Genomic DNA, 52,954 nt, shown 5'->3' with positions numbered 1-52,954 from the left:
TCATTAAGAATATCTACAAAAGAAGAAGCGCTTCTCTCACAAAAACTTTTATCAATAAAAAAGGCCATCTAAATACTTTTTAGACGGCCTCTTCTGATTTTATAAAGATTGAAACTTCTTAACGCTCTATTGTTTGAGTTCTATCGGGACCTACTGAAACCACCTTAATCGGGATTTCCAGTTCTTTCTCCAAAAACTCTACATAGTCATTAAACTCTTTAGGAAGTTGGTCTACTTTCGTCATTCCGGTAAGATCGGCAGCCCAACCTTTAATTTCGGTATAAACGGGTGTTACATTTTCTGCTTCGATATTATATGGCAAATGCTGAATTTCCTTTCCCTTATAATTATAGGCTGTACATACTTTTAGGGTTTTAAATCCGCTAAGTACGTCACCTTTCATCATAATTAACTGGGTAATTCCGTTTACCTGTACGGCATATTTTAAGGCTACTAAATCTAACCAGCCACATCTACGTGCACGTCCGGTAGTAGCACCAAATTCATTGCCAACACGGCCCATAGTTTCTCCATCTTCATCAAAAAGTTCGGTAGGGAAGGGACCGCTTCCAACTCTAGTAGTGTAAGCTTTAAAAATCCCATAAGCTTCGCCAATTTTGTTTGGTGCAACGCCAAGGCCTGTGCAGGCTCCGGCAGCTGTAGTGGTAGAAGAAGTTACAAAGGGGTAAGTTCCAAAATCTATATCAAGTAAAGAGCCCTGCGCACCTTCAGCTAAAATGGTTTTTCCTTCTTTTTGCGCTTTGTGCAAATAAGCTTCACTATCTATAAAGGTTAGTGATTTAAGTGTTTTTACTGCATTAAAAAATTCCTTTTCCAATTCAGCAAGATCATATTGTACATCTACATCGTAGAATTTGATCATTTTCTCGTGCTTATCGGCAAGGGTTCTGTATTTCTCTTTCCAGTTTTCCAATTCCAGGTCACCTACACGAATTCCGTTTCTCCCGGTTTTGTCCATATAAGTGGGGCCAATACCTTTAAGAGTAGAACCAATTTTTGCTTTTCCTTTTGAAGCCTCAGAAGCCGCATCTAATAACCTGTGTGTTGGCAGGATTAAATGAGCTTTTCGTGAAATAAGCAATTTAGATTTATAATCTACATTGTTCTTGCTAAGGTTGTCCAGTTCCTTTTTAAAGATCACGGGATCTATCACCACGCCATTACCTACAAGGTTTATAGTTTCATCGTGAAAAATTCCGGAAGGAATAGTGTGGAGTACGTGTTTTTGCCCGTCGAATTCGAGGGTGTGCCCTGCGTTTGGTCCTCCCTGAAATCTAGCAATAATATCGTATTTAGAGGTGAGTACATCAACAATTTTTCCTTTGCCTTCGTCACCCCATTGGAGACCGAGTAGTAAATCTACCGCCATTGAAATCTTAAGTTAATTGGTTGTTTTTTTATTACCGTAAAAATATAAAGAATGTTTGGTAATTTCTATGTCAAACACTTCTTCGATTGTTTTTTTAATAGACTGAATACGTGGATCACAGAATTCTATAACCTCACCGGTATCAGTTAAAATAACGTGATCGTGCTGCCGGTCAAAATACGATTTCTCGTACTGTGCCTGGTTTTGCCCAAACTGGTGCTTTCTTACAAGTCCGCATTCCAGTAATAGATCGATGGTATTATAGAGGGTTGCACGACTTACCCGGTATTTTTTGTTTTTCATTTTGATATAAAGTGATTCAATATCAAAATGATCGTCGTTATTATAGATTTCCTGAAGTATCGCAAAACGTTCGGGGGTTTTTCTATGCCCTTTTTCTTCCAAATACTTGGTGAAAACGTTCTTAACTACTGCCTGATCGTTCTTATTTACAACTTTTTTGCTCATAGTTCTTTGTAGCTTACAAAGGTATAGGATTATTCACGGCTAACCTTATCGATGCCGTTAATTTTTTTGAGGCGATTAATGATTTTTGTGAGTATGGCATTGTTCTTTACCTTAAGCGTTATTTGCCCGCTAAAAACCCCGTCTACACTTTCAAAACTCACCTTTTGCATGTTCACGTTCAGGTTGCTGGAGATCTCTTTAGTAACTTCGCTTACAAGTCCTAAATTATCAATTCCGGTTAATTTTACTACTGCTTTAAAATCTTGTTGGGAAGAATCTATCCATTTAGCCGGAATAATTCTGTACGCATAATTACTTTGAAGCTGAAGCGCATTTGGGCAGTTTTTCTTATGAACTTTAATTCCATCATTTACCGTTACAAAACCAAAAACCTGGTCACCCGGAATTGGATTACAACAATTGGCCAGTTTATATTCTAAGGTTTCATCTTCATCTCTTCCAAAGACAAGCTGGTCGTATTTAGAAGTGATCTCATCTTTATTAAGATCTTCAGCAATAACAGGCTTGGTGATCTTTCGCTTAATGTAACTTACCAGCGCATTACTCCTGGAAGAAGCAAATTCTTTGAGTTTCTGATTATCTATTTTACCAATGCCAACGCGGTAAAATAGATCCAGGCTGGTTTTAAGGTTAAAGTGAACCACCAACTCATTAATTACCTTTTCATTAAAAGGTATTTTCTGAGCCCGTAATTTTCGGGTAAGAATTGCTTTTCCTTCTTCTGCTATTTCGCGTTTTTCGTCTTTTAAAGAAGATTTTATTTTGGCGCGAGCTCTCGCAGTGGTTGCATAATCAAGCCAGTTTACATTTGGCTGTGCATTTTCAGAAGTAATTATTTCAACCTGGTCTCCGCTTTTTAATTCGTGACTTAAAGGAACCAATTTATTATTAACGCGGGCTCCACGGGTTTTTAAACCAATTTCGGTATGAATGCTAAATGCAAAATCTAAAGGCGTAGAGCCTTTGGGTAAAGATTTTAGATCACCCTGCGGTGTAAAAATAAAGATCTCTTTTGAATAGAGGTTGAGCTTGAACTGCTCTACGAAATCTACCGCGTTTACATCGGGGTTTTCCAAAGCTTCCTGAAGCCTGTTCAACCATTCTTCAATGCCACGTTCTTCCTGGGCATCGCCTTGTTTATATTTATAGTGTGCTGCATAACCTTTTTCAGCGATTTCATTCATTCGCTGACTCCTAATTTGTACTTCTACCCATCGGCCTTTTGGCCCCATTACGGTAATATGCAAGGCTTCATAGCCTGTAGATTTAGGCGAAGAGATCCAATCCCGAAGTCGGGTAGGGTTGGGTCTAAAATGGTCGGTAACTATGGAATATATTTTCCAGGCGAGGAATTTTTCGTTCGCCGGGTCACTTTTATAAATAATTCGAATAGCAAATTTATCGTAAACCTCATCGAAACTCACGTTTTGAGCTTTCATTTTACGATTTATGGAATAGATAGATTTTGGTCTTCCCTTTATATCGTATTTAAGATCTTCCTGGTTTAGTGAATCTTCAATTATCCGCGAGAATTCCTTAATATAAGCATCCTGCTCTTCCTTGCTTTCCTTTATTTTGGTGTGAATTTCGTGATATACTTCGGGTTCGGTATATTTTAGACCAAGATCTTCAAGTTCGGTTTTAATATTATAAAGCCCTATCCTGTGAGCCAGCGGAGCATAAATATAAAGTGTTTCTGAAGCGATCTTTTCTTGCTTATCACGGCGCATCGCATCCATAGTTTGCATATTGTGCAACCTATCGGCAATTTTGATGATAATTACTCGAATATCATCATTTAAAGTGAGCAGCATTTTACGGAAGTTCTCTGCTTGCAGCGAAACATCCTTATCTTTTTTTAAGCTGGAGATTTTTGTAAGTCCGTCAACGATGGTCGCCACGGTCTTTCCGAACATCTTTTCGATATCCTCAAGCGTATAGATCGTATCTTCAACCACATCGTGCAAGAGCGCAGCAACAATAGAAGTGGCATCCAAACCAATTTCTGAAGCCACGATTTTTGCCACCGCAATTGGGTGAAAAATATAGGCTTCACCAGATTTTCTGCGCTGGTCTTTATGTGCCTCTACAGCAGTATCAAAAGCTTTTCTAATTTGCTTTTTATCTTCGTCACTTAAGCTTCGGTAACTTATGCGCAGCAGTTCTTTATACTGCCTTGCAATTTGCTTATTTTCTTTCTCTATAGCAGCTTCTGTCATAAATTAAAAGTACAATTAAGATTATAAAGAAACAACTACTAACTGCGCTTTAAGTTCCTGAACCTTTGCAGAAGCGTAGGATGAGAAAAATGCATAAAAACATAAGCTTTATGCGGCGTAAGATTGCTTAGACTGTTTTTGGTAAGTTTCTTTAAACTTGAAATTAAAGGGGCTGCACCATAAGTTTTCTTCGCATAGTTATCTGCCTGGTATTCAAATTTTCGAGATAAATAATTCATTAATAACCCTGTAATTTCTGAAATAGGACTGTAAAGTATCCCGAAAGCAATTAAACCAATATGAAAACTGGGTTCTTCTACTCCCAGGGCTTGCGATAGGACAGGGCTGCCTACAAATAACGAAAGAAGCCACAAGGTGAAACCTGTGGTTAAAATGGAAGCGGCCAAATTTACGATGATATGATTCTTTTTATAATGACCAACTTCGTGTGCCAGTACTGCAACAATTTCCTCTTCTTCCAGATCTTTTACCAAAGTATCAAAAAGTGTGATACGCTTTTCTTTTCCAAATCCTGAAAAATAAGCATTGGCTTTGGTACTTCTTTTAGAGCCATCTATAATAAAAATATTATCTAGCGTAAAGCCTACACTTTTGGCGTAAGTTTCAATTTTAGTTCTTAGTGAACCTTCTTCCAACGGGCTTTGTTTATTGAATAATGGCACAATAAGTTTGGCGTAGAACATATTGAGAAATACAGAAAAAACGGCTACGAGGATCCAGGCATACCACCAGAAATCGTTGCCGGCAAATTGATAAAACCAAACGATAAGAGCCAGGATTCCACCGCCAAGAACAGCCATCATTAACCAGCCTTTTATTTTATCCAGGAAGAATGTTTTTTTGGTAGTTTTATTAAAGCCATATTTTTCTTCGATCACAAAAGTGCTATACCAGGAAAATGGTGTGGTAAGGATATCGCTACCAATCATAATTATTCCGAAGAAAATTAGAGCTACCAGGATTGCGTTATCGGTAAAATTTCTGGCAATATCATTTACCCAGGCGAATCCGTCGAAAATGATAAAACCTAAAGTGAGCAAGACGGAAAATGTGGAAGTAAAGATTCCAAAGCGAAAACGCTCTTTCTTATAGCGTTGTGACTTCTCGTATTCCTCCTTATCGTAAACATCATTGAGTTCCTGCGGAACGGGGTCATCAAAATGTTTCGCGTTTAAAGTATCCAAAATTTTATCGACGATAAAGTCGATAATAATAATGGCTATGATGATATAAAATAAGGTTTGGGGATTCAAAGGCTTTTATTTAATGCTGAATTATACTTAAGGCCTTCGGTCTTTTTTCTTTAAAAACCGCGTTGTCTTTTGGCTTCAAAAATAAGTATTCCTGCCGCAACAGAAACATTCATAGAATCAATTTCACCGCTCATTGGAATAATAATATTTTGCGTTGAATTTTCGCGCCATTCCTGACTTAATCCGGTTGCTTCAGTTCCCACTACAATAGCTGCCGATTGGGTGAAATCTATTTGATGATATGGTTTAGAAGCTTGCAATGCCGCAGCGTAAATTGAAATATTATTTTTCTTTAGAAAATCAATGATTTCTGAAGTGCTTCCCGTGGCGATTGGATTGGTGAATACACAGCCAACGCTCGAGCGGATTATATTGGGATTATAAAGATCGGTTTTTGGATTCGCGATAAAAACAGCATCTACTTTTGCAGCATCGGCAGTTCTTAATATCGCTCCTATATTTCCCGGTTTTTCAGGGGCTTCAGCGATAAGAATTAAAGGATTTTTAGTTTCAAATTTAATGCTTTGCAAATTGTTTTCTTTTACTTTAAAAATTGCTAAAACACCTTCGGTACTGCTTCGGTAGGCTATTTTTTCATAAACTTCGGCAGAGATTTCAGTAATTAAAACTTGGTTTGAAATAAGTTCTTCAATTGCTTGAAAATCGATCAAATCTCCACAAAAATATATTGATTGCAGTTCAAAATCTCCCTTCAAAGCCAATTGAATTTCCCGTTGGCCTTCTACCAGGAAAACACCTTCTTTTCGGCGTAGCCGGGATTTTTCCTGCAGTTGGAGCAGGTGTTTTATTTCTTTGTTCTGTGTACTGCTAATTTGCTTAACCATGAGTGTAAAAATAGAGAGTTTAAACCTATTGCAAAGAAAAGAGGTCAACAAAATACCTGTGCTGGTAAAATTGTTAACCTCTAGATAAAAGTTAGAGAAATACGGCTACTTACTCGCGCTATCGTATTTCTTCATATAACGTTCGTAAAGTTCTGTTTGGTGAGTATCTAAACTTACCTGGCGGCCTTGTATAAAAGCGTGGGTTAGAATATTTCCCCTCATATCTAATGCGTCTCCTTCACTTATAAATAAGGTAGCGGTTTTTCCTTTTTCCAGGGTTCCAAGCATATTATCTATCCCAAGTATTTTCGCCGTATTCGAAGTGATCAATTTAAGGGCTTCTTCTTTTCCTAAACCATAAGCACCTGCTGTACCAGCATAAAACGGAAGATTCCTGGTGTTCATTCTTTCCATACTACCGCTACTTTCCAGGGCAACCAAAACTCCCTGGTTATGTAAAATTCCGGCTAATTTATATGGAAAATCATAATCGTGATCTTCGCTGTTTGGCGTGTCGTGAGGGCGTTGCACCAATACCGGAATATTATTTTCCTTTAAATCCTGAATTGTTTTATGTGCCTCGTAGCCGCCAACAATAACTAAATGTTCCAGTTTCTGGTCTTTTTTAAATTCAATAACGTCCAGGATCTCCTTTTTTCCATCAACGTGAACATAAACCCTTTTATCCCCTGTAAAAACGTTTTGCATCGCATCATAAGCCAGGTTAGTTTTCTCTTTGCTACCTTTTAAATAAGCTTTAGCCGAAGCGAAAAATTCTTCCAGTTTTAAAATTTCATCCTGGTAGTCATCACTCACTTTTATTCCGGGATCTTCACCGGCCCACCAGCGTCCTCTTGTAAAACTACTTGGCCAGTTAATGTGTAAACCATCGTCTTCTTTAATTACTGCGTCTTCCCAATTCCAGGCATCAAACTGCACAATAGAAGAAGTTCCTGAAATCCTGCCGCCACGAGGAACAATTTGCCCCATGAGCACGCCATTTGGGCGCATGCTTTCAACGATCTTACTCTCGGCATTGTAGGCAATTAAACTTCTAATGTGCGGAAGCATAGAACCTATTTCATCTTCATCGTCTGTAGCACGAACAGCGTCGATCTCTACTAAACCTAAAGTGGCGTTTGGCGCAATAAAGCCCGGGTATACGTGTTTTCCTTCGGCTTCAATAATTCGGCCGCGGTATTGCATTTTTGTAGCGGTAGCATCCATCACCTGGGTGATCTTGCCGTCTTCGAAAATTATTAAACTATTTTCAATCACTTCTCCGTTCCCCAGGTGAGCGGTAGCCCCAACAATAGTTACTGCTTCAGTTTGTTTAGAAGCCGGGGTTTGCTGGGCAAAAGAATTTCCTATGCAGGTAAATAGCGCAAGTATTACTAAATATTTCATCTTCATTTGTCTTTTAATGTATTTCCTCCAATAGGTTACAATGGATATTTTGTTCTTCTTTCTTAGTCACCGGCTGCGTTCTCAAACCTTTATTTTTGGCTTGCAGCATTTGCGTGATAAGTGCACTTCTTTGTTGCTGAATCTCTTCCCGTAGTTTTTTGTCTTTTTCAATATCAAAGAAAACTTTTCCCTGAATCAGCGTTTTTTCTGCTTTAGCGTAAATAGATAATGGATTATCTGACCATAGCACAAGATCGGCGTCTTTTCCTGTTTTTATGCTTCCAACTCTATCATCTATATGCAATAATTTTGCCGGGTTCAATGTTACAAATTTCCAGGCATCTTCTTCAGAAACTCCTCCGTATTTTACAGATTTTGCTGCCTCCTGGTTTAATCTTCTGCTCATTTCTGCATCGTCACTATTAATTGCCGTTACAATTCCCTGGCTATGCATAATTGGCGCGTTAAATGGAATGGCATCATTCACTTCATACTTATAAGCCCACCAGTCAGAAAAAGTAGAACCGCCGGCACCGTGTTCTTTCATTTTATCGGCTACTTTATAACCTTCTAAAATATGCGTAAAAGTATTAATTCTGAAATCAAAACTTTCCGCAACTTTCATCAACATATTAATCTCGCTCTGAATATAAGAATGCGCTGAAACAAAGCGTTCGCTGTTAAGAATTTCAACGAGCGTTTCCATTTCAAGGTCTTTTCTAAAATCCTTATCGTTTTTTCTGGCCTCTTCATATTCTCTTGCCCTGGTGAAATAATCGGTAAAAACCTGCTCTACACCCATACGGGTTTGTGGAAACCTGGAGCGGCTTCCCCAGTTAGATTGCTTTACATTTTCACCTAATGCGAATTTTATAAATTTAGGGGAATTTTCAAAAATTAAGTCTTCAGCATTTTCCCCCCATTTTAACCTCAAAATCGCAGAACGCCCTCCAATGGGATTCGCCGAACCGTGTAATAACTGCACGGTAGTTACTCCACCGGCAAGGTTTCGGTAAATATTCATATCGGTAGGATCTACCACATCTTCCATACTTACTTCGGCGGTAGAATTGTGGCCGGCCTCGTTAATGGCAGATGCTGCAATATGGGAATGCTCGTCTATAATTCCCGAAGTAAGGTGTTTTCCGGTTGCGTCAATTACCCGGGCATTTCCGGCCTTAAGGTTTTCTCCAATCCTGGAAATTTTTCCATCTTTTACTAAAACATCGGTGTTTTCTATAATTCCTTCTTCTTCATTGGTCCATACCGTAGCATTTTGAAAAAGAATGGTTTCCTCTTTAGGCATTTCCGAAAATCCGTAAGCTTTATTCGGAAAACTTACCGGCATAATTTCACGGATTTCTTCCTCTTTATCATCATCTTTCTCACCGTTTTCTTCTTCCTCTTCAGTTGTTTCGGTGATTTCTGCGGAAGAATTTTTAACAGCGCTAAAAGATGTTTCTGAACCATCACTTAAATAAGCTGTTCCGGAAATATCCTCAGTATTTTCATCGGTTTTGGCGACTAAACGGGTGAAGCCTGTTTTTGTAGTATCTGCCGAAGAAAGTAATAAATTCATCCAGTTATTAGAAAAACTAAGCTTTGCGCCCAATTTTGTGTCACCAGACTTTACACTTGCTTTTGGCGCTTCCGGTTTCCCGGTTATTTTAAGTTCGTAATCTTTTCCATCTACTTTAAGAGTGTAAGTTCCAGTAATATCGGTAGTCTTCATTTCAGTGATCACTGCCTTTTTTCCCTGGATCCAGTTTTCATAAACACTGGTTTCTTTATCAAAATAATCTCCTGAAGTAATTATGAAATTCGCCCAGGCGCCTTCCTTTAAAGTTCCCAAACGATTTTCCTCACCTAAAATTTTTGCCGGAGTGGTGGTTAAAGCGGCAAGTGCATCTTCTTTGCTTAAACCGTATTTAACCGCTTTTAATAAGTTGTTTCTAAAATCTTTTTCAACATCCAGGTCGTGTGTAGTTATGGTAAACGGAATGTTATTTTCTGCAAGCATTTTTAAGTTTGCAGGTGCCTGGTTCCAGGTTTTCATTTCTTCTAAAGTCACGTGTTCGGCCATAAAAGGATCTTCCACATCGTAAGCATCAGGGAAATTAAGGGGAACAATAAAGGTGCTTCCGATTTCTTTAATTTCCTGAAGGCGTTGATATTCTTTTCCGTCACCTAAAATCACATAATCAACGCTGAATTCGTTGCCTAATTTTCCGGCTCTTAAAGCATCCAAAAGATTATCGGTAGCAAATATTTGCGTTAGATTTTTATTTCGGTTTAGTGCTTCCAGGGCTAAATCTTTGTTTTCAGACTTTCCTTTTCCATACCATTCTGCATCTAAATAAGTTTGGCGAATTAAAGCCATGGCGCCCATTGTTGAGGTAGGGTAAGATTGTCTGGACAATTTGCTTTTGTCTAAAGAAAGGTATTGTGCCGAACGATCTTTAAGAATACGATCTCCCTCGGTTCCGTCGGGATTTAAAGCTACAAGCATTCCGGTGCCACGAATAATACCATCGGGAACGTGTGTGTTTACCACGCTAAATCCTGCTTTGTGAAGAGAAGTGGCGGCTTTTTCATCGTAATTAAAAGCTGCTACAGCTTCAGTTTCAGGCCTAATATGGTCGTTCCAGTAATACCCTTCCCGGCTAGCCTCATATTGCGGCTGGCCATTTCCTCCTTCAACTTCCTTAGGTTCTTTTATTCCAAAGCTGCTGTAAAGATCAATAAAAGAAGGATATACTTCTTTTCCTTGCAGATCTATCACTATACTATTAGCAGGTTCGTTAACCGATTTACCGATGGTGCTAATTTTACCATCTTTTACCACGAAACTTCCGCTTTCAATAATTTCCTGCGGACTTACGTGAATTTTGGCGTTTTTAAATACCGTGTGGTTGGTTTGGGGATTTTTTACCCCATCATTTTTGGGGAAGTATTCCTGCGCCTTACTTTGTAGATTGACCAGAAATACCAGACATAGTAAAAGTCTTAATTTCATAAATTGTAGTTGGATTAAATGTGGTTTAGCACTTAAAGTGCCGTAAATTAAGAAAATTATAACAAAGCTGAAATTGGTTTTAAAACTATGTGAGATTTTATTTATGTCTGTTTACTCATTAAATTAAAATTATGAATAAATCGTCATGCTGAACTTGTTTCAGCATCTAACACGAACAGTCTATACATTTAACTTAGACCTCCGATAGAAATCGGAGCAGGCTCTGAAAAATCCCAAAGCGTCGGGACAGGGTGACGTTCAAATTTTAAAGTATCACTGTTTGCGGATATTTAATTTATTTTCTCCATCCTAAATAATTATTAGGTTAAAGTCTGTTCTTTTCTTCTGAAAAGTAATTAACCAAGAGTGCGACCACGTAACTGTAGCTTTTCATTCCGTCGGCCTGATTGTTCACTATTAGAAAACGATTGTAAAAAGCCTGAAAAAGCGGTTCAAATGGATTTTGATGAGCCAGCCAAAAGTCTTCTACTTCGCGGTAGTTTTCTAATATCCCCAGGTTGATCTTAGCTTTTAAAGTTTTAAACTTTTCGGGATCTCTTCGGTATAATTCACTTAGGCAGTAGCGCAAAGCAAAGGTGTAGCCCGAGTATCTAAAATAAGCATCGGGATGGTTCATAGTGCTTAGACAGGCAATAAAATTTGCTTCGTTTTCTTTAGCAAATCCTAATTGATGCCCAATTTCGTGACTGGCAGTGGTGGGTATTTTATAAGAAACAATTTGGGTATTTACCTGTGCCTCGCCGGTAAGCGGGTTCAGGTAGCCGTTAAAACCCATATAGGAAAGCGGAATGCTGTATAATGAACGTTTTAGCGATTCTCCTTTATAAGTTAATTCAGGATAATCTTTGCTAATATTAGCGTACCCGTCGATAGTTTTTTTAAAGATTTCATCTTTAGAATAGGGAATCACCACGCTAACCGAATCATTTTCGGTAAGCTGATTATGGAGCTTATTAGATTCAGTAATTAAAATTTCAGAAAGAGAATAAAGCTCTTCGGTAGTATAATCCTTTTCAATTTCTAGAGCTTCGTGAAGGGGTAGGCGGTAATAATTAAAACCCCAGAAAATATGAAAACAGGCATACACTATAGATAAGCTCGCCATGGCGTCTATTATCCAAAACCTTGGATTTCTAAACTTCTGTTTAAAACGTCTTATTATCCAAAGGACTATTAAAATTCCGAAGAAAGTATATAAAAGATCCCCGAGCGAAAATGGCAAAAAACCGAGCCCGTAACGCATTAACTTTGAGATTTCCGGATATAAAAGTCGGCTGTACCAGGTTTCCACCAGCTCGGGATAACCGGCCAGGAAAATGATAAAGACTATCTGCACCGGCAGCAGAAAAGCTAGAATATAAAGTCCTTTTTTCTTCACGATCTAAAAATACAATTAATAGCAAAACACGGCTTAAAATCTTAATCAGCTCATCCTGTATTGGTTAAATTAGTTTTAAAAATCCTGTAAATTTTCCTTCTTTGCTAATTACCAATACCTTTGTGAAAGACCAAAATATAAAACAATGAACGAAGAAATAAGGGAATTAGAGCCGAAAATCTTATGGAATAAATTTGCCGATCTAAACGAAGTGCCACGACCTTCAAAAAAAGAAGAACGGGTAATTGAGTTTATGAAAAAATTTGGTAATAATCTTAACCTGGAAACCCTGGTGGATGAAACCGGGAACGTGGTGATTAGAAAACCAGCTACTGCCGGGATGGAAGATAGAAAGCCAATCGTACTGCAGGCGCATTTAGATATGGTGCACCAAAAAAATAATGATACCGACTTTGATTTTGAAACCAGCGGGATCAATATGTATGTAGATGGAGATTGGGTAAAAGCTAAAGGAACAACACTTGGAGCCGATAACGGTTTGGGCGTTGCCAGTATGATGGCAATTCTAGAAAGTAAAGAGATTGAGCATCCTGCCCTTGAAGCTTTGTTTACTATAGACGAAGAAACGGGAATGACAGGTGCCAAAGGTTTAGATCCTAGTTTACTTCAGGGTGATATTCTTTTAAATTTAGATACTGAGGAAGACGATGAAATAGGTATTGGTTGTGCCGGTGGAGTAGACATTACCGCGGTAAGAGATTATGAAGAAGAGCATACTCCAGATAATTCGGTAGGATACCTTATTAAAGTTAAAGGGTTACGAGGTGGTCATTCCGGGATGGATATTATAAAAGGCCTGGCTAATGCTAATAAAATAATGGCCCGCGTACTTTTTGATGCTAATCGCGATTTTGGCTTGCGTGTTTCCAGCTTTAATGGTGGCGGATTAAGAAACGCCATTCCTCGAGAAAGCGAAGCTATTGTAGTGGTAGATAAATCGAATACCGAAACTTTTTTAACTGAAATTATTCAGCAGGTTCGTGAGATTAAAACTGAATTTGCTTCTCTGGAACCTAATATGGATATTGAAATTTCTGAAACCGAAGTTCCTAATAATGTTATGAAGGTTGAAGATCAGCAGGAAGTAGTAAAAGCAATTTCTGCGGCGCATAACGGAGTTTATAGAATGAGCCCTGATATTGATGGTTTAGTGGAAGCTTCTAACAATATCGCCAGCGTAAAAGTAGGGGAGGGGAAGGTGAAGATTAATTGCCTAACAAGATCATCGGTAGAATCTTCTAAAGACGATCTGGCTAATAGTTTGGAAGCTACATTTGAACTGGCGAAGTTTAAAGTGAAACTTTCCGGAGAATATCCGGGATGGGCGCCAAACCCTAATTCAGCTATTTTAAAAGTTGTAGATGGATTATATCAAAACTTGCATAATGAGAAGGCTGATGTTGCAGCCTGCCACGCAGGATTGGAATGTGGAATAATTGGTAATCATTATCCTGAAATGGATATGATCTCTTTTGGGCCAACAATTAGAGGTGCGCATTCCCCAGATGAAAGAGCTGGCATTTCTTCAGCTCAGAAATACTGGAAATTCTTATTAGAAGTTTTAAAGAATATTCCGAAGAAATAATTCGGAAATATTGAAAAGTAAAAAGGCTGTTTGATTAATAATCTTTCGTCATCCTGAACTGGTTTCAGGATCTAGTTTCAATTAAACTTAGAAGCTGAAATAATCCCGAAGCTTCGGGACAGCTTAACGAAAAGAAATATTTTCAAACAGCCTTTCTTATTTTATTCAGGGAAATTACTTTTTAATCCCTGCTAATTCAACCCTAAATACAAGGTCTGTGTTTGGAGGAATAACACCGCCACCGGCACCACGCTCACCATATCCTAAATGACTTGGGATATAAAGTAAAGCGGTATCGCCAACACTCATTTGTTGAATACCTTCCTTAAAACCTGGGATCATTGGAGCATCAGGACCGTAAGGCACTACCATTGGATTGGCATAACCACCCTGGGCTTCGCGAGTTGGGTTAAAAAGTCCCATTTCTTCTGCAAGCTCTTTTTTATTGGTGTCAAAAATATCACCATCTTCAAAATAGCCTTCGTACCAAACTTCTACCATCTGACCTGTTTTTGGCGTTTCACCATCTCCTTTTTCTTCAAAGTAGATCTTTAGGCCACTGTCTAAAGTTTCAGCTTTTTCTTTATTGCTGCTAAAATATTCAACATTTTCATTTTTTGCTTCCTGGCGTTTTTTGGCTTCGGCTTCTTCCTTGTCTTTTATAGCCTGCAGTTCTTCTTCAAAAACCTTGGGAGCTTCAAAATTCTTAGCCGATTTGCCCTTTCTTACGATGTTTACTTCTTCCATAGTAACCGTTTTTACAGGCTTATCACGCTCTGCGGTTTCTACTTTCCCAATAGCATCAACAACATCCTGGCCTTTAATAACTTTACCAAAAACGGTATGTCTGCCATCAAGGTTTTGGGTTGGACCAAGGGTTACAAAAAACTGGCTTCCGTTTGTCCCGGGACCGGCATTGGCCATAGAAAGAATACCTTTAGAATCGTGGCTTAAGCTGTCTACAATTTCGTCTGGAAACTTGTAACCCGGGCCACCGCTACCGGTTCCGGTAGGATCACCACCCTGAATTACAAATCCATCTATAATTCTGTGAAAAGTAAGTCCGTCGTAATAATTTTTCCCTTTGTGTGTACTGTCTACCATTTTGTTTGTGCCTTCTGCAAGGGAAACAAAACTGGATACGGTAATTGGCGTAGCTTCATAATAGAGTTCGGCTACAAAAGTTCCGTAATTGGTTTTAAATTCTGCGTACATCCCATCTTCTAGATCTGGATATTCGTCGTTACACGCAAACATGGTAAATACCACGGCAAAAAGTAATAAAAATTTACTGGTTCTCATTTAGTATAAAAATTAAAAGGCCCATTATGGCCCTGGGTTTAACTTATTGTTGATTTTGAGTTTCTTCCTTTTCTATGATCTTATTTAAGGTAACTTTTGTTTTTAAAGGCCAGTTAGTGCCTATTTTATTTTTATCGCCATAATAACCATAAGCTTTATAAGACGGAAACAAAAAAGTGACCGTTTCTCCTTCTTTCATAAGTTTAAGTCCCTGTCTTAAACCGCTAAATAACTTCTCCTGGTCTATTGCATAAGTTCTGGTTGCTTTTTCGCCTTCGGCATAAATTACCTGCCCATCTAAAGTTTTTATACTATAATCGAACTCTACAACATCTCCAAATTCAGGTTTAACCACGTTAGCAGTATCTTTACTTTTTTGGTTGTAAGTATACCAGAAACCGTCTTGTGAAGATTGGTATTCGCTGGTAGAATCTTTGGCGATTATGGCTTTAATTTGTGCTATTTCCTTTTCCAGGAGTTCCTGGTTTTTAACTATAGATTCACTAATATGCGAGCCCGATTTTTGTGTAACAGGATACCTGGCCTCTGGAGATTTACAGGCCGCTAATGCTAATATGACTATAAGGATTAAAGCTTTTTTCATCCTTTTAATTGTTTATAATCGGGAAGAATGCTGTTTAATTTAGTAACGGTGTCTTCCATAGAAAGTTCACTTTTTCCACCAGCGGCATTATTATGCCCGCCACCTTCAAAATGTGCCCTTGCGAATTCATTCACATTAAAATCACCTTTTGATCTAAACGAGATTTTAATGATTCCTTCCTGTTTGTTTTCAATAAAAATCAGGGCGAAAATAACATCTTCTATAGCAAGGCCATAATTCACAAAACCTTCTGTATCTCCTTTTTGAAAATTATGTTTATCCAGTTCTTCCTGTGATAAAGTAATGTAAGCCGTTTTATATTCAGGTAATACGCGTAGGTTTTGTAAAGCTGTTCCTAAAAGCTGTAACCGGTTTTCATTAAACGTATCAAAAATATTGTTGTGTATTTCATGGTTAACGGCACCTTTATCTATTAGTTGTGCGATAACCCGGTGTGTTTCGGCGCTGGTAGCGCTAAATCTAAATGAACCGGTATCGGTCATAATTCCTGAATAAAGACAGGTCGCGATCTCTGGTGTGATTTTTTCTACAGCACGCAGTTTATCTATAAAGTGATAAACCATCTCACAGGTAGAACTCATTTCAGCATCGCTATAAGTATAATTAGCAAAGTCAGAGGGTTCACGGTGATGGTCTATCATAATAAAAACAGCCTGTGACGCAGTTAATACTTCCTGCATATCGCCCGAGCGGTTTAAATGATTAAAATCTAAGGCAAAAACTATATCTGCATTTTCAATAAGTTGATCGGCATTAGATTTATCTTTTTCGTAGATCATCACTTCTTCGTTACCGGGAAGCCATTTTAAAAATTTCGGATAATCATTTGGTGCAATCACATCTACATTATGGCCTTTATTCTTTAAAAAGTGCATAAGTCCTAAAGAAGATCCTATGGCATCGCCATCGGGTCCTTTATGCGGAACAATTACTATATTTCTGGCCTGGGAAAGTTCGGCGGTAATCTCTAAAATTGCTTGTTCTATCATAGTGTAAAATAAAATACCCTGAAGCAATCCTACAAGGTATTATGTTGAAAAAATAGAAATGTTCTACCTTAATGCTGAACATTTCCAATCTCATTTACTTAGGTTAAGCCTAAGATTTTTTTAAATAGTCATAACATTTGTAAACAATGCATAGACTATTTTAATTCCCATTTAGCGGGAAGCGAGTAAAGATACAATTTATTAATATTGGCTTAAAAAACCAATCTGTATTTTTGTACTCAACAAATCAACGAAAAATGAAGGTAATTTTATCGCTCTTAATAAGCTTTTTTCTTTTTATTTCCTGCGGAAGTAATGCAGAAACTATCAAAAATGAAATTGAAACATCTGCTGAAAATTACGATTATGTAATTGCTTTTGGAAGTTGTAACCGCCAGGATGAAGCCCAGCCATTATGGAATGCTATTTTACAGGAAAAGCCAGATCTATTTCTTTGGGGAGGTGATAATATTTATGCTGATACCGATGATATGGATGAACTGGAAGCCGATTACCAAATCCAGAAAAACCAGCCCGATTATCAAAAATTAATGGAAACCACACCAATTTTAGGCACCTGGGACGATCATGATTACGGTAAGAACGATGCCGGGAGAAATTGGGAATATAAAGAGGAAAGTCAGCAGTTGTTTCTCGATTTTTTTGATGTTGCTGAAGACGATCCTCGCCGGGAAAGAGAAGGCGTTTACCACGCTAAAAATTTTAGTGAGGACGGGAAGACCATAAAAGTAATAGTTTTAGACACCAGATATTTTAGGTCTGAATTGCAAAAAAGCAAAGAAAAAGGAAAGCGTTATGAACCAGATTATAACGGCACCATCTTGGGAACAAACCAATGGGAATGGTTGGAAAACCAATTGAAGAATAGCACTGCCGATTATAATGTGATCTTAAGTTCAATTCAAATACTATCTGCGGAACACGATTTTGAAACCTGGGATAATTTTCCATCAGAAATAGAGAAACTGGAAAAGCTTTTAGAAACTTCTAAAGCAAAAAATGTAATTCTTCTTAGTGGTGACCGCCATATTTCAGAATTTTCAGAAAAAAATATTGAAGAACTGGATTATCCGCTTGTAGATTTTACTTCCAGCGGGATGACGCATTCCTATTCAGATTTTAGCGGTGAACCCAATCAATATAGAGTAGGCGAGGTGGTGAGCGATTTAAGTTATGGTTTGTTGAAATTCGATTTCAATTCAGGGGAAGTAAAGATGCAAATGCGCGGTGTTGGAAATAAACTTCAACAGGAATACCTGGTAAAGTATAAGGATTAAGAGCTTTAATAATGCAGCTCCCTGAAAGCTAAATTCATATAAAACCAAAAGGAACTTGTAAATGCAGCTTATTTAATTATTTTTGCCAAAATTTTAAAAACCATACAATGGCAGGAAAAAGAACATTCACCATGATAAAGCCCGATGCAGTTGAAGCCGGGAATGTAGGTGCGATATTAGAACAAATTACTACTTCAGGATTTAGAATTGTAGCTTTGAAAATGACTCAAATGACTACTGCTGATGCTGAAGAATTTTATGCAGTACACAACGAACGTCCTTTCTTTGGAGAGTTGGTAGAGTTTATGACTCGTGGGCCAATCGTATCGGCTGTGTTAGAAAAAGAAAATGCCGTAGAAGATTTTAGAGCTTTAATAGGAGCAACAAATCCAGAAGATGCTGCTGAAGGAACTATAAGAAAAAAATACGCGAAATCTGTTGGTGAAAATGCTGTTCACGGAAGTGATAGCGATGAAAACGCACAGATTGAAGCTGCTTTCCATTTTTCAGGTAGAGAGATGTTCTAAGCAGAACTTTTTAAGTTTATATAAAAGAGGCTGTCTGAAAGGTCTGATCTCGTCAAGCTGAACTTGGTTCAGCTTCTAACATGTTTTTTAACGATTACATCTTAGATCTCCGAATAAATTTCGGAGCAAGCTCTGAAATAAATTCAGGAAGACGATTTTCAAAACTTTTCATATAGTCTCTTTTTATTTTAGGGTATAAGCTTAGTATATTGCCCTACCAACACTTATAATTCCGTTTTTCATCTAAATAATAAGAACGCTATCGAATAAATAAGGTTTTTAGCCGGCTATTTTTTAAATTATTGTTCAACTTAAAAAGTAGAATTATGAAATTTATTGATAGCTATTTTGTCTTTTTTACTTTGTTATTAAGCACTTCAATTACCGCGCAGGAATTAGAAGGGAAATGGGTTATTTCAGGAAATAAAAGTTTTGGTGGTTTTCCCGGAATACATTTAATGGAAGTAAGTGAAGACTCCTTATCCCATTATAATTTTGATCAGTTTGTGACTAAAACTTCCTATGAAACTGAAGATAACAAGTTGAAAATTGATACGCTCGCTTTTGCTGAATTCAGCTTTAAAAATCCCAATAGGCTAAGTATTGCTTCCCCGAGGTTAGAGAAACCAGTAGATTATATACGTTTGGTTCCTACCGAAACCAATCTGAGCACTGAGGAAATTAGAAAAATAAAATATGATTTAGTCCGAGGAGGGAAAAACTTTATCATCGACTTTCAGGATCACGCTGATGGAAAAATAATGGAGTCTTACTTGAAGAAAGTTGATGACACCTTCTTTTTGGTAATTCATCGCCACGGTAATCCAATTACTGCTGTACCTATTGAAAAAATCACTCAGGAAAAAATGCATTTATATGGTTTTATGGCTGGTCCCAATAAATTGGTTGCTTCGGCAGTGGAGTAATTTAAATTTGAGCCATAAAAAACTGTCTGAAAAGTTGACTCGATAATCGAGATTAAATGCTCCGAGGCGTGCTTCGATATGGAATTATATTTTCCAATCATAATGCTTCGTGAGCTTGCTCCGAAGTAGTTTACTTCTCAGACAGTTTCTGTTTAATTATTAAATATAAAAGATCTATTCTTCTGCATCTTCCGGAACAGGGAAACCACGATCACGCATTAGTGCGTCAATCTTAGCATCCCTACCTCTAAACTTTCGGTAAGCTTCAGCAGGATCCATAGCATTTCTTGGCGCAAAAAGATATTTTACCAACTTTTCGGCAAGGTTTGCATCATAAAATCCGCCGGGAGCTTCTGCAAAAGCTTCCGAAGCATCAGAGGTTAACACATCTGCCCATAAATATCCGTAATATCCGGTAGCATAACCTTCCCCGGAAAATACGTGACCAAAATGTGGAGAACGGTGACGCATCACAATTTCATCTGGCATCCCTAATTCGTCTAATGTTTCTTTTTCAAATTTTCTCGGTTCAATTTTATCCGGATCTGTGGTATGGTATTTCATATCCATCAAAGCCGAAGCTAAAAATTCGGTAGTGGCAAATCCCTGGTTAAAGGTCGCCGCTTTTTTAATTTTAGCTACCAGTTCATCAGGAATAACTTCTCCTGTTTCGTGATGTTTTAAATAACGATTTATCACTTTATCTGTAGATAACCAACGCTCTAATAACTGCGATTGAAATTCGGTATAGTCACGAACACCGCTGTTTAGAGTTGGATATTTAATGTCTGCCGCCAAAAAGTGTAGCGCGTGGCCAAATTCGTGGAAAAAAGTCTCGGCATCATCCCATGAAACCAAAACAGATTCTCCAGGAGCAGGTTTTATAAAGTTAGAATTATTGGAAGCTAAAACGGGTTTAGCACCTTCTAATTCAGAATAACTTCTATAGGTAGTTGCCCAGGCACCTGAACGTTTTCCCTGGCGCGCAAAAGAATCTAAATACCATAGCCCAATAAGTTCCCCGGAATCTTTATCGGTTACTTCCCATACGTTTACATCTTCATGAAAAACAGGAACGCTGCCTTCTTTTACCGGTTTAAAGTCGAAATTAAAAAGTTCACCTGCGGTAAAAAATAAAGCCTGGGTAAGATTACCTAATTCCAGGTATTGTTTTACTTCTTCACTATCAAGATCATATTTTTCTTTTCTTACTTTTTCAGCATAATAGCGATAATCCCAGGGCTCAATAGTGATATCTGCACCTTCACGATCTGCAACGGCCTGCATATCTTCCACCTCTTCTTCAACACGGGCAAGTGCAGCCGGCCAAACAGCTTCCATAAGTTCCATGGCGTTTTCCGGATTTTTGGCCATTCGGTTTTGTAAACGCCATTGAGCAAAATTATCGTAGCCTAGCAATTCTACACGTTCATCTCTAAGTTTCAGGATTTTTTTAATCACGTCATTATTATCAAACTCATCGTTGTTATCACCACGGGAATAATAATTTCGCCATACTTTTTCACGTAATTCTCTTTCATCTGAATACGTCAAAAAAGGATCCATAGAAGAACGCGTGTTGGTTACGGCATATTTTCCGCTTTCACCATTGGCTTCAGCAGTGCTGGCTGCAGCTTTCACATAAGATTCCGGAAGGCCGCTAAGTTGATCTTCGGTTAAATAAACAATGTAGTTTTCTTCTTCTGCGAGCACATTATTAGAGAATTTAGTATATAGTTCAGACAACTCTTTGTTTATCTTAGCATAGCGCTCTTTGTCTTCTTTATTCAAATTGGCACCTTCCATTGCAAATTCTTCGTAAATAAGATCGATTACTCTTTGCTCCGGAGCCGGTAGCGGATTTTCCTGAGAATTCTCATATACAGTTTTAATCCTTTCGAATAATGCTGTGTTTTGGGAAATCTTTGAGCTGTATTCAGAAATTTCCGGAGAAAGTTCTCGCTGTACTTCTCTAAATTCTGGGCTGGAAATATTACTGCTAAAAATTCCGTAGTAGGTAAACACACGGTTTAAAAGATCACCAGAATCTTCGAATGGCACAATAGTATTCTCAAAAGTTGCCGATTCTGGATTTTCGGTAATTTTATCGATCTCAGCAAGATGCGTATCCATCGCTTTTAGCATTGCGGGTTTTACGAGCTCTACTTTCATTTCGTCAAAAGCGGGAACTCCTGCGTAGGGTCCGCTCCACTCGGCAAGTAAAATATTATCCATAGTTTTCTTCTCTTCGTTTTGTTCCTGAGAATGGGCTTGAAATCCTGCGACCAGTGCAAAAATCCCCAAGCTTTTTATAATTCCTTTTTTCATTGATTGTGGTTTTATTTTCAATCTATGAAGATAAGGGATTTTGGCAAAATAAGCACCTCGCAGAGCTTGTATATCTAATTGATTCCGCAAAAAAAGCTTTACGGAAATCTTTTAGCAATTAAAATTAATTTATCTTTGAGAGAGTATAAAAATTAAATACAAACATTAAATAATTAAGAATGAAATTTTTAAGTAAATCTGTTTTAATTTTAGGAGCCGTGGCGATGATTGCCTGCGGAGATAAGAAAGAAGAAAAAGAAGATAAAATAACAATTGGTGACGGTAACAGCCCACAAGCTGAAACGACTACTGAAAAGTCTTCTGCAAGCAGTGATTCTGCCGATGAAAATGTAGTGGAAGTGAGCATAGAAGGAAACGACCAAATGCGTTTTAATAAAGACGAAATTAAAGTAAAAGCCGGGCAAACCGTGCGTCTTACTTTAAAACACGTTGGAGAGATGGAAAAAAGCGTAATGGGTCATAACTGGGTTTTATTAAAACAAGGAACCGTGATTAATGAATTTGGTCAGAAGGCAGTTCAGGCTAAGGATAACGATTATATTCCTGAAGGAACTGATGCCGTGATCACTCATACCAAAATGATTGGTGGTGGAGAAGAAGTAACTATTGAATTTGAAGCTCCTGCAGCCGGTGAATACGATTTTATTTGTAGTTTCCCTGGTCATTATTCTGTTATGAATGGTAAGTTTATTGTAGAAGAATAGAGCTTTTATAATACTATTTTTAAAATGCCTTTACTGCGGAAAACCCGTTTGCTAAAGGCATTTTTTATGGGCGGATATTAAGAAATTTTAAATACTCCAGTTTTTGTTGAAAAGACTTTTTTATTTTAAAAACCGAGAAAACTTCATTTTTAGAACCTAAAATTTAAGGGATTTTATCAGCTTTTTATTTTATGCTACTTCATTTTGTCAAATATTAAAAATCTATAAGGAGTAAGATTTTCCTGCCTGTATTTTTATTGAAATAAGTGCCTTAAGATTCCTAAAAATAGTAGTTTTAGGGCTCATTTTAGAGTACCTTAACTATGAGTGAAAACAAGCACTTTGTAATAGATTTTGATAGTACGTTTACCCAGGTTGAAGCCCTTGATGTTTTGGGCGAAATTTCCCTGGCAAACGATCCCGATAAAAAAAAGAACCTTGCTGAGGTAGAAGCCTTAACCGATAAGGGGATGAAAGGAGAAATGTCTTTCAGGGAATCCCTGGTTGAACGCTTAAGACTTTTAAAGGCTAATAAAAATGATTTGCCGGCACTGGTAGAGAGTTTAAGCGAAAGGGTATCTTTTTCTTTTGTTAGAAACCGGGAGTTCTTCAACGATCATCACGAAAATATCTATATTGTATCCAATGGTTTTAAGGAATTTATAGTGCCTATTGTAGAACCATACGGAGTTAAGCCCAAGAATGTCTTTGCCAATACTTTTGAGTATGATGCGGAAGGAAATATTGTAAGTTTTGATCACGATAATGTATTATCCTCCAACAACGGTAAAGTAGAGCAGTTAAAGAAATTAAACCTAAAAGGCGATGTTTATGTAATTGGCGATGGTTATACCGATTATGAAATTAAAGCCGCCGGACTAGCCAATAAATTTTATGCCTTTACAGAAAATGTAGAAAGGGCAAATATTCTTGAAAAGGCAGACCATATCACACCAAGTTTAGATGAATTTTTATTTGTACACAATATGAACAAAGCGATCTCTTATCCCAAAAACCGAATTAATGTTCTTCTTCTAGAAAATGTTCACCAGGACGCGATAGACATTATGAAAAAAGAAGGATATAATGTAACCGTACATCCCGGCGCAATGGATGAAGATGAACTTTGCGAAAAAATTAAAGATGTTTCGGTAATAGGGATTAGATCTAAAACCCATTTAACCGAAAAGGTGCTTGAAAATGCAAATCGCTTAATTGCGGTGGGAGCATTTTGTATTGGTACTAACCAAATAGATCTGCAGGCCTGTTTAAAGAAAGGCGTTGCGGTTTTTAATGCGCCTTATAGCAATACCCGTTCAGTAGTAGAACTTGCCATTGGAGAGATAATTTTACTGATGCGTAATCTTCCTGATAAAATGCGCTTAATGCACGAGGGCAAATGGGAGAAATCTGCTAATAACAGTTTTGAAACCCGTGGGAAGAAACTGGGGATTATTGGCTATGGGAATATTGGCGCCCAACTTTCTGTAATGGCAGAATCTGTTGGTTTTGATGTTTATTATTATGATGTTGAAGAAAAATTGCCAATGGGAAATGTTACCAAATGTAATTCTCTTAAAGAGCTTTTAGAAACCGTAGATATTGTTACCCTTCATGTAGACGGAAGAAAGGAAAACAAAGATATTATTGGCGAAAAGGAGTTTGGTTATATGAAGGATAACGTGATCTTCCTGAATTTAAGCAGGGGCCACGTGGTAGATATTAAAGCCCTAAAAAAGAATATAGAATCCGGTAAAATTATGGGAGCTGGGATAGATGTTTATCCGCAAGAACCTAAAACCAATAATGAAGAATTTGTTTCTGAATTAAGGAACCTACCAAATGTGATCTTAACTCCCCACATTGGAGGGAGCACCCTGGAAGCCCAGGAAAACATAGGGAACTTTGTTCCGGGTAAGATTATTGAATACATCAATACCGGAAGTACTACCAACTCGGTGAACTTCCCTAATTTGCAGTTACCGGTACTAAATAAGGCCCACAGGCTTATTCATATTCACGAAAACAGGCCGGGGATTCTGGCAGAAATCAACAGGATTCTTGCCGAACACGATATTAATATTGAAGGGCAGTATTTAAAAACCAATGAGACCATTGGATATGTAATTACAGATATTGATAAACGCTACGATAAAGCCGTTATAAAAGATTTAAAAGGACTAAAAGGAACTATTCGTTTTAGAGTTTTATACTAGGAACCTTATTTCTAAAAAGAAATCCCAGGATTCATTTCTTAAAAATAAAAGAAATAAGTCTTGGGATTTCTTTTTGGTCTTTATCAAACCATTCGTTTATTTTCTTAAGACGAAAACCCGATTTCTCAGCGGCGCCAATATAATCAGAAACGTGGTGTAAGTATACCTCCAGTTCTTTAGTGCCATCTTTGGTTTCGAAGCGGGCTTTACTGCCCAGGTATTGTTTAAATGGGTGCAGTTCACAAAGATAAAACGATCCATTTTTCTTTAGTGTTCTGTTGGCTTCAGCAAAAATAAAATCAAGGTTTTTTATATGTTCCAGTACTAAACTGCAACTTATTAAATCAAAGTTTTCGCCAGGTACCGGCCAGGTTTTATTAAGATCGGTTTGCTGAAAATTGATTTTATTTTCCGGGTCAAGTTGTTTTGCTTTTTCCAGCATTTTTTCTGAAAAATCTAATGCTGTTAGGTTTTTAGAATGCTCTGCCAGCCAAAAAGTATTTTTCCCGGTTCCGCAGCCTAATTCCAGGCTATGCTCAAACCCTCCATTTTCTAAAGATTTTCTTATCGCCCTGGCTTCCAGATCTCGAGTTTTATTGGGAACTTCATTGTAAGTGTTGGCCCAGTTATTATATGCTTCTGCAATACTCATCATCTATTGGTTTAAAATCTCTAAAACTTCCTGCCAGTTTTCGGCACGTTGGTGATTATCAAAATCTATATTATGAAAGGCGCTAAACATAATCGTTTCTCCTTTAAAATAATCGAGGTTTTTGAGGTGGTCGTCTATCATAATATCTGTGCCAATCACACTTTTATCACCACAAAATATAATATTCTTCCAGTGAATAAAAGGGAAATGTTCACTTAACCAAGTTCGTTTTTCGACTAAACTCTACGGAAATTCCATTGCCGCTGAAACAATATAGACCTCGTAATTTTTCTGAAGTTCTTTTACTGCTTCTACCGCACCATTCATAACCGGAGCCGTGCTAAAGAAATTTTTTGTTGAAGCAAACTTTTTTACCATTCCCTTTTTAGGAAATGCATTTTCTTCGGTTTTTCCTTTCAGGTCGCTTTTGCTGAATCTTTCCCCGTATTCTTTTTCATACCAGGTAATAAAATGTGCTTCTACATCGGCCAGAACACCGTCCATATCTATTGCGATAGATTTCTTCATAACTCAATTTTTAAGAACTAAAATAAGAAGATTTTTAGTGAAAAAATGAAATATACCCTTATTTAGGTATTGTGATTAGTTTGGCTTATAAATATATTTGGTTAAATATTTCGTTTGGGGTAAAAAGGCTATGGCCTGGTTTAGGTAGGGGTAAACTAGGTTGTCGCCTTTTTTATTTAATAAATGTTAAGCCCAAAAAGCTCTGCTGAAAGTGGAATGTTAGAGAGTTTCTCAATCTTTTAGAATAAATTCAGTAGCCATTTCCGCGTGCAGTTTTGTGGTATCTAGAAGCGAGATTTCGGTATCTTTTTCTTGAATAAGCATGGGAAGTTCAGTGCATCCTAAAATAATGGCTTCAGCTCCTCGCTCTTTTAGTAATTGCATTTGTTCTAAATAGAAACTCTTTGCCGCATCGCTAAATTTTCCCTGGGTAAGTTCTTCTGAAATAAACCTGTGGGTTTCATCAATAAAATTATCAGCGGGGATCAAGGTCTCTATTTGATGTTTGTCCCGTAATCTTCCCTGTAGGAAATCTCCCTGCATTGTTGGCCTGGTTCCTAAAAGGCCTAATTTTTTATAGGATTTTTGTTTTGCTTCCCTGGCAACTGCATCAGCTATATGAAGTATTGATACATTAATTTTTGGTTGCACAAAATCATAGACCATATGTGGTGTGTTGGCGCAAATTATTATTGCTTTGGCGCCTGCACTTTCCAATTTCCGGGCAATTTCTAAATATGAATTTTTGATCTTTTCGGAATCGTTTTCGCGCATCAACTTTACATTTAGGCTGTACAAAAGTAAAGGCGGATTTTGTTGCGTTCCAATTTTATCACCTACCAGCTCGTTTAAAAGTCGGTAATATTCTATAGTGGAGTGCCAGGAGGTACCTCCAATCATTCCCAGTAAATTCATATTCTTTTGTTTTTGAAATTAGGCAATTTTAAGGTCTTCTTCTTTGTCGAATTTACGAAATGAAGTTAGAATTCCCACCGCCTCCAAAGCAGCAACTTCAGATTTATAAATAAACGAGATCCTAGACTCTTTTTCATCAGCCGAAATTTCATAGATATCCTTAATTTTAGAGAGTTTCTGGGTAATGTATGTTATACAATTTCCACAATTAAGTTCTTCTAATGAGATACTAGCTTTCATAATTCTTTGATTTTTAATTCTCTGTGATTCTATATTGCTGTAAAATTAACAGTAAAGCTTTAGAATATTTATGAGGAAGATCAGTTTACCACATATTTCCGATAGAAAATAGCAGTTGTTTGTTACTTTTATCAAATACTTTTAAGGAATGGTTAAAAGTAAGCTGGTACACGAAGTTAGGATATATTTTTCTTTACTTGCAAAGCTTAAATTTTGAAGAAATTGCGAAAGAAAAAACAGCCCATAAAATATACCGAAGGGAAGATCTTTAGCTCTCTGGCTAATTTGGCCTGGCCAATTATCCTGGCTAATATTCTGCAAACTGCCTACCAGTTAATAGATACTTTTTGGTTGGGTAGATTAGGGGCCGATGCTGTTGCGGCAGTAAGTATAAGTTTTCCTATTCTTTTTCTAATTCTTTCGCTTGGTGCGGGGTTAACGCTTGCAGGAACTGTGATAGTTTCACAATATAAAGGAGCAGAAAACCAGGATCAGGTGAATTATAGCTCTTCACAAACTGTTTTTGTGATCTTTTTTATCTCGGTTTTGCTGGCTATCGTGGGCTATTTTTCTTCCGAGCCATTGATGAAACTAATTGGGGCGGGTCCTGAAATTTTGAGTGATTCGGTAAGCTATTTTCAAGTTTCCTCATTCGGCTTCATTTTCCTGTTTATGTTTTACGTATTTCAGTCTTTAATGCGGGGGATTGGGAATGTGCTGCTGCCAATGTATATAGTTTTAGCAACTGTTTTTTTGAACTTGATACTAGATCCACTTTTTATTTTTGGTTTTGGACCTATCCCGGGATTTGGAGTTGCGGGCGCCGCAGTAGCAAGTGTAATTACCCAGGGATTATCTGCTCTAACCGGTTTAATTATTCTTTTCAGAGGAAATAAAGGGATTAAAATTAACTTCAGCAGGATGAAATTCGATTTCCCCTGGACAAGAAAAATGTTCAAGATTGGCATTCCTTCCAGTATGGAGATGTCTACCAGGGCAGCGGGAATGACGGTTATGGTGATGCTGGTAACTAGTTTTGGAAGCGAAGTTGTGGCGGCCTACGGGATTGGAAGTAGGATTTTAAGCCTAATAGTAGTTCCAGCCCTTGGTTTCGCTATGGCTACCACCACCCTGGTGGGTCAGAATATTGGTGCGGGTAAAATAAAACGTGCCGAAAGAATTGGAAACTTAAGTACTAAGATCGCTTTCTTTGGACTAACCGCGGTAGGGCTTCTGTTATTTGCTTTCGCCGAACCTATTACTGCCTTTTTTGTTCCCAACGATCCCAGCGTGATTAGAGACGGATCCTTATTTATTAAAATTATGGCACCCAGTTTTGGCGTACTTGGAGTGCAGCAGGTTTTAAATGGAGTTTTTAATGGCGCCGGATTTACAAAAGCTTCTTTGCTAATTTCAGTTTTTGCTCTTTGGATTATTCGTTTTCCCACCGCATTTGTTTTATCTAATAATACCGATCTTTCTTTTGAAGGTATCTGGTGGGCTTTTCCTATTTCTAACCTTATTGCTGCAATTGTAGCTTTTGCCTATTATAAAATGGGTTATTGGAAGCTAAGAACTATTCGTTATCGCCATCGTCAACTTTAATAATGATTTATCTTATTACTGAATTAGTAATTCTCAATTTTATTGATCTGAAAGTTTTGAAGAATGAAGACTGAAACGCAACAAAGAATTGCTTTAAGCACCTACTTTTTCTTATCGGGGTTTTGCTTTTCTACCTGGGCTTCGCGAATTCCCAACATCAAAATAGCTTTTGATCTCAACGAAGCAGAGTTGGGAAACTTGCTGATGGTAATGCCTATAAGTTCTCTTATAGGACTTCCGGTTTCAGGCTGGTTGGTTTCCCGTTTTGAAAGTAGACATCCTCTAATCGTCTCCTTTATACTTTTAGCTGTTTCCTTAAGCCTTATTGGACTAGCCGATAATCTTATCTTACTTATAGTAGGGATCTTTTCTTTCGCTTTTTCTATGCGAATTTTCAATATCGCAATGAATACCCAATCCATAACATTACAAAAAGCCTTTAAAAGAAAGATTATTGGTTCTTTTCACGGTCTTTGGAGTACCGGCGGCCTTCTGGGGGTGGCACTTTCTACCTTACTCGTAAAATTAAATATTCCTATTTACCAACATCTGCCGGCGGTAGCTATTTTCACTCTTATTCTAGCCTTTGCCGCTTTTTCATTTTTACTGAAAAAAGATCGTTCTAACCAGGGAAATAAACTTAGGCTTGGAAAACCAGATAAACCTACTATGTATCTTGGTTTTATAGTTTTTCTTGCCGCAATTACCGAAGGCGGGATGTTTGATTGGAGTGGTGTTTATTTTAAAGAAGTGGTAAATGAAGATGTTTTTACGCTGGGATACTTGATCTTTATGGTTTTTATGGCCCTTTCCCGTTTCTTTTCAGATAGAATTGTGGAAAGAATAGGAATGGAAAGAAATTACATTATAAGTGCCTCCCTGGTGTGTTTAGGTGTTTTACTTATGATTGTGTTTCCTTATTTCTGGCCGGCAATAATCGGGTGTTGTTTAGTAGGCATTGGAGTGGCGGCTGTAATTCCCATGACCTTTCTTCTCGCGGGTTCTTCAACAAAATATTCCCCGGGAATGGCCATTTCTATAATTACTACCTACGCTATTGTAGGAATGCTTTTAGGGCCGCCACTTATTGGATACCTAGCCCATATTTTTAATTTAAAAATATCTTTTATACTCTTTTTTACTTCAGCATTAATGCTAATCCCTATTTCGCAGCTTTTCTTTAAACAGAAAAAAGAGAATATTCAGGAATAACTTTTTTCAATAAAAAATGGCTAATTTTTATCAGCCGGAGTAATCATAATATGTGCGCGGTGTGTGCCTGGATCCATAAGCCAGGGCATTCCGGGAGTATGTGGCTTGTCGGGTAGTCCTGTTTCCTCTGTGGTGGCATAGGGCATATAAATTACGTAACGTAACTTTGCATCTTTAAGCTCGCCAGTTTCACGATTTAAGTTTTCTTCTTTTCCTGAAAGAATATAGGTCATACTAGGTGCATCGGGCATTTTTAGTTTTCCGCTTTCTACTTCCTGTTTACGAACTGCGCGGGTTTCCATCATATCTTTGCCTTCAGCTTTTAATTCCCTTCCGCGAGACATAAAAGGCTCAAGTTTTTTATTATAACAACTTACCGAAATACCATTCATACCAGGGTCGTCAGCAATGCAAACCAGGTTATTGGTACCTTCTTTTAGTAGAACTACTTTCCCATTTTTATCATAGCCATAAACTGTCACGGCATCTCTATCTTCTTCGGGCGCAGCCATGCTTGCCATTTTTATCTGGGTTTCTTCATAAATAAACTCTTCCTGTGCTATTCCGCTAAAACTAAAAGCCAGAATCATTAAACTATAAATTGCATTTTTCATTTTAAATTGATTTTAATTCGTAATCCTTTTAGATAAAGTTACTTATTTTATGTCACTTCTTTTCTTAGAACTTCTAATGGTGGTTTTCTAATTACACTTAAACTATTGCTTAGTCCAATAATTAGCACTAACAGCACAATTGCCGGGAATAAAACTAAAAATGGAATTAATGATGGGGTAAACGGCGATTCAAAAACCAACCAGGCGAGTAACTGACTGCTTATTAATGATAATAAAACGCCAGAAAGACCTCCAAGCACTCCTAAATAAATATATTCTAAAGCGTTAATATTTAATATTTGTTTGCCTTTTGCACCCAGTGTGCGCAGTAAAACGCTTTCCCTGATTCGCTGGTATTTACTGGTTCTTATGGCGCCTAAAAGCACAATAACTCCTGTGAGAATGCTGAAAAAAGCCATAAAATTAATGATCCAGGAAATTCTGCCTAGAATATCTTCTATAACGCTTAGCACCTGCCGAAGATCTATGATAGAAACATTGGGAAATTCTTTAACCAGTTCCTGCTGTAATTTAGCCGACTTTCCTTCTCCCGGAACTTTAGTTGTTAATACGTGAAATTGTGGGGCGTCCTCTAATACACCTTTTGGGAATACCAGAGAGAAGTTCAACTGCATTCGTGACCAGTCAACTGTTCTAACACTGCCAACAACCGTATTTAGCAAAACACCCTGCACATTGAAGATCAACTCATCTCCAACACCAACTTTAGCATCTTCCGCAAAATTATTACTTATAGAAATCGGCACGGGATTAATATCACCCGCTTCAGCCGTCCATTCTCCACTTTCAATACTTTCAGAAGCAATTAAAGAATCACGGTATGTAACGCGGAATTCGTGGTTTAAAACCCATCCGTTAATTTGGGAAGTGGTGTCTTTTCTTATTTCAATAACCGGTTTGCCTGCTATGTTTTGTACTCGCATGGTCACAATAGGAATATTGTCCAGAACCGGTAAATCGTTAGTTTTTATAGTTTTAGCTACAGCTTCCTGCTGGTCACTTTGCACATCTAAAAGAATCATATTAGGGCTATTAGCCTGGGATTCTATAGAAGCCTGGGCCAGTAAAAGGTCTTTACTAAAATATAACGTACTTATTAAAAAAGTGCCCACTCCAATAGCCAGCACAAGGGTTAGTGTTTGATTTTGCGGCCTAAAGAGATTTAGCAAACTTTGCCTTGCAACAAATTCCCAGTTGTGCGGGAAATATTTCCGTAGCGCTTGCATAAACAAATAAGCTACTCCCGCCAGGATAGAGAAAGTGACTATAATTCCACCTACAAATGCCAGGGAATATCTCCAGTCTTCTAATAACCAAAGCGAAAACAAAAAGATGAATAGAAAGATGCCTGCCGAAACCAGGATAATTGCCTTTCGCGATTTTTTTGTTTCTTCTTTTATTACTCGTAATGCTTGTAGGGGAGAGATATAAAGCGTCCCGATTAAAGGGTAAAGAGCAAATAAAACCGACATTAAAATACCCAGTAAAATTCCCATAAAAATTACCGGTAAGGAAAAATTGATCTGTACATCTACCGGGAGTAAACCTTCCAAAAGCCAGGGGAATAATTGCTGAAGTATCAAGCCAAGGGCGGTTCCTATAATGCCTCCAATTAAGCCCATAAACGCTACCTGGATAAGGTAGATTAGAAAAGTTTGTTTTTTACTGGCGCCCAAACATTTTAAAACTGCTATGGCACGTAATTTCTCTTTAATATAAATATGAATGGCACTAGCAATACCAACACAACCAAGAAGCAGCGCAATAAAAGCCACCAGGTTAAGAAATTTACCGAAATTTTCGTATCGTCTTCCCAGCCTGTCGCTGGTAGAGGTATGGGTATCTAAATCGGCGTCTTCAGTATCAAGAATGGGATCCAGAGTTTCATCCAGTTTTTCCATATCGGTATTGGAGGGCGCCGTAAAATAGAATTCATAATCTATGCGGCTTCCGGTTTGTACAAGACCAGATTCTTCAATAAATCTATATGGAATAAGTACCGGTGGTGCTATCGAACTAAATATAGCGGTGCTACCAGGTACTTCATTCAAAGCGCCGGCAATTGGTAAAGTGACTTTTCCGATCTTGATGCTATCTCCCGGTTTTATTCCTAATTGAAGCATTACGGTTGCATCAACCAAAGCAGCTCCTTCTTCCTGATACCTTTTTGCAGCATTTGCAGGCTGAGTTCCTAATTCCCCGTAAAAAGGAAACCCGCCTTCAATTCCTCTTACCTGCATTAATTTTGTGGCTTGGCTTTGAGGAAAAGCAGCCATAGAGGCAAATTTGATTTCCCGGGCTTCAGCACCGCCCAGTGAATCCATAATTTGCATTACGCGTTCATTGGGAGCATCGTCGCTGTCTATTTTATAATCTGCGCCCATTAAGGCTTTAGACTGCAGTGAGATATTGTCTTTTAAATTTTCTCCAAAAGATTGAATAGAAACTACCGCGGCGATTCCCAGCACGATAGAAGCCATAAAAAGCGTTAGCTTCTTGCCACTGGCTTTTCCGTCACGCCACGCCATTTTAAAGAGCCAGGAGAAGCCCGGTTTAAAAGTTTTGTTACTGCTCATTATACGTGCTTTTCCTGGTTTTCAACAATTCGACCGCCTTTGAGTCTAAGAATATGCTGAGTTTTTTCGGCTAGTTCAAGATCGTGGGTAACGATAATTAGCGTAGTTCCTGCTTCCTTATTTAGATCAAAAAGTAATTGTTCTACTTTCTCACCGGTTTCGGTATCGAGGTTTCCGGTAGGTTCATCTGCAAATAAAACTGAAGGTCGGGTAGAAAAAGCACGGGCTAAAGCAACTCTTTGTTGTTCTCCACCAGAAAGTTGGGAAGGATAATGATGAATACGATTTCCCAATCCTACTTTTGTCAATAATTCTTTTCCTATTTTAGAAGCATCTTGGTTGCCTTGCAGTTCTAGTGGCACGGCCACATTTTCTAAAGCCGTAAGCGTAGGTAGTAATTGAAAATCCTGGAATACAAATCCAATATGTTTATTACGAAGAAGAGCTCTTTTGTCTTCTCCTAGCGTGCTCAGTTCGCTTCCGCATAAATTAATAGAACCGGAATCGGGCCTGTCTAATCCGGCACAAAGTCCAAGAAGGGTTGTTTTTCCACTTCCCGAAGGTCCCACAATAGCAAAGGTTTTTTGTTCCTCAACTTCAAAGTTGATATCCTGTAATACTTTTAGTTTTTTGGATCCGCTGGAATAGCTTTTCTCCAGGTTGCGAACGTTTAATATCTTTGCCATCTTATAACTTGCTTAATGTCTTTTTTGAATTAAGGCAAAATAAGCAAATCATTTGATTATAAACCCTGTTGCTATGAGAAACTTAGTCTGCTATTGTGTGATTTTTTCAGTATTTATAATGTTTTCCTGCGGAGAAAATGCCGTAAAGAAATCAGAGAAAAATAACACTGAAGAAGCTCAAACTGAAACCGAAACTCAGGAGAGTGAAAAAGACGTGATTCTTTTCTTCGGAAATAGTCTTACTGCAGGAATGGGTTTAGATCCTTCTGAAGCTTTTCCGGCTCTTATTCAAAATAGGTTGGATTCTTTGGATTACGATTATGAAGTGATAAACGCCGGATTAAGTGGGGAAACCACCGCCAGTGGAAAAAACAGGATCAACTGGGTTTTAAACCAGGATGTAGATGTTTTTGTTTTAGAACTTGGAGCCAATGATGGTTTACGCGGAATTCCTTTAGAGGAAACCAGGAAGAATCTTCAGGATATTATTAACACTGTAAAGGAGAAAAATCCTGATACTAAAATAGTCCTGGCCGGAATGCAAATTCCTCCAAATATGGGAGAAGAATATACCACCGAATTCAGAAATATTTTCCCTGAACTTGCCGAAGAAAACAATGTGGAACTCATTCCTTTTCTTCTTGAAGGTGTTGCGGGAGATCCCGAATTAAACCAGCAAGACGGTATTCATCCAACCGCCGAAGGTTATGAAATTGTAGCCGACAATGTGTGGAGTGTTTTGGAAGATGTGGTAGAGAAGGAGTAGTATTTATTTCAGTTTTTTAACAATTACAGATTCTTCCCTTATTAAGGGGAGGTGGCCGTAGGCCGGAGGGGTACTTTATTAGAATTATATGTTATTTCACATCTGCCAGGGTTCTCAACCATCTCTTTCTTCAGCTAAGCCGAATTCATTCCCTTCTTGCTGGAACCCAAGTTGTAAAAACTTATTTCTTCTTTCGGGAAGGTCTATAATTTTTAATTTTCTTCAGCTTTTCACTTTTTGAAATCACCGCCAGGCTCAAAGAAACCAATACAGAAATAGCTGCCGTAGTACCCAAAGCACCACCATAACCTTTAAAAAACGGACTCGCATTTAGGTAGATAATAGAAAAGATAAACCCCGAAAAACCGACCAATAAATAGCTGGAAAGTATTTTGGAGGAGACCATTCCTATAAAAGTGGCTCCAATAAAAACAATAGGAATGTTTTTGGTTAAATACAGACTAAAGATTTCCGGAAAGAAATAGAAAAATAAGCCCACCAAAAGCGAAAGACCTGCTGAAGCACGAACAGCACCCTGACCATATTTGTTATTCACAATATATGTGAGCAAGGCAGAAATAATCCCGGTGAGAAAAAGAATACTGGTTTCCATCTAAAAGAGGGTATATAAAATTATTGAAGAAATCGCAATACTGGTAAAAGCGATAGTTCCAAGTTTGCCACCAAAGCCGTTAAAAATGTTTTTAGAGAGAATAAGAATACTACCCGCTATAAATTCCGCGAATAAAATAAACTTTAGATTGGGCGCTACATTAGCCGATGTCATTCCTACAAAAGCTCCGCAATAAACGGCTGGCGGCAACTCTTTTAAAAGTTTTGATTTTTTATTTATTGAAGGCACAAAAGAAGCCAGTGTTCCTATAAATCCTGCGGCGATCACCGGGCCTAATTTGAGTCCGGTGTTTATGTAGAAAGTAGTTATTGCTCCGGTTACTGCAAATAAAATAAGATAAAAGTCTTTTATAAAAAAACGTTCTTCTTCCCGGGGTGCTTTAAAATAGGCGATGCTTACCAATACCGAAATTACCCCGATAAAAATTAGCACCAGCGGTGCATTCATTTTATCAAAAAATATGGCCAGGAGAAATGTAAACTGCACCAGGATTAGAATAAAGAAAGATAATCTTCTGAATATTTTAGTCATACCTAGACTTGTGGGCTATTTTTTAAGTCGCCAAAATTACTAAAACTATAAGGTTTAGGCTATTGAATTTTCAAGGAATCAATAGGACTCATTTTCTAGAATAATCAAGCTAAAAATTCTTTTCAAAATTTAACGAAGCAGAATTATTTTGAGCTCAGATATTTTATAAATTTGGAAAATATCCTATAAAAAGGAAATAATCCAAATAATGAAGAATAAGTCTATTTTACATCTGGATCTCGATGCATTTTTTGTTTCGGTAGAACGTAAACAAAATTCTGAATTGAATGGTAAACCGCTTATTGTAGGTGGAATGGGCGATCGTGGGGTGGTGGCGGCCTGTAGTTATGAAACGCGAAAGTTTGGAGTACACTCGGGGATGGCGATGAAAGTAGCCCGGCAGCTTTGTCCGCAGGCTACCGTAATTAAAGGGAATGCCAGTACTTACACCCAACATTCGAAAGAAGTTACAGAAATTATTAAAAGCCAGGTGCCCAGTTTTGAAAAAGCCAGTGTAGACGAGTTTTATGCCGATTTGAGTGGGATGGATAAATTTTTCGGGATCAATCAATTTGCCAGTGAGCTAAGACAAACTATTATAAAAGAAAGTGGATTGCCAATTTCTTTCGGCTTATCACAAAATAAGGTGGTTTCCAAGATCGCTACGGGAGAAGCCAAGCCCAATGCCGAAATTGTAATTCCGCATGGAAATGAGAAAATTTTTCTTGCACCATTAAGCGTGAATAAGATCCCGATGGTGGGAAATAAAACTTTTCAAAAGTTATTGAGTTTAGGTGTTAGGGAAATAAAAACCATACAGGAAATGCCGGTGGAAATGTTGGAAAGCGTTTTAGGAAAAGCCGGACGAACTATTTGGAAACGTGCTAACGGTCTGGACGATACACCAATTATCCCTTATCACGAAAGAAAATCTATTTCTACCGAACGCACTTTTGGGCGAGATACTATAGATATGGTACGCCTGCACGCCACTTTGGTAGCGATGGCAGAGAGCCTGGCTTACCAGTTACGGCGAGGCAATAAACTTACCAGCGTGGTAAGTGTAAAGATCAGGTATTCAGATTATCAGACGCATTCGAAGCAGGTGAAAATTTCCTACACCAGCGCCGATCATATTCTGATTCCTAAAGTCGAAATGCTGTTTAAGCAACTTTATTCGCGTAGGTTATTGATTAGGTTAATCGGTGTGAAATTCAGCGGGTTTGTAGGTGGAAATTACCAAATTAACCTGTTTGATGATTCTGAAGAAATGCTGAATTTATATAATTCTATAGATAAAATTAAGGAGCGTTTCGGAGAACACAGTGTGATGCGCGCGGTAACCATGGGCACAAAAACCATTGGCCGAATGGGAAATCCGTTTAACGGCGAACCGCCAATTGTGTTGGCGCATAGAAAACAATGATTTATTTAAACTGTCATACCTGGTATTCGCTGCGCTACGGAACTTTTTCGGTAGAAAAACTCTGTGAACTCGCCCGGGAATTTAAAGTTGAAGCTTTAGCGCTTACCGATATTAATAATACTTCGGCCTGCCTTAATTTTATAAAAATCGCTTCAGAATATGGTATAAAACCAATTGTGGGAATCGATTTTAGAAATGGAGCAGAACAGCAATGTATTGGGATCGCTAAAAACAATGAAGGTTTCAGGCAGTTAAACGAGCATTTATCGCAGCAACTTCATTCAAAGAAAGATTTTAAACCTGAAGCTCCCGAACTACCTGATTGTTTTATTATTTATCCTTTTGAAAAAGTAGTAGCGCACAAAAAGACGAATTTCAAAAGCAATGAATTCATTGGAGTTTCAGTAGAAAGTCTGCGGAAGCTTAAATTCTCAAAATACCTTGAATTTAAAGATAAGCTGGTATTGCAACAAAGCGTGAGTTTTAGGAATAAGCGTGACTATAACGCGCACCGGTTGTTGCGGGCCATAGACAATAATGTTTTACTTAGCCAGCTTCCGGAAAGCGAGCAGGGTTCTTTTTCTCACCAGATGATAGCTTCAGAAATTATCACTTCAGAATTTGAAGATTTCTCCTATATTTTAGAGAACACACAGGAATTGGTAAATGCCTGCCGGGTAGATTTCAAATTCGGAAAAACCCAAAATCGAAATTTATTGGTTTCAGGTGAAAGCCCTGAAGCTGATGTTGACCGTCTAAGAAAATTATGTGAGGATAACCTGCCAAAACGTTATCCTGATGCAAATGAAAAAGTTTTAGAGCGGGTAGAAAAAGAACTGAATGCCATCATAAAACTTGGGTTCGTTTCCTATTTTTTAATTAATTATGACATTGTGAGTTATGCCCGGTCGCAGAATTTTCCGTTTATAGGGCGGGGGAGTGGTGCCAATTCTATTATTGCTTACATTATTGGAATTACCAATGTAGATCCCGTTGAGCTAGATCTTTATTTTGAACGCTTTATTAATGAAAGTCGAAGTTCTCCCCCCGATTTTGATATCGATTTCTCCTGGAAAGATCGTAACGAAGTAACCGATTTTATTTTTAGAAAATACGAGTTTACCGCTTTAATGGGAACTTACGTAACTTTTAAACGTCGCGCGGTTGCCCGGGAGCTGGGGAAGGTTTTTGGTTTGCCTAAAGAAAATATCGATAAACTTTCAGCAGGATTTTTTAGTATAAATGAGCTGGATCAATTGGAAAAATTGGTGTTACGTTATAGCGGTTTAATTGAAGGTTTTCCCAATTATTTGAGCGTACATTCCGGCGGAATCCTAATTTTAAATGACAGCGTTTATAATTATGCCGCCACTTTTTTACCGCCTAAAGGTTTCGAAACGATCCAGATAGATATGAATATTGCGGAAGAAGTTGGGATTCATAAATTCGATATTCTTGCCCAACGCGGACTTTCAAAGATCACCGATGCCATTGAAATTATTAAGGAAAATCAGCCAGATGCTGAAATTGAGGATATTGAAAATATTGCTGTTTTTAAGGAAGATCCACAAATTAATGAGTTACTGAAAACCGGGGATTGTATGGGTGTCTTTTACGTAGAATCTCCTGCAATGCGTGGCCTGCTCACCAAACTACAAACCGATAATTATTTGAATCTCGTAGCTGCAAGTTCTATAATTAGACCCGGCATTTCCAGTGGCGGGATGAAAGAAGAATATATAAAGCGACATCGTGATCCCGCAAGAAGAAAGCAGGGCCATCCAGTAATGCTTGAAATTATGGATGATACTTACGGGATTATGGTCTATCAGGAGGATGTGATGAAAGTGGCCCATAAGTTCGCCGGACTTAGTTTTGAAGATGCCGATGTATTACGGCGGGGAATGAGTGGCAAGAAAACTTCGAAAGGTCAGATGCAGCGTATTGAAGCTAAATTCAGGGAGAATTGCAAGCAAAAAGGCTATAATGAAAAGATTATTGATGAGGTTTGGGAGCAAATTTCCTCTTTTGCCGGGTATGCATTTCCAAAGGGCCATTCGGCTTCTTATGCGGTAGAAAGCTACCAGAGTTTATATTTAAAGAAATATTTTCCGCTGGAATTTATGGTGGCTGCGCTTAATAATGGCGGCGGATTTTATGATGTAGAAACTTATATTCAGGAAATTAGAAAATGCGGTGGGAGAGTGCATCCGCCCTGTATCAATAAAAGCGATCATCCAAATAGTATCTTTGGAAAAGATATTTACCTGGGATTGGGCTATGTCAAAGAATTAGAAACTAAAACCGTTCAGGAAATCCTGGAAAACCGGCAGTTTTTTGGTGTTTTTAAGTCGTTTGATGATTTTATAGATCGAGTTTCTATTTCTATAGAACAACTAAGTATTTTGCTGAAAATAGATGCTTTTAGATTCACACAAACAGATAAACATCATTTATTATGGAAAGCTCATTTTAAACTGAATGCTTCCAAACCGTTAGCTACACAGGAAAAGTTATTTAATACCGCTCACCGGGATTTTGAACTTCCGCAGTTTCAATATTCAGCATTGATAGAAGCATTTGACCAGATGGAATTATTGGGTTTTCCGCTTTGTTCCCATTTTAAATTGCTTAAAAATCCTATTGAAAAATCAGCACGAGCAAAAGATTTAAAACATTATGTTGGAAAGGAAATATTGATCTATGGCGCCCTGATTACCGCTAAAAAAACGGGCACTTCTAATGGGAAATATATGTATTTCGGGACTTTTTTTGATGTTGAGGGCGATGTTTTCGATACAGTACAATTCCCCGCTACCGCAGAAGAATATCCGTTGCGTAGCAAAGGAATTTATAAATGCTACGGCAAGGTAAATAATGAGCTGGATTATATTTCTATTAGCATAAAATGGCTGCAACGCCAGGACACCCTAACTGATCCCCGGTTGGTTGGCTATCAGTTTTCGTAGGGATTAACCTAAACGTCATCCTGAACCTTTTCAGGGTCTAACATGATTTGATTATCATTTAATTAGATCCTGAAACGAGTTCAGGATGACGAGAGTTAGGTCATGCTGAATTTATTTCAGCATCTAGTGTGAATTTAACAATTTTATGTTCGTTTAGACCCCGAAATATCCTGAGCCTTCGGGACGGGAACTATTTTACCAAACTTTCCTGCCGAAGCCTTACTTCAAATACTCCATTAAATTATTTTCAATACGGGTTTCAATACTGCTAATATCGCTTTTTACAAAAGCTTCTCCTGTGATCTTTTCGTATAATTCAATATACCGCTCAGAAACCGATTCGATATATTCATCGCTCATTTCGGGTAGAATTTGACCTTCTTTTCCCTGGAAATTATTTTCAATAAGCCATTGTCTCACAAACTCTTTAGATAATTGTTTTTGTGGTTCATCGTTATCCTGTCTTTCCCGGTAACCATCGGCATAAAAATATCGAGAAGAATCGGGAGTGTGAATTTCGTCTATCAGGACAATTTCCCCATCGGCATTTTTACCAAATTCATACTTGGTATCAACTAAAATCAATCCTCTCTTTGCTGCAATTTCGGTTCCTCGTTTAAAAAGATCTCGGGTATATTTTTCAAGAATTTCGTAATCTTCTTTAGAAACAATAGCACGTTTTAGAATTTCCTCTTTAGCAATATCTTCATCGTGATCGCCCTGTTCTGCTTTGGTTGCGGGAGTAATAATTGGCTCCGGGAATTTATCATTTTCCTTCATTCCATTAGGCATTTCTACCCCGCAAAGCATACGTTTTCCAGCTTTATATTCCCTAGCAGCGTGGCCCGCAAGATAACCGCGAATTACCATTTCAATTTTAAAAGGTTCACAAGCCTGGCCTACCGCAACATTAGGATCTGGAGTGGCTTCCAGCCAGTTGGGTACAATATCGCGTGTGGCTTCCATCATTTTTGTAGCAATTTGGTTAAGGATCTGACCTTTGTAAGGTATGCCTTTTGGCATCACCACATCAAAAGCCGAAAGCCTATCTGTTGCTACAATTACAAGTTTATTATTTTTTAAAGTATAAACATCCCGCACTTTACCTTTGTAAACATCGGTTTGGCCGGGAAAATTGAAATCGGTTTTTATAATGGTATTGTTCATTAGAATCTATTCTGAAATTTTGAAATTGAATTTTATTAAAATTGAAAAAGAATTTTACTCGATAATCGAGATTTAAATGTTCCGGGACTTGTCCCGCTATGTAAATTATTTCTTCTTAACGCTTCTTGGGTTTACCCGGAAGTAACTTATTCTGTATGTTCAATTTCTTTGTAGGCAGAAATAATCTTTTTCACCAGTCTGTGGCGAATCACATCTTTATCATCAAGGTAAATTATTCCTACGCCTTTAACTTCTTTAAGCACGAGTAAAGCTTCTTTTAAACCTGAAATCGTCCTGCGTGGTAAATCTATTTGCCCGGGATCTCCGGTAATCATAAACTTGGCACTTTTTCCCATTCGGGTAAGAAACATTTTCATTTGCGCGTGGGTGGTATTTTGAGCTTCATCCAAAATCACAAATGCATTATCTAAGGTTCGGCCACGCATAAAAGCAAGTGGTGCAATTTGAATTACTCCTTTTTCTATAAATGAATCAAGCCTTTCCTGCGGAATCATATCCCGAAGTGCATCGTAAAGCGGCTGCATATAAGGATCTAGTTTTTCCTTGAGATCGCCGGGAAGAAAACCCAGGTTTTCCCCAGCCTCAACTGCGGGACGGGTAAGTATAATTCTTCTAACCTGTTTTTCTTTTAAAGCCTTAACGGCAAGGGCAACACCGGTATAGGTTTTTCCGGTTCCCGCGGGGCCAATGGCAAATACCATATCGTTTTTGCGCATTAGCTCAACCAGTATTCTCTGGTTTGCGGTTTGGGCTTTTACCAAACGACCGCCAACCCCGTGAACCAAAACTTCGCCACTTTCGGCTGAAGTTTGATAATCTGAACTTTTCTCGCTGGTAAGCACTCTTTCAATCACATTCTCATCCAATTTGTTATACTTTCCGAAGTGATCCATGAGCATCGTAATGCGTTCATCAAATTCTTCCAGCATTTCTTCGTCCCCAAAAACTTTAATTTTATTTCCGCGAGCTACAATCTTCAGCTTGGGAAAATATTTTTTTAATAGTTCTATATGTTCATTTCCTTGCCCAAAAAATTCGCGGGGATTAATCTCTGAAAGTTCAATAACAATTTCGTTCAAAAGCTTATGGTTTTAGTTGAAAAAAGATGTTCAAAACATTTTTATTTATAGCGGTTCTTTATTTGTTGCTGCTAAGTTTTAATGCTAATTTTGACTGGCTAATTTTAAGTTTATTGCCATTGATTTTTAAATGAAAATTTAAATAAAATTATCTTTGCCTTCTATACAAACTTACATAAAATTAGCGCTTAAAAGTTAAAAAAATATCAACAATTACCTATGGCAATTATTACTTTAACTACCGATTTTGGAGAGAAAGATTACTTTGTGGGAGCGGTTAAAGGAGCTATTTATAACGAGTTGCCCGATGTGAGAATTGTTGATATTTCGCACTCGGTTTCGCCCTTTCATATTAGCGAAGCCGCTTACATTATTAAAAACGCGTATAAAAGTTTTCCAAAAGGCAGTATTCATATTATTGGTATCGATTCAGAATTTACCCCAGAGAATAAACATTTGGCTGTTTTGTTGGACGACCATTATTTTATTTGCGCCAATAATGGAATTTTATCTTTGTTGGCTTCAGAAATCAAACCCGAGAAGATTGTAGAGATCAATATTCACGAGGCTATTGAAACGAATTTTCCGGTTTTAGATGTTTTTGTGAAAGTAGCCTGCCATTTAGCGCGGGGCGGAACCCTGGAAGTGATAGGTAAGAATATTAATGAAATTAAATACCTTAAGCAGTTTGAACCTATAATAAATACAGAAAAGAACCAGATTATAGGCCTTGTTATTTATGTAGACAATTACGGAAATGTGGTAACTAATATAAGTCGGAAGCTTTTTGAGAGCGTGGGAAAAGGAAGAAATTATATAATTAGTGCAAGAATGGTTACTTTTCCAAAAATTTATGAAGCTTATTCTGACTGGATAAATTTTGATGTTGAAAAAGAGCAAAGAGGAGAAGAAGATGGTAAAAAACTTGCCTTATTCAACTCTGCCGGTTATATCGAACTTGCTATTTATAAAAGCAATCCATCTACGGTAGGTAGCGCTTCAACGCTTTTTGGCCTGGAGCACCGCGATACAATCACTATTAAATTTGACGAAAAATGATACACAGAATTGTGAAAATGGAATTTGATCCTTCAAAAGTAGAAGAATTCCTTTCTAATTTTGAAGAAAATAAAAGTAAAATAAGAGCTTTTGCAGGTTGTTATAAATTGAAATTGCTGCAAGATAAACACAATACAAATATCTTTTTTACGTATAGTGATTGGGTAGACAGCGAATCTCTAGAAAATTACCGGAATTCTGAACTTTTTAAAGGGGTTTGGGCAAAAACAAAGGTGCTTTTTAATGCTAAACCTGTAGCCTGGAGTACTAAAATAGTGGATAGTGAATAGTGAAGGGTGAAAAGTGAGGAGCGAAGGAAATGTTGTTAGAGTTTCGATTAGAAAAAAGTTACAGCAGATCAACACACCAAACCCTAAATTGTAATTAAACCTACAAACAAATCAACAACGATTATTCATAACTCACAACTGATAACCGATAACCGAAATTAATGCTGGCCATATTAAATAAGGAAATAAACTCTTTTTTTTCATCACCAATAGGTTACCTGGTTATTGGAATCTTTTTGGTGGTTTGCGGGTTGTTTCTATTTGTCTTCACTGGAGATTATAATATCCTGGATAATGGTTTTGCCGATGTAAAACCCTTCTTTAATCTTGCCCCCTGGATCTTTATTTTTCTTATTCCGGCAATTACCATGAAGAGTTTTTCTGAAGAGAAACGACAGGGTACTATGGAATTGTTGCTAACTCGTCCCATTGGTTTTAAACAACTTGTTTTAGGAAAATATTTTGGCGCCTTAATTCTGGTGCTTTTAGCTATTTTTCCAAGTATTTTATATGTAATTACTATTTATCAACTGGGAAGTCCGGTAGGGAATTTTGACCTTGGTGCGACCCTTGGCTCTTACTTTGGTTTAATTTTTCTTGGAGGCTGTTATACTGCTATTGGCATTTTTGCTTCTTCGCTTTCTCAAAATCAGATCATCGCATTTATTATCGCAGTTTTTTTATGTTTTCTAAGTTATTTCGCTTTTGAAGGATTGGGAGATTTAGACCTTTTTGGAAGTACTAATTATGGCGCAGAATATCTTGGGATCAGCTTTCATTACCAAAGTATAAGCAGAGGCGTGATAGATACGCGGGATATTATTTATTTTTTAAGTTTTATAGTTTTCTTTCTAAAACTTACGCAGTTAAGGTTAATAGCAATTCAGAAAAATTCTTAGGCTTTGAAACACCAAAACACCTATAAAAACGTTTTTCTGTGGCTTGTTGCAATTGTAGCGATCAACCTGCTGGCGGCTAACTTTTTTGAGCGCATAGACCTTACCCGAGATCAACGTTATACGCTGTCTCCTGCGGCAATGGAAATTGTTTCAGATGCTGATTCTCCCATTGTTATTGAAGTCTTTTTAGAAGGAAATTTTCCTTCAGAATTTAGAAGGCTTCGGAACGAAACCAGGCAAATGCTGGAAGAGTTTTCAGCTTATAACAGTAATATAAAATTCACTTTTACCAATCCGTTAGAAGAAAGTAAAGATGCTGAAGCTACCGCCCAGGAATTTTATAAGCAGGGAATGCCACCGGCAAGGGTAAGTGTTCAGGAGAACGGTAAGAGTTCTGAAGCTTTAGTTTTTCCATGGGCTGTAGCCACTATGGGAGACAAAAAGGTTCAAATTCCTCTATTAAAAAATAAACTGGGCGCTACCGATGAAGAACGGGTTTCCAGCTCGGTGCAGCAGTTGGAATATGTTATTGCTAATGCATTGAATAAATTAGTTTATCCACGGAAAAAGAAAATCGCGGTAATGCGTGGTAACGGGGAATTGCCTGATGCACAAATAGCTAGTTTTATAAAGACGCTTCAGGAATATTATTTTATGGCGCCGTTTACTTTAGATTCTGCTCCGATAAATCCTCAAAAAACACTTAAGCAATTAAAAGAGTACGATTTAATTATCGAGGCAAAACCTACCGAGGCTTTTACTGAAAATGAAAAGTATATTTTAGATCAATATACAATGAGCGGTGGTAAATCACTTTGGCTAACCGAAGCCGTTGCCATGGAAACCGATAGTTTGCTGAATCCTTCAGGTAAAGCTTTTGCTTTGCCGCGAGATCTTAATCTGGGCGATTTTTTCTTTTCTTATGGAATTAGGATCAACCCGGTTTTGATCAATGATATTTATTCAGCGCCCATTATTCTGGCTTCAGGGCAGGGAAATAATACACGGTTTAATCCATACCCCTGGTTTTATAGTCCGTTGACCACTTCCCCAAATGATCACCCTGTCATTAATAATATTGAAGCAGTGAAATTTGAATATGCCAATCAAATTGATACGCTTCAAAATAAGCTTGAAAAAACAATTTTATTAAGCAGTTCTCCACAAACCAGGGTAGAAGGTACGCCGCGGGAAATTAGCCTCGAGATGGTAAGCAAGGAACCGGATTTGGCTTCCTATAAAGATGGCGAGCAACCACTGGCAGTTTTATTGGAAGGAGAATTTACTTCGGTTTATAAGAACAGGATCAAGCCATTTGAAATTGAAAACTCTTTAAACCAAAGTGAAGAAACCAAAATGCTGGTAATTTCAGATGGAGATGTGATTAAAAATGATGTGCAGCACGGAAAGCCTTTAGAACTGGGGCTTGAACGCTACACGGGGGATACTTATGGAAATAAAGAATTTTTACTAAATGCAGTAAATTATATGCTGGATGACAGCGGACTTATAGATATACGCAGTAAAGAAATAAATATCGCTTTCCTGGACGATCAAAAAACGGCTGATGAACGCGAAAAATGGCAGGTGATTAATATTATTCTTCCTTTAATTATCCTGGGACTTTTCGCTTTCGGATTTAATTGTTTCAGAAAAAGGAAATACCTGAAATAGCTTTCTTAGACTTCAATTTTCAGGAAATAAAATCAACATATTAACAATTTCAAAAAGATTATACGTTGTAAGCGTCTGTTTTTTAATTATTTACTTCATATTTTTTTGTTTTTGATGTTAATAAAAACTGGCCGGCACAAGCTTTATTTTTAACAGATTAAAATATATTTGTAATGATTTCTAATTAATCACAAAGCCGATGAAATTTATTGTATCCAGCAGTTATTTGCTGAAACAGCTTCAGATATTGGGTGGGGTTATTAACAACACCAACACCCTTCCAATTTTAGACAACTTTTTATTCGATCTTAAGCAGGACGAGCTTACGGTTTCTGCCTCGGATCTTGAAACTACAATGTCTGCTAAACTTAAGGTAGAATCAGATTCCGAAGGGAAAATAGCGGTTCCTGCAAAATTGCTTTTAGACACGCTAAAAACTTTCCCGGAGCAGCCCTTAACTTTTGTTGCTGAAGATAACAACACTATAGAATTAAGCTCTAATCACGGTAAATATGCACTTGCTTATGCCGATGGCGAGGAGTTTCCAAATCCCGTGGAATTGGAAGATCCTAGCAGCACCGTTTTAGAAGGTGATATTTTGGCTACTGCGATTAGCAAAACGATTTTTGCTTCAGGAAACGACGATCTTCGTCCGGTAATGAGCGGAGTTTTCTTTCAATTTACTACTGAAGGTTTGACTTTTGTAGCAACTGATGCGCATAAATTAGTAAAGTATCAGCGTGAAGATGTTACTGCTTCACAGGCTTCAGACTTTATTATGCCGAAAAAGCCACTAAATCTTTTAAAAGGAATTTTGGCCGGTAGTGAAAGTGAAGTGCTTATAGAATACAACGATTCTAATGCGAAATTCACTTTTGATGATACGCAGTTGGTTTGTAGACTTATTGACGGAAAATATCCAAATTACGAAGCGGTAATTCCAAAAGAAAATCCGAATAAATTAACCATAGAGCGCAACCAGTTTTTGAGTTCAGTTCGTAGGGTTTCTATTTTCTCTAATAAAACTACGCACCAGGTGAGATTAAAAATTGCCGGTGCCGAATTAAATATTTCTGCAGAAGATGTAGATTACAGCAATAAGGCTGAAGAGCGTTTAACCTGTTCTTACCAGGGAGACGATATGCAAATTGGTTTCAACTCTCGTTTTCTTACTGAAATGTTGAATAATTTAACTTCCGATGAAGTTCAACTGGAAATGAGTTTACCTAACCGAGCTGGAATTTTAACTCCTGTAGATGGTTTAGACCCGGGAGAAAAAATCACGATGCTGGTTATGCCGGTTATGCTTAATAATTAAGCCCCCTTGCCCCCGAAGGGGGAAATTAAATATAAAAGCGTACCTAGTTTTAAAAATTCAAACCTCACAGGTTTTCAAAACCTGTGAGGTTTTTTTTATTCTAACTTGTAGGGGATGAAATTATAATAAAAAAGGCAGCCAATCAGCTGCCTTTTTGTTTGAAAATGTCACCAGTTTATTTTATAATTTCAATAGTTAGCGGATAATTTGGAATTTCCCCGTTGCTTACTTTAATGGCATTTATTACTGGTAAAATAAGCATAATGATAGCAATCCCAACAAGAGCGATTATCCCAAGTCCAAATAAAAAGATTAGCGGAATACATAATAAGCTGTATATAAACATACTTATTTGAAAATTGATGATCATTTTTCCATGAAAGTCCATTCCGGCAACTTTATCTTTTTGGGTAAGCCATAGGATTAACGGAACTATAAAGCCGCCAATTCCTGTAACTAAATCCAGTAACTGACTTAAGTGGGTAAGAACGAGCATTTGGTTGTCTTCTCTCATTTTTCTTTGATTGATGTGATGTCTCTTTATTAATAGACGATCTTTTTCACACGATGTTGCAAATTCTTTTGGTTCTTAAAATTAAAACCTTCTCACAAGCTACTGATTTTTTTACTCGATAATCGAGATTTAAATGCTCCGAGGCTTTTATAGAAATCAAGATATATTTTCCAATAATGCCTCTTGGGGCTTGCGCCGAGGTTGTTTATCTTTGCGCTATGAAATTAAACGATACTATTGTAGCGCTTGCCACACCATCTGGTGCAGGTGCAATTGCGATTATTAGGGTTTCCGGCCCCGAAGCATTTAATATTGTTTCACCACTTTTTAAAGCAAAGAGTAAAAAAAAGCTAAGCGAACAGCCTAGCCATACTTTGCATTTAGGAAATCTAATGGACGATGATCGTACCTTAGATGAGGTTTTAATTTCAATATTTAGAGCGCCTAAATCTTATACCGGCGAAGAAACGGTAGAAATTTCCTGTCACGGGAGTCCGTATATTCAGCAGGAGATTATACAGTTAATGATTAGAAAAGGTTGTCGCTCAGCCGAAGCCGGGGAGTTTACCATGCGAGCCTTCCTAAACGGAAAAATGGATCTTAGTCAGGCAGAAGCGGTGGCCGATCTAATTTCTTCTGAAAACCAGGCCTCTCACCAAATGGCGATGCAGCAAATGCGTGGCGGATTTTCTAATGAAATTCATAGGTTACGCCAGGAATTATTAGATTTTGCATCTTTAATTGAATTAGAATTAGACTTTTCTGAAGAAGATGTGGAGTTTGCCAATCGTGATCAATTTAAAGAATTGGTAGCCAGAATTCAACAGGTATTAAAACGTTTAATAGATTCTTTCGCTACCGGGAACGTGCTTAAAAACGGAATTCCCGTTGCAATTGTAGGTGAACCAAACGTAGGAAAATCTACTTTGTTGAATTCACTTTTAAACGAAGAACGTGCCATTGTTTCTGAAGTAGCCGGAACTACGCGAGATTCTATAGAAGACGAGATGAGTATTGGTGGCGTTGGATTTAGATTTATTGATACTGCAGGAATAAGAGAGACTGAAGATGTTGTAGAAAGCATCGGAATAAAGCGAACTTTTGAAAAAATAAGTCAGGCGCAGGTAGTTGTTTATCTTCTAAATGCAGAAAAGTTCAAAGTTCAAAGTTCAAAGTTTAAGGTTGAAATTAAAAAAATCTGCAATCAATTTCCTCAAAAACCCCTTGTTGTTATTGCAAATAAAGTAGATCAACTTACGGAAAAAGAGAAAGAGAATTTATTTGAAAATCTAAACGAACTGGAAGGCGCAAGTTTGCAGTTAATTTCTGCCAAAACAGGAGAAGGTGTAGAGGAACTAAAAAGTAAATTACTTGAATTTGTAAATACCGGTGCGCTTAGAAATAACAATACAATTGTGACCAACAGCCGTCATTACAATGCCCTTTTAAAAGCTTTAGAAGAGATAAATAAGGTAGAAGAAGGTTTGAATACTGACCTTTCGGGCGACTTATTAGCGATAGATATTCGAGAAGCTTTAGAATACTTTGGTGAGATCACTGGCCAGGTAACCAATGATGAATTATTAGGGAATATATTTTCTAATTTCTGCATCGGAAAGTAATAACTAAAACTGAATTTAAGAACCTAATCTACACTTGCCAAAATTTAGGTTTCTTCAAAATAGAAAATAGTTTCTATGGGAAGTTTAAAGAGTTTTGAAATCCTAAATGCAGTGGGTAAACTAGGATCAAACTTCTCTTTTTCTATGGCGTTAATCGTTTGCCGCGAAACACCAATAATCTCCGCTAAGTCTTCCTGTGTATAGCTATGTTCGGCTCGAAGCACTTTTAACCTATTTTTCATAAGTAGCGTCTGGTATTTATCGTGACCAAAACTAAATAACTTAAGCTTACAAATATTACTAGATTGCTTATTTCTGCATCGTAATTAATTAGGTTGGTAACATCCAGAAGAGAATACGATAGTCCCACCACAATTGCTAAACCCAGGGTTAAAGCCAGGGATTCTAAATGAATTTTACGTTGCAACTCATCTAGATTATTAAAGAATTTCCTGTTTGCAAAAATCATAAGAATACCGTGAACAAAATTTACTGAAACTGCTAAGGCCGTTAAAACGGAGTGACCATCCCAAATATATTTCGGTCCAAAGGTGGCAATTGCCATTGTGGCCACCCAACTCCAGGTCCATACGGCAAGGGTGTAAAGATTCTTTTTTCGTTCTTTTTTCATTTTAATGTAATTAAAGTTTTACTTTATGTAATGTTTACTTTACAAATATAACAAAAGAATTGAAATGTAAAGTTTTTGTTTACAAATTAAATTGATGAAGGAGAAGTAAATAACTATTCTAGTTTCATAAATTTGAAAGCACGGCTCTTAATTTAAACTATAGTTATGAAGAGAATATTTCAGTTTTTAATAATGTTTATGGGAATTACGGCGATGAGCCAGAATTCAGAATTGAACAAAGAAGATAAGATCAAAGAACTTATTTCAAACTCTTTTCAAAAGATATTTTCTGATTTGGATCCAGAGGCATTAGACACCTATTGCACTCAGGATTTTCTCCTGCTGGAGACCGGGGAGGTTTGGGATATGAAAAGGATGAGAAATTATTTAGATCGTGCCAGTGAACAAGAATCAAAAGTAGTAAGATTCAATTCTTTTGATTTTATAGAAATAAAAATTGAAGGAAAAATGGCCTGGGTGGCTTATCATAATAAAGCCGAATTTAAATCGGGAGAAGAAGTGGTAAGGGAGCTAAATTGGCTGGAAAGCGCAACCGCAATTCTCACGGAAGAAGGATGGAAGCTACAACTGCTTCATTCTACCATCGCTGAAGAATGAGAATTAACCAAACTGAACTTGCCAGGCGCTAACAATACCTCTACTAGAAATTCACGAAAATAATTAAAGAGTACCAGGGCGAACTCAGTCGAAAAAACATTTTATTGGTTTAATGTTGGTAAAATATTTCTTGCGAAATAATCAATTAAAGAAGGCTACATATTTACAACCTATCTAACCAGCTGGATTACATCTGGAACTCTTTAGAGAAAATGCAATTCTTTTAAAAAAAGATTCAATAATTTAACAATCTTTTAATTTTTTAGGGAACTTCAGAAATTTTCCTATTTTTAAAATCTCTTTGATAGATAGTTGGTTAAAGTATCTCCCTACAGACTTTTACCTAATTAATAAACCTCATAACCTCCATGCATTCGGAACAGGCAATTTATTCAGGGCAACTACTTCATTTGCAGACTCGAAAGGAACTCAATTATATTTTTTTAAAGATATGGCCTAACCAGCCCAGGATTGTAAAAGGTCAAGATGATCCGATACGATTGACTATTGGGGGAATTGATACAAAAAGCGATTGGTTTTGTAAAGCCAGGCAACGCTATATAATTAGTCAGTAAACAAGAATGAAAAAATTAATTTTGATTTTTTTGATGATATATTCCTTTGATAGTTATAGCCAGAATAAAGACTATAAATTTTACAATGAGGAAGGCTATCAAATAAGCAGGAAGGAATTTTATAATAAAAAAGAGAATTTTAAAAATTTTCCTCTTTATTTTGAGAATGATACGGTGAGATTTGGTGTGCTGTTCCACAGAGAAAAGAAAGGAGTATTAAGCGATTCCACATTTACATCATTAAAGAATTATCTGAATACCTTAAAAAGCGAGCATATTAATTCTAAGGATATAATTGTAATCAATTTCCTAACTGGAGTTCCTTTTGCTGAACAGATTAAAAAATCTAAAACTTCCTGGAATATTTTTGATAGAAACTATTTAAGAAAGTTAAATAAAATAACCGATGTTTCTCATTTTTGGATTTCTTCTTTAGAAAAGGAAAAGTTGAAATACTTCTATAGTAATAAAGTGAATTGGCAGAAGGATGAAGATAATATTATAAAAAAAATATTCTTCCCTCATGAAACTACTTATGGATATTACATTCTAATAAACCCTGAAGGTAAATATTACTATAGTTTAGGGGAATATGGAAAGTATAATGTTTGGGAAAAAACGGAAGAAATGACTAATTAAGGTTTACTGACAAAACATATTCGAAATTGTGGACATCTTAATAAAAAAGGATTATTACACTTAAGAAACTCAGGAAAATGAAAAGAATTCTATTTATTATTTACTTATCGGGAGTGACATTATTTGCTCAAAACGCAATTGAAACCAATCGAATTGATGAAAGTCAAACCGGGAAATTGTCTATTCCCACAGATGAATCTACCATTGAAGTAAGAATAAATAGTTCACTTGAAAATGAAGATTTGCGAACACTTTTTGAATTTGAAAATATAGATCAATCTGAATTTAACTTTAGTGGTGAATCAATTAAAGGTAAATTTTATGTGGTAAGAGTAAAGGAATTTCTGGACGGAGAAATTATTAATAATGAAACTTTATTTGATGAAAGAGGAACCGAATTTTTTAGAATAGACTGAAGAACCCCCATTTGTTAGGACAGCTTAGCTGTTAAATTAAGTTCTATTTTTCATTTTTTAAGCAGCTTTTCTATCTTGTTGCAAATATCGATTGATTGGTATTTCATTTTCTATTCCCTGGTGCCTTCTTCTATGGTTGTAAAAATCAAAGTAGTCCCGGAGTTGCCTGTATAAACCTACCCCGGATTCCGGAGGATTGAGATAGATGTTTTCGTATTTCACACTTCTCCATAAGCGTTCTATAAAAACATTATCGATAGCTCTTCCTTTACCATCCATACTTAACTTAATATCCCGAGAGCGTATGCTACCCGTAAAGATCTCTGAGGTAAATTGGCTGCCCTGGTCGGTATTAAAGATCTCCGGCTTCCCATGAAGACGGATAGCTTCTTCCACAGTTTCTTTGCACCAATGGGTATCCATGGAATTGGATACCGACCAGTTTAATACATAGCGGCTATGGAGATCGATAACGG

General features: G+C 37.4%; 46 protein-coding genes and 1 pseudogene. 20 read left to right on the top strand and 27 right to left on the bottom strand.

All coding sequences use genetic code 11. From position 1 onward, the window contains the following. Positions 1 to 118: 118 nt before the first annotated feature. From B5440_RS14010 to B5440_RS13975, 8 genes are all read right to left on the bottom strand, one after another. The gene (locus B5440_RS14010; protein WP_070054416.1) at positions 119 to 1,390 is read right to left on the bottom strand and encodes an adenylosuccinate synthase; all 1,272 of its coding nucleotides are present in this window, start codon (positions 1,388 to 1,390) and stop codon (positions 119 to 121) included. Positions 1,391 to 1,402: 12 nt separating this feature from the next. After that, the gene (locus B5440_RS14005; RefSeq protein WP_070054415.1) at positions 1,403 to 1,858 is read right to left on the bottom strand and encodes a Fur family transcriptional regulator; all 456 of its coding nucleotides are present in this window, start codon (positions 1,856 to 1,858) and stop codon (positions 1,403 to 1,405) included. Between the two features lie 29 nt (positions 1,859 to 1,887). Beyond that, positions 1,888 to 4,098: a RelA/SpoT family protein gene (locus B5440_RS14000; protein ID WP_070054414.1), complete on the bottom strand. Its 2,211-nt coding sequence runs from the start codon at positions 4,096 to 4,098 to the stop codon at positions 1,888 to 1,890. Positions 4,099 to 4,136: 38 nt separating this feature from the next. After that, positions 4,137 to 5,372, bottom strand: a complete 1,236-nt coding sequence (locus tag B5440_RS13995; RefSeq protein WP_070054413.1) for a M48 family metallopeptidase — start codon at positions 5,370 to 5,372, stop codon at positions 4,137 to 4,139. A 50-nt stretch (positions 5,373 to 5,422) separates the two neighbouring features. Next, positions 5,423 to 6,217, bottom strand: coding sequence for a TrmH family RNA methyltransferase (locus tag B5440_RS13990; RefSeq protein WP_070054412.1), 795 nt, complete (start codon positions 6,215 to 6,217; stop codon positions 5,423 to 5,425). Between the two features lie 105 nt (positions 6,218 to 6,322). Then, the gene (locus B5440_RS13985) at positions 6,323 to 7,624 is read right to left on the bottom strand and encodes an amidohydrolase family protein (RefSeq protein WP_100970641.1); all 1,302 of its coding nucleotides are present in this window, start codon (positions 7,622 to 7,624) and stop codon (positions 6,323 to 6,325) included. A 13-nt stretch (positions 7,625 to 7,637) separates the two neighbouring features. After that, complete coding sequence (locus B5440_RS13980) at positions 7,638 to 10,640, bottom strand: amidohydrolase family protein (RefSeq protein ID WP_070054410.1); 3,003 nt, start codon at positions 10,638 to 10,640, stop codon at positions 7,638 to 7,640. A 325-nt stretch (positions 10,641 to 10,965) separates the two neighbouring features. After that, positions 10,966 to 12,039 carry a DUF3810 domain-containing protein gene (locus B5440_RS13975; RefSeq protein ID WP_070054409.1) on the bottom strand — a complete coding sequence of 358 codons (1,074 nt, stop codon included), beginning with the start codon at positions 12,037 to 12,039 and terminating at the stop codon, positions 10,966 to 10,968. 145 nt (positions 12,040 to 12,184) lie between these two features. Between B5440_RS13975 and B5440_RS13970 the strand changes: the two genes are divergently transcribed. Beyond that, positions 12,185 to 13,645, top strand: a complete 1,461-nt coding sequence (locus tag B5440_RS13970; RefSeq protein ID WP_070054408.1) for an aminoacyl-histidine dipeptidase — start codon at positions 12,185 to 12,187, stop codon at positions 13,643 to 13,645. A 174-nt stretch (positions 13,646 to 13,819) separates the two neighbouring features. Here B5440_RS13970 and B5440_RS13965 read toward each other — a convergent pair whose 3' ends face one another. From B5440_RS13965 to B5440_RS13955, 3 genes are read right to left on the bottom strand one after another with little or no spacing between them, the layout of a single operon-like run. Continuing rightward, a complete protein-coding gene (locus B5440_RS13965; RefSeq protein WP_070054407.1) occupies positions 13,820 to 14,947 on the bottom strand; it encodes a peptidylprolyl isomerase in 1,128 nt (375 codons plus the stop codon). 43 nt (positions 14,948 to 14,990) lie between these two features. Continuing rightward, on the bottom strand, positions 14,991 to 15,551 hold the full coding sequence (gene gldI / locus B5440_RS13960; RefSeq protein WP_070054406.1) for a gliding motility-associated peptidyl-prolyl isomerase GldI: 561 nt from the start codon (positions 15,549 to 15,551) through the stop codon (positions 14,991 to 14,993). Next, on the bottom strand, positions 15,548 to 16,561 hold the full coding sequence (locus B5440_RS13955; protein ID WP_070054405.1) for a DHH family phosphoesterase: 1,014 nt from the start codon (positions 16,559 to 16,561) through the stop codon (positions 15,548 to 15,550). The genes gldI and B5440_RS13955 overlap by 4 nt, the downstream gene beginning before the upstream one ends. Positions 16,562 to 16,818: 257 nt before the next feature. Here B5440_RS13955 and B5440_RS13950 point away from each other — a divergent pair, with 257 nt between their 5' ends. The 3 genes from B5440_RS13950 (at position 16,819) to B5440_RS13940 (ending at position 19,312) form a co-directional block, all read left to right on the top strand. Next, positions 16,819 to 17,859, top strand: coding sequence for an alkaline phosphatase D family protein (locus B5440_RS13950; RefSeq protein WP_070054404.1), 1,041 nt, complete (start codon positions 16,819 to 16,821; stop codon positions 17,857 to 17,859). 107 nt (positions 17,860 to 17,966) lie between these two features. Next, positions 17,967 to 18,386 (top strand): nucleoside-diphosphate kinase, encoded by a 420-nt coding sequence (locus B5440_RS13945; RefSeq protein ID WP_070054403.1) that lies wholly within the window; start codon positions 17,967 to 17,969, stop codon positions 18,384 to 18,386. A 326-nt stretch (positions 18,387 to 18,712) separates the two neighbouring features. Further along, complete coding sequence (locus tag B5440_RS13940) at positions 18,713 to 19,312, top strand: hypothetical protein (protein WP_070054402.1); 600 nt, start codon at positions 18,713 to 18,715, stop codon at positions 19,310 to 19,312. Positions 19,313 to 19,486: 174 nt separating this feature from the next. On the opposite strand, the gene B5440_RS13935 is transcribed toward B5440_RS13940, so the two are convergent. Next, a complete protein-coding gene (locus B5440_RS13935) occupies positions 19,487 to 21,640 on the bottom strand; it encodes a M3 family metallopeptidase (RefSeq protein ID WP_070054401.1) in 2,154 nt (717 codons plus the stop codon). A gap of 179 nt (positions 21,641 to 21,819) precedes the next feature. On the opposite strand from B5440_RS13935, the gene azu reads away from it, so the two are divergent. Both azu and serA read left to right on the top strand, forming a co-directional pair. Then, positions 21,820 to 22,365 carry an azurin gene (azu, locus tag B5440_RS13930; RefSeq protein WP_070054400.1) on the top strand — a complete coding sequence of 182 codons (546 nt, stop codon included), beginning with the start codon at positions 21,820 to 21,822 and terminating at the stop codon, positions 22,363 to 22,365. 323 nt (positions 22,366 to 22,688) lie between these two features. Further along, complete coding sequence (gene serA / locus B5440_RS13925; protein WP_070054399.1) at positions 22,689 to 24,581, top strand: phosphoglycerate dehydrogenase; 1,893 nt, start codon at positions 22,689 to 22,691, stop codon at positions 24,579 to 24,581. Between the two features lie 31 nt (positions 24,582 to 24,612). On the opposite strand, the gene B5440_RS13920 is transcribed toward serA, so the two are convergent. The 4 genes and pseudogenes from B5440_RS13920 to B5440_RS13905 form a co-directional block, all read right to left on the bottom strand. Continuing rightward, positions 24,613 to 25,236: a class I SAM-dependent methyltransferase gene (locus B5440_RS13920; protein ID WP_232756022.1), complete on the bottom strand. Its 624-nt coding sequence runs from the start codon at positions 25,234 to 25,236 to the stop codon at positions 24,613 to 24,615. Beyond that, a pseudogene (locus B5440_RS13915) lies at positions 25,237 to 25,737 on the bottom strand (5' nucleotidase, NT5C type). Positions 25,738 to 25,992: 255 nt separating this feature from the next. After that, positions 25,993 to 26,676, bottom strand: a complete 684-nt coding sequence (locus tag B5440_RS13910) for an aspartate/glutamate racemase family protein (RefSeq protein WP_070054398.1) — start codon at positions 26,674 to 26,676, stop codon at positions 25,993 to 25,995. Positions 26,677 to 26,694: 18 nt separating this feature from the next. Continuing rightward, positions 26,695 to 26,916, bottom strand: coding sequence for a heavy-metal-associated domain-containing protein (locus B5440_RS13905; protein WP_070054397.1), 222 nt, complete (start codon positions 26,914 to 26,916; stop codon positions 26,695 to 26,697). 222 nt (positions 26,917 to 27,138) lie between these two features. Between B5440_RS13905 and B5440_RS13900 the strand changes: the two genes are divergently transcribed. Both B5440_RS13900 and B5440_RS13895 read left to right on the top strand, forming a co-directional pair. After that, entirely contained in the window at positions 27,139 to 28,521 is a 1,383-nt protein-coding gene (locus B5440_RS13900) for an MATE family efflux transporter (protein ID WP_070054420.1), read from the top strand. Between the two features lie 63 nt (positions 28,522 to 28,584). Beyond that, positions 28,585 to 29,733 (top strand): MFS transporter, encoded by a 1,149-nt coding sequence (locus tag B5440_RS13895; RefSeq protein ID WP_070054396.1) that lies wholly within the window; start codon positions 28,585 to 28,587, stop codon positions 29,731 to 29,733. 20 nt (positions 29,734 to 29,753) lie between these two features. Here B5440_RS13895 and B5440_RS13890 read toward each other — a convergent pair whose 3' ends face one another. From B5440_RS13890 to B5440_RS13880, 3 genes are read right to left on the bottom strand one after another with little or no spacing between them, the layout of a single operon-like run. Then, positions 29,754 to 30,347: a hypothetical protein gene (locus B5440_RS13890; protein WP_070054395.1), complete on the bottom strand. Its 594-nt coding sequence runs from the start codon at positions 30,345 to 30,347 to the stop codon at positions 29,754 to 29,756. A 47-nt stretch (positions 30,348 to 30,394) separates the two neighbouring features. Next, complete coding sequence (locus B5440_RS13885) at positions 30,395 to 32,944, bottom strand: ABC transporter permease (protein ID WP_232756021.1); 2,550 nt, start codon at positions 32,942 to 32,944, stop codon at positions 30,395 to 30,397. Next, positions 32,944 to 33,630 carry an ABC transporter ATP-binding protein gene (locus B5440_RS13880; RefSeq protein WP_070054394.1) on the bottom strand — a complete coding sequence of 229 codons (687 nt, stop codon included), beginning with the start codon at positions 33,628 to 33,630 and terminating at the stop codon, positions 32,944 to 32,946. The genes B5440_RS13885 and B5440_RS13880 overlap by 1 nt, the downstream gene beginning before the upstream one ends. A 73-nt stretch (positions 33,631 to 33,703) precedes the next feature. Here B5440_RS13880 and B5440_RS13875 point away from each other — a divergent pair, with 73 nt between their 5' ends. After that, positions 33,704 to 34,396 carry an arylesterase gene (locus B5440_RS13875; RefSeq protein ID WP_070054393.1) on the top strand — a complete coding sequence of 231 codons (693 nt, stop codon included), beginning with the start codon at positions 33,704 to 33,706 and terminating at the stop codon, positions 34,394 to 34,396. A gap of 181 nt (positions 34,397 to 34,577) precedes the next feature. Here B5440_RS13875 and B5440_RS13870 read toward each other — a convergent pair whose 3' ends face one another. Together B5440_RS13870 and B5440_RS13865 are read right to left on the bottom strand one after the other, a co-directional pair. After that, a complete protein-coding gene (locus B5440_RS13870; protein ID WP_070054392.1) occupies positions 34,578 to 35,009 on the bottom strand; it encodes a hypothetical protein in 432 nt (143 codons plus the stop codon). Next, positions 35,010 to 35,561: a hypothetical protein gene (locus B5440_RS13865; RefSeq protein WP_070054391.1), complete on the bottom strand. Its 552-nt coding sequence runs from the start codon at positions 35,559 to 35,561 to the stop codon at positions 35,010 to 35,012. Between the two features lie 208 nt (positions 35,562 to 35,769). Between B5440_RS13865 and dinB the strand changes: the two genes are divergently transcribed. After that, positions 35,770 to 36,987, top strand: coding sequence for a DNA polymerase IV (gene dinB / locus B5440_RS13860; protein ID WP_070054390.1), 1,218 nt, complete (start codon positions 35,770 to 35,772; stop codon positions 36,985 to 36,987). Further along, complete coding sequence (locus tag B5440_RS13855; RefSeq protein WP_079711162.1) at positions 36,984 to 39,956, top strand: DNA polymerase III subunit alpha; 2,973 nt, start codon at positions 36,984 to 36,986, stop codon at positions 39,954 to 39,956. The genes dinB and B5440_RS13855 overlap by 4 nt, the downstream gene beginning before the upstream one ends. A gap of 219 nt (positions 39,957 to 40,175) precedes the next feature. On the opposite strand, the gene B5440_RS13850 is transcribed toward B5440_RS13855, so the two are convergent. Next, positions 40,176 to 41,123, bottom strand: a complete 948-nt coding sequence (locus tag B5440_RS13850) for a phosphoribosylaminoimidazolesuccinocarboxamide synthase (protein ID WP_070054389.1) — start codon at positions 41,121 to 41,123, stop codon at positions 40,176 to 40,178. A 146-nt stretch (positions 41,124 to 41,269) separates the two neighbouring features. After that, positions 41,270 to 42,223, bottom strand: coding sequence for a PhoH family protein (locus B5440_RS13845; RefSeq protein WP_070054388.1), 954 nt, complete (start codon positions 42,221 to 42,223; stop codon positions 41,270 to 41,272). A 219-nt stretch (positions 42,224 to 42,442) separates the two neighbouring features. On the opposite strand from B5440_RS13845, the gene B5440_RS13840 reads away from it, so the two are divergent. The 5 genes from B5440_RS13840 (at position 42,443) to dnaN (ending at position 47,463) form a co-directional block, all read left to right on the top strand. Beyond that, entirely contained in the window at positions 42,443 to 43,282 is an 840-nt protein-coding gene (locus B5440_RS13840) for an SAM hydrolase/SAM-dependent halogenase family protein (protein WP_070054387.1), read from the top strand. Next, entirely contained in the window at positions 43,279 to 43,572 is a 294-nt protein-coding gene (locus tag B5440_RS13835) for a putative quinol monooxygenase (RefSeq protein WP_070054386.1), read from the top strand. The genes B5440_RS13840 and B5440_RS13835 overlap by 4 nt, the downstream gene beginning before the upstream one ends. Positions 43,573 to 43,733: 161 nt before the next feature. Continuing rightward, a complete protein-coding gene (gldF, locus tag B5440_RS15765; RefSeq protein WP_070054385.1) occupies positions 43,734 to 44,471 on the top strand; it encodes a gliding motility-associated ABC transporter permease subunit GldF in 738 nt (245 codons plus the stop codon). 3 nt (positions 44,472 to 44,474) lie between these two features. Beyond that, on the top strand, positions 44,475 to 46,145 hold the full coding sequence (gldG, locus tag B5440_RS13825) for a gliding motility-associated ABC transporter substrate-binding protein GldG (RefSeq protein ID WP_070054384.1): 1,671 nt from the start codon (positions 44,475 to 44,477) through the stop codon (positions 46,143 to 46,145). A 199-nt stretch (positions 46,146 to 46,344) separates the two neighbouring features. Next, positions 46,345 to 47,463 (top strand): DNA polymerase III subunit beta, encoded by a 1,119-nt coding sequence (gene dnaN / locus B5440_RS13820; protein ID WP_057481476.1) that lies wholly within the window; start codon positions 46,345 to 46,347, stop codon positions 47,461 to 47,463. 175 nt (positions 47,464 to 47,638) lie between these two features. On the opposite strand, the gene B5440_RS13815 is transcribed toward dnaN, so the two are convergent. Next, positions 47,639 to 47,977 (bottom strand): DUF4870 domain-containing protein, encoded by a 339-nt coding sequence (locus B5440_RS13815; RefSeq protein ID WP_070054383.1) that lies wholly within the window; start codon positions 47,975 to 47,977, stop codon positions 47,639 to 47,641. Positions 47,978 to 48,195: 218 nt separating this feature from the next. Here B5440_RS13815 and mnmE point away from each other — a divergent pair, with 218 nt between their 5' ends. Next, complete coding sequence (gene mnmE, locus B5440_RS13810) at positions 48,196 to 49,599, top strand: tRNA uridine-5-carboxymethylaminomethyl(34) synthesis GTPase MnmE (protein ID WP_070054417.1); 1,404 nt, start codon at positions 48,196 to 48,198, stop codon at positions 49,597 to 49,599. Between the two features lie 44 nt (positions 49,600 to 49,643). Here the strand turns inward: mnmE and B5440_RS13805 are convergent, their stop codons facing one another. Together B5440_RS13805 and B5440_RS13800 are read right to left on the bottom strand one after the other, a co-directional pair. Beyond that, entirely contained in the window at positions 49,644 to 49,841 is a 198-nt protein-coding gene (locus tag B5440_RS13805) for a helix-turn-helix transcriptional regulator (protein ID WP_070054382.1), read from the bottom strand. Next, positions 49,838 to 50,230: a hypothetical protein gene (locus B5440_RS13800; protein ID WP_070054381.1), complete on the bottom strand. Its 393-nt coding sequence runs from the start codon at positions 50,228 to 50,230 to the stop codon at positions 49,838 to 49,840. The genes B5440_RS13805 and B5440_RS13800 overlap by 4 nt, the downstream gene beginning before the upstream one ends. A gap of 165 nt (positions 50,231 to 50,395) precedes the next feature. Between B5440_RS13800 and B5440_RS13795 the strand changes: the two genes are divergently transcribed. The 3 genes from B5440_RS13795 to B5440_RS13780 all read left to right on the top strand — a co-directional run bounded on the left by B5440_RS13795 (position 50,396) and on the right by B5440_RS13780 (position 52,478). After that, positions 50,396 to 50,848, top strand: a complete 453-nt coding sequence (locus B5440_RS13795) for a DUF4440 domain-containing protein (protein WP_070054380.1) — start codon at positions 50,396 to 50,398, stop codon at positions 50,846 to 50,848. A gap of 581 nt (positions 50,849 to 51,429) precedes the next feature. Next, positions 51,430 to 52,062 carry a hypothetical protein gene (locus tag B5440_RS13785; RefSeq protein ID WP_070054378.1) on the top strand — a complete coding sequence of 211 codons (633 nt, stop codon included), beginning with the start codon at positions 51,430 to 51,432 and terminating at the stop codon, positions 52,060 to 52,062. A 77-nt stretch (positions 52,063 to 52,139) separates the two neighbouring features. Next, positions 52,140 to 52,478, top strand: a complete 339-nt coding sequence (locus tag B5440_RS13780; protein WP_079711160.1) for a hypothetical protein — start codon at positions 52,140 to 52,142, stop codon at positions 52,476 to 52,478. 57 nt (positions 52,479 to 52,535) lie between these two features. On the opposite strand, the gene B5440_RS13775 is transcribed toward B5440_RS13780, so the two are convergent. Beyond that, positions 52,536 to 52,954: DDE-type integrase/transposase/recombinase (locus B5440_RS13775; protein WP_143533316.1), on the bottom strand; the 419-nt coding region annotated here is incomplete at its 5' end.

The organism is Salegentibacter salarius (genome assembly GCF_900168265.1).
GTDB lineage: Bacteria > Bacteroidota > Bacteroidia > Flavobacteriales > Flavobacteriaceae > Salegentibacter > Salegentibacter salarius.
The sequence above is the reverse complement of the archived record's forward strand: the minus strand, read 5'-3'. Positions and strand labels throughout refer to the sequence as shown.

What these genes read in the sequence shown, in the direction of transcription:
- B5440_RS14010 (WP_070054416.1), bottom strand. Translation starts at nt 1,390, where the DNA reads ATGGCGGTAGATTTACTACTCGGTCTCCAATGGGGTGACGAAGGCAAA.
- B5440_RS14005 (WP_070054415.1), bottom strand. Translation starts at nt 1,858, where the DNA reads ATGAGCAAAAAAGTTGTAAATAAGAACGATCAGGCAGTAGTTAAGAAC.
- B5440_RS14000 (WP_070054414.1), bottom strand. Translation starts at nt 4,098, where the DNA reads ATGACAGAAGCTGCTATAGAGAAAGAAAATAAGCAAATTGCAAGGCAG.
- B5440_RS13990 (WP_070054412.1), bottom strand. Translation starts at nt 6,217, where the DNA reads ATGGTTAAGCAAATTAGCAGTACACAGAACAAAGAAATAAAACACCTG.
- B5440_RS13985 (WP_100970641.1), bottom strand. Translation starts at nt 7,624, where the DNA reads ATGAAATATTTAGTAATACTTGCGCTATTTACCTGCATAGGAAATTCT.
- B5440_RS13980 (WP_070054410.1), bottom strand. Translation starts at nt 10,640, where the DNA reads ATGAAATTAAGACTTTTACTATGTCTGGTATTTCTGGTCAATCTACAA.
- B5440_RS13970 (WP_070054408.1), top strand. Translation starts at nt 12,185, where the DNA reads ATGAACGAAGAAATAAGGGAATTAGAGCCGAAAATCTTATGGAATAAA.
- B5440_RS13965 (WP_070054407.1), bottom strand. Translation starts at nt 14,947, where the DNA reads ATGAGAACCAGTAAATTTTTATTACTTTTTGCCGTGGTATTTACCATG.
- gldI (WP_070054406.1), bottom strand. Translation starts at nt 15,551, where the DNA reads ATGAAAAAAGCTTTAATCCTTATAGTCATATTAGCATTAGCGGCCTGT.
- B5440_RS13955 (WP_070054405.1), bottom strand. Translation starts at nt 16,561, where the DNA reads ATGATAGAACAAGCAATTTTAGAGATTACCGCCGAACTTTCCCAGGCC.
- B5440_RS13950 (WP_070054404.1), top strand. Translation starts at nt 16,819, where the DNA reads ATGAAGGTAATTTTATCGCTCTTAATAAGCTTTTTTCTTTTTATTTCC.
- B5440_RS13945 (WP_070054403.1), top strand. Translation starts at nt 17,967, where the DNA reads ATGGCAGGAAAAAGAACATTCACCATGATAAAGCCCGATGCAGTTGAA.
- B5440_RS13940 (WP_070054402.1), top strand. Translation starts at nt 18,713, where the DNA reads ATGAAATTTATTGATAGCTATTTTGTCTTTTTTACTTTGTTATTAAGC.
- B5440_RS13935 (WP_070054401.1), bottom strand. Translation starts at nt 21,640, where the DNA reads ATGAAAAAAGGAATTATAAAAAGCTTGGGGATTTTTGCACTGGTCGCA.
- azu (WP_070054400.1), top strand. Translation starts at nt 21,820, where the DNA reads ATGAAATTTTTAAGTAAATCTGTTTTAATTTTAGGAGCCGTGGCGATG.
- serA (WP_070054399.1), top strand. Translation starts at nt 22,689, where the DNA reads ATGAGTGAAAACAAGCACTTTGTAATAGATTTTGATAGTACGTTTACC.
- B5440_RS13920 (WP_232756022.1), bottom strand. Translation starts at nt 25,236, where the DNA reads ATGATGAGTATTGCAGAAGCATATAATAACTGGGCCAACACTTACAAT.
- B5440_RS13910 (WP_070054398.1), bottom strand. Translation starts at nt 26,676, where the DNA reads ATGAATTTACTGGGAATGATTGGAGGTACCTCCTGGCACTCCACTATA.
- B5440_RS13905 (WP_070054397.1), bottom strand. Translation starts at nt 26,916, where the DNA reads ATGAAAGCTAGTATCTCATTAGAAGAACTTAATTGTGGAAATTGTATA.
- B5440_RS13895 (WP_070054396.1), top strand. Translation starts at nt 28,585, where the DNA reads ATGAAGACTGAAACGCAACAAAGAATTGCTTTAAGCACCTACTTTTTC.
- B5440_RS13890 (WP_070054395.1), bottom strand. Translation starts at nt 30,347, where the DNA reads ATGAAAAATGCAATTTATAGTTTAATGATTCTGGCTTTTAGTTTTAGC.
- B5440_RS13885 (WP_232756021.1), bottom strand. Translation starts at nt 32,944, where the DNA reads ATGAGCAGTAACAAAACTTTTAAACCGGGCTTCTCCTGGCTCTTTAAA.
- B5440_RS13880 (WP_070054394.1), bottom strand. Translation starts at nt 33,630, where the DNA reads ATGGCAAAGATATTAAACGTTCGCAACCTGGAGAAAAGCTATTCCAGC.
- B5440_RS13875 (WP_070054393.1), top strand. Translation starts at nt 33,704, where the DNA reads ATGAGAAACTTAGTCTGCTATTGTGTGATTTTTTCAGTATTTATAATG.
- B5440_RS13870 (WP_070054392.1), bottom strand. Translation starts at nt 35,009, where the DNA reads ATGGAAACCAGTATTCTTTTTCTCACCGGGATTATTTCTGCCTTGCTC.
- B5440_RS13865 (WP_070054391.1), bottom strand. Translation starts at nt 35,561, where the DNA reads ATGACTAAAATATTCAGAAGATTATCTTTCTTTATTCTAATCCTGGTG.
- dinB (WP_070054390.1), top strand. Translation starts at nt 35,770, where the DNA reads ATGAAGAATAAGTCTATTTTACATCTGGATCTCGATGCATTTTTTGTT.
- B5440_RS13855 (WP_079711162.1), top strand. Translation starts at nt 36,984, where the DNA reads ATGATTTATTTAAACTGTCATACCTGGTATTCGCTGCGCTACGGAACT.
- B5440_RS13850 (WP_070054389.1), bottom strand. Translation starts at nt 41,123, where the DNA reads ATGAACAATACCATTATAAAAACCGATTTCAATTTTCCCGGCCAAACC.
- B5440_RS13840 (WP_070054387.1), top strand. Translation starts at nt 42,443, where the DNA reads ATGGCAATTATTACTTTAACTACCGATTTTGGAGAGAAAGATTACTTT.
- B5440_RS13835 (WP_070054386.1), top strand. Translation starts at nt 43,279, where the DNA reads ATGATACACAGAATTGTGAAAATGGAATTTGATCCTTCAAAAGTAGAA.
- gldF (WP_070054385.1), top strand. Translation starts at nt 43,734, where the DNA reads ATGCTGGCCATATTAAATAAGGAAATAAACTCTTTTTTTTCATCACCA.
- dnaN (WP_057481476.1), top strand. Translation starts at nt 46,345, where the DNA reads ATGAAATTTATTGTATCCAGCAGTTATTTGCTGAAACAGCTTCAGATA.
- B5440_RS13815 (WP_070054383.1), bottom strand. Translation starts at nt 47,977, where the DNA reads ATGAGAGAAGACAACCAAATGCTCGTTCTTACCCACTTAAGTCAGTTA.
- mnmE (WP_070054417.1), top strand. Translation starts at nt 48,196, where the DNA reads ATGAAATTAAACGATACTATTGTAGCGCTTGCCACACCATCTGGTGCA.
- B5440_RS13805 (WP_070054382.1), bottom strand. Translation starts at nt 49,841, where the DNA reads ATGAAAAATAGGTTAAAAGTGCTTCGAGCCGAACATAGCTATACACAG.
- B5440_RS13800 (WP_070054381.1), bottom strand. Translation starts at nt 50,230, where the DNA reads ATGAAAAAAGAACGAAAAAAGAATCTTTACACCCTTGCCGTATGGACC.
- B5440_RS13795 (WP_070054380.1), top strand. Translation starts at nt 50,396, where the DNA reads ATGAAGAGAATATTTCAGTTTTTAATAATGTTTATGGGAATTACGGCG.
- B5440_RS13785 (WP_070054378.1), top strand. Translation starts at nt 51,430, where the DNA reads ATGAAAAAATTAATTTTGATTTTTTTGATGATATATTCCTTTGATAGT.
- B5440_RS13780 (WP_079711160.1), top strand. Translation starts at nt 52,140, where the DNA reads ATGAAAAGAATTCTATTTATTATTTACTTATCGGGAGTGACATTATTT.